General features: G+C 63.7%; 55 protein-coding genes and 1 pseudogene (1 of these 56 only partly in view). 29 read left to right on the forward strand and 27 right to left on the reverse strand.

Annotation, left to right across the window (positions count from 1 at the left end):
* The first annotated feature begins 492 nt into the window (after window positions 1-492).
* The 5 genes from WKB25_RS19260 to WKB25_RS19280 all read left to right on the forward strand — a co-directional run bounded on the left by WKB25_RS19260 (window position 493) and on the right by WKB25_RS19280 (window position 4,343).
* Window positions 493-864: a hypothetical protein gene (locus WKB25_RS19260; protein WP_340572462.1), complete on the forward strand. Its 372-nt coding sequence runs from the start codon at window positions 493-495 to the stop codon at window positions 862-864.
* Between the two features lie 227 nt (window positions 865-1,091).
* On the forward strand, window positions 1,092-1,511 hold the full coding sequence (locus tag WKB25_RS19265; RefSeq protein ID WP_340572464.1) for an EF-hand domain-containing protein: 420 nt from the start codon (window positions 1,092-1,094) through the stop codon (window positions 1,509-1,511).
* A gap of 97 nt (window positions 1,512-1,608) precedes the next feature.
* Complete coding sequence (locus WKB25_RS19270; protein WP_340572465.1) at window positions 1,609-2,361, forward strand: HAD family hydrolase; 753 nt, start codon at window positions 1,609-1,611, stop codon at window positions 2,359-2,361.
* A 31-nt stretch (window positions 2,362-2,392) separates the two neighbouring features.
* Complete coding sequence (locus WKB25_RS19275; protein WP_340572466.1) at window positions 2,393-2,881, forward strand: hypothetical protein; 489 nt, start codon at window positions 2,393-2,395, stop codon at window positions 2,879-2,881.
* Window positions 2,882-2,981: 100 nt separating this feature from the next.
* Entirely contained in the window at window positions 2,982-4,343 is a 1,362-nt protein-coding gene (locus WKB25_RS19280) for a VOC family protein (RefSeq protein ID WP_340572467.1), read from the forward strand.
* Window positions 4,344-4,443: 100 nt separating this feature from the next.
* On the opposite strand, the gene WKB25_RS19285 is transcribed toward WKB25_RS19280, so the two are convergent.
* Complete coding sequence (locus WKB25_RS19285) at window positions 4,444-5,958, reverse strand: acetyl-CoA hydrolase/transferase family protein (protein WP_340572468.1); 1,515 nt, start codon at window positions 5,956-5,958, stop codon at window positions 4,444-4,446.
* Between the two features lie 375 nt (window positions 5,959-6,333).
* On the opposite strand from WKB25_RS19285, the gene glnE reads away from it, so the two are divergent.
* Window positions 6,334-9,129 carry a bifunctional [glutamate--ammonia ligase]-adenylyl-L-tyrosine phosphorylase/[glutamate--ammonia-ligase] adenylyltransferase gene (gene glnE, locus WKB25_RS19290; protein WP_340572469.1) on the forward strand — a complete coding sequence of 932 codons (2,796 nt, stop codon included), beginning with the start codon at window positions 6,334-6,336 and terminating at the stop codon, window positions 9,127-9,129.
* 560 nt (window positions 9,130-9,689) lie between these two features.
* Here the strand turns inward: glnE and WKB25_RS19295 are convergent.
* The 6 genes from WKB25_RS19295 to WKB25_RS19320 form a co-directional block, all read right to left on the reverse strand.
* Entirely contained in the window at window positions 9,690-10,250 is a 561-nt protein-coding gene (locus WKB25_RS19295; protein WP_340572470.1) for a queuosine precursor transporter, read from the reverse strand.
* Window positions 10,251-10,324: 74 nt separating this feature from the next.
* Window positions 10,325-10,837 (reverse strand): hypothetical protein, encoded by a 513-nt coding sequence (locus WKB25_RS19300; RefSeq protein ID WP_340572472.1) that lies wholly within the window; start codon window positions 10,835-10,837, stop codon window positions 10,325-10,327.
* A 32-nt stretch (window positions 10,838-10,869) separates the two neighbouring features.
* Complete coding sequence (locus WKB25_RS19305; RefSeq protein WP_340572473.1) at window positions 10,870-11,373, reverse strand: hypothetical protein; 504 nt, start codon at window positions 11,371-11,373, stop codon at window positions 10,870-10,872.
* A 19-nt stretch (window positions 11,374-11,392) separates the two neighbouring features.
* Complete coding sequence (locus WKB25_RS19310) at window positions 11,393-12,244, reverse strand: DUF2145 domain-containing protein (protein WP_340572474.1); 852 nt, start codon at window positions 12,242-12,244, stop codon at window positions 11,393-11,395.
* 57 nt (window positions 12,245-12,301) lie between these two features.
* Entirely contained in the window at window positions 12,302-12,520 is a 219-nt protein-coding gene (locus tag WKB25_RS19315; RefSeq protein ID WP_340572475.1) for a hypothetical protein, read from the reverse strand.
* 78 nt (window positions 12,521-12,598) lie between these two features.
* Complete coding sequence (locus tag WKB25_RS19320) at window positions 12,599-13,558, reverse strand: mitochondrial fission ELM1 family protein (RefSeq protein WP_340572476.1); 960 nt, start codon at window positions 13,556-13,558, stop codon at window positions 12,599-12,601.
* A 122-nt stretch (window positions 13,559-13,680) separates the two neighbouring features.
* Here WKB25_RS19320 and WKB25_RS19325 point away from each other — a divergent pair, with 122 nt between their 5' ends.
* Together WKB25_RS19325 and WKB25_RS19330 are read left to right on the forward strand one after the other, a co-directional pair.
* Window positions 13,681-14,271, forward strand: a complete 591-nt coding sequence (locus tag WKB25_RS19325) for a malonic semialdehyde reductase (RefSeq protein ID WP_025878215.1) — start codon at window positions 13,681-13,683, stop codon at window positions 14,269-14,271.
* 85 nt (window positions 14,272-14,356) lie between these two features.
* On the forward strand, window positions 14,357-15,067 hold the full coding sequence (locus WKB25_RS19330) for a YceI family protein (RefSeq protein ID WP_340572477.1): 711 nt from the start codon (window positions 14,357-14,359) through the stop codon (window positions 15,065-15,067).
* 149 nt (window positions 15,068-15,216) lie between these two features.
* Here the strand turns inward: WKB25_RS19330 and WKB25_RS19335 are convergent, their stop codons facing one another.
* Window positions 15,217-15,618, reverse strand: coding sequence for a hypothetical protein (locus WKB25_RS19335; RefSeq protein ID WP_340572478.1), 402 nt, complete (start codon window positions 15,616-15,618; stop codon window positions 15,217-15,219).
* Between the two features lie 91 nt (window positions 15,619-15,709).
* Between WKB25_RS19335 and WKB25_RS19340 the strand changes: the two genes are divergently transcribed.
* A complete protein-coding gene (locus WKB25_RS19340) occupies window positions 15,710-16,531 on the forward strand; it encodes a hypothetical protein (protein ID WP_340572479.1) in 822 nt (273 codons plus the stop codon).
* Window positions 16,532-16,624: 93 nt separating this feature from the next.
* Here WKB25_RS19340 and WKB25_RS19345 read toward each other — a convergent pair whose 3' ends face one another.
* Both WKB25_RS19345 and WKB25_RS19350 read right to left on the reverse strand, forming a co-directional pair.
* Window positions 16,625-17,422: a siderophore-interacting protein gene (locus tag WKB25_RS19345; protein WP_340572480.1), complete on the reverse strand. Its 798-nt coding sequence runs from the start codon at window positions 17,420-17,422 to the stop codon at window positions 16,625-16,627.
* A gap of 104 nt (window positions 17,423-17,526) precedes the next feature.
* Window positions 17,527-18,042, reverse strand: coding sequence for a PadR family transcriptional regulator (locus WKB25_RS19350; protein WP_340572481.1), 516 nt, complete (start codon window positions 18,040-18,042; stop codon window positions 17,527-17,529).
* Window positions 18,043-18,677: 635 nt separating this feature from the next.
* Between WKB25_RS19350 and aceE the strand changes: the two genes are divergently transcribed.
* From aceE to WKB25_RS19365, 3 genes are all read left to right on the forward strand, one after another.
* On the forward strand, window positions 18,678-21,365 hold the full coding sequence (aceE, locus tag WKB25_RS19355) for a pyruvate dehydrogenase (acetyl-transferring), homodimeric type (protein WP_099841795.1): 2,688 nt from the start codon (window positions 18,678-18,680) through the stop codon (window positions 21,363-21,365).
* Between the two features lie 136 nt (window positions 21,366-21,501).
* Window positions 21,502-24,003 carry a site-specific DNA-methyltransferase gene (locus tag WKB25_RS19360; protein WP_340572482.1) on the forward strand — a complete coding sequence of 834 codons (2,502 nt, stop codon included), beginning with the start codon at window positions 21,502-21,504 and terminating at the stop codon, window positions 24,001-24,003.
* Window positions 23,996-25,213, forward strand: a complete 1,218-nt coding sequence (locus WKB25_RS19365; RefSeq protein WP_340572483.1) for a hypothetical protein — start codon at window positions 23,996-23,998, stop codon at window positions 25,211-25,213. Before WKB25_RS19360 ends, WKB25_RS19365 begins: the two co-directional genes overlap by 8 nt.
* 987 nt (window positions 25,214-26,200) lie before the next feature.
* Here WKB25_RS19365 and WKB25_RS19370 read toward each other — a convergent pair.
* The 4 genes from WKB25_RS19370 to WKB25_RS19385 form a co-directional block, all read right to left on the reverse strand.
* Complete coding sequence (locus WKB25_RS19370) at window positions 26,201-26,590, reverse strand: hypothetical protein (protein ID WP_340572484.1); 390 nt, start codon at window positions 26,588-26,590, stop codon at window positions 26,201-26,203.
* Window positions 26,591-26,693: 103 nt separating this feature from the next.
* Window positions 26,694-27,062 (reverse strand): hypothetical protein, encoded by a 369-nt coding sequence (locus tag WKB25_RS19375; RefSeq protein WP_340572486.1) that lies wholly within the window; start codon window positions 27,060-27,062, stop codon window positions 26,694-26,696.
* A gap of 452 nt (window positions 27,063-27,514) precedes the next feature.
* Complete coding sequence (locus WKB25_RS19380) at window positions 27,515-27,940, reverse strand: TonB family protein (protein ID WP_340572488.1); 426 nt, start codon at window positions 27,938-27,940, stop codon at window positions 27,515-27,517.
* A 91-nt stretch (window positions 27,941-28,031) separates the two neighbouring features.
* Window positions 28,032-28,241, reverse strand: coding sequence for a hypothetical protein (locus WKB25_RS19385; protein WP_340572490.1), 210 nt, complete (start codon window positions 28,239-28,241; stop codon window positions 28,032-28,034).
* Window positions 28,242-28,440: 199 nt separating this feature from the next.
* Here WKB25_RS19385 and WKB25_RS19390 point away from each other — a divergent pair, with 199 nt between their 5' ends.
* The gene (locus WKB25_RS19390) at window positions 28,441-29,082 is read left to right on the forward strand and encodes a DUF1629 domain-containing protein (RefSeq protein WP_340572491.1); all 642 of its coding nucleotides are present in this window, start codon (window positions 28,441-28,443) and stop codon (window positions 29,080-29,082) included.
* A 76-nt stretch (window positions 29,083-29,158) separates the two neighbouring features.
* On the opposite strand, the pseudogene WKB25_RS19395 reads toward WKB25_RS19390, so the two are convergent.
* Window positions 29,159-29,358: pseudogene (locus WKB25_RS19395) on the reverse strand (hypothetical protein).
* A gap of 221 nt (window positions 29,359-29,579) precedes the next feature.
* Here WKB25_RS19395 and WKB25_RS19400 point away from each other — a divergent pair.
* Window positions 29,580-30,218: a DUF1629 domain-containing protein gene (locus WKB25_RS19400; protein ID WP_340572492.1), complete on the forward strand. Its 639-nt coding sequence runs from the start codon at window positions 29,580-29,582 to the stop codon at window positions 30,216-30,218.
* Between the two features lie 37 nt (window positions 30,219-30,255).
* Window positions 30,256-33,660 carry an XVIPCD domain-containing protein gene (locus WKB25_RS19405; RefSeq protein ID WP_340572493.1) on the forward strand — a complete coding sequence of 1,135 codons (3,405 nt, stop codon included), beginning with the start codon at window positions 30,256-30,258 and terminating at the stop codon, window positions 33,658-33,660.
* A 232-nt stretch (window positions 33,661-33,892) separates the two neighbouring features.
* Here WKB25_RS19405 and WKB25_RS19410 read toward each other — a convergent pair whose 3' ends face one another.
* The 4 genes from WKB25_RS19410 to WKB25_RS19425 all read right to left on the reverse strand — a co-directional run bounded on the left by WKB25_RS19410 (window position 33,893) and on the right by WKB25_RS19425 (window position 38,980).
* Window positions 33,893-35,440, reverse strand: coding sequence for a DUF2357 domain-containing protein (locus WKB25_RS19410; protein WP_340572494.1), 1,548 nt, complete (start codon window positions 35,438-35,440; stop codon window positions 33,893-33,895).
* 4 nt (window positions 35,441-35,444) lie between these two features.
* Window positions 35,445-37,838 carry a hypothetical protein gene (locus WKB25_RS19415; protein WP_340572495.1) on the reverse strand — a complete coding sequence of 798 codons (2,394 nt, stop codon included), beginning with the start codon at window positions 37,836-37,838 and terminating at the stop codon, window positions 35,445-35,447.
* A gap of 78 nt (window positions 37,839-37,916) precedes the next feature.
* Window positions 37,917-38,183 (reverse strand): hypothetical protein, encoded by a 267-nt coding sequence (locus WKB25_RS19420; RefSeq protein ID WP_340572496.1) that lies wholly within the window; start codon window positions 38,181-38,183, stop codon window positions 37,917-37,919.
* Window positions 38,184-38,638: 455 nt separating this feature from the next.
* Window positions 38,639-38,980, reverse strand: coding sequence for a hypothetical protein (locus WKB25_RS19425; protein WP_340572497.1), 342 nt, complete (start codon window positions 38,978-38,980; stop codon window positions 38,639-38,641).
* A 493-nt stretch (window positions 38,981-39,473) separates the two neighbouring features.
* On the opposite strand from WKB25_RS19425, the gene WKB25_RS19430 reads away from it, so the two are divergent.
* From WKB25_RS19430 to WKB25_RS19455, 6 genes are all read left to right on the forward strand, one after another.
* On the forward strand, window positions 39,474-40,400 hold the full coding sequence (locus tag WKB25_RS19430) for an XVIPCD domain-containing protein (protein ID WP_340572498.1): 927 nt from the start codon (window positions 39,474-39,476) through the stop codon (window positions 40,398-40,400).
* A complete protein-coding gene (locus tag WKB25_RS19435; protein WP_340572499.1) occupies window positions 40,397-41,032 on the forward strand; it encodes a hypothetical protein in 636 nt (211 codons plus the stop codon). Before WKB25_RS19430 ends, WKB25_RS19435 begins: the two co-directional genes overlap by 4 nt.
* A gap of 2 nt (window positions 41,033-41,034) precedes the next feature.
* Complete coding sequence (locus WKB25_RS19440) at window positions 41,035-42,045, forward strand: XVIPCD domain-containing protein (protein WP_340572500.1); 1,011 nt, start codon at window positions 41,035-41,037, stop codon at window positions 42,043-42,045.
* A 180-nt stretch (window positions 42,046-42,225) separates the two neighbouring features.
* Complete coding sequence (locus WKB25_RS19445) at window positions 42,226-43,374, forward strand: YncE family protein (RefSeq protein WP_340572501.1); 1,149 nt, start codon at window positions 42,226-42,228, stop codon at window positions 43,372-43,374.
* Between the two features lie 144 nt (window positions 43,375-43,518).
* Complete coding sequence (locus WKB25_RS19450; protein ID WP_340572502.1) at window positions 43,519-44,094, forward strand: hypothetical protein; 576 nt, start codon at window positions 43,519-43,521, stop codon at window positions 44,092-44,094.
* Window positions 44,095-44,349: 255 nt separating this feature from the next.
* Window positions 44,350-45,234, forward strand: coding sequence for a hypothetical protein (locus WKB25_RS19455; RefSeq protein ID WP_340572503.1), 885 nt, complete (start codon window positions 44,350-44,352; stop codon window positions 45,232-45,234).
* 47 nt (window positions 45,235-45,281) lie between these two features.
* On the opposite strand, the gene WKB25_RS19460 is transcribed toward WKB25_RS19455, so the two are convergent.
* On the reverse strand, window positions 45,282-45,680 hold the full coding sequence (locus WKB25_RS19460; protein ID WP_223483326.1) for an XVIPCD domain-containing protein: 399 nt from the start codon (window positions 45,678-45,680) through the stop codon (window positions 45,282-45,284).
* 233 nt (window positions 45,681-45,913) lie between these two features.
* Between WKB25_RS19460 and WKB25_RS19465 the strand changes: the two genes are divergently transcribed.
* The gene (locus WKB25_RS19465; protein WP_340572505.1) at window positions 45,914-46,372 is read left to right on the forward strand and encodes a hypothetical protein; all 459 of its coding nucleotides are present in this window, start codon (window positions 45,914-45,916) and stop codon (window positions 46,370-46,372) included.
* A 22-nt stretch (window positions 46,373-46,394) separates the two neighbouring features.
* Here the strand turns inward: WKB25_RS19465 and WKB25_RS19470 are convergent, their stop codons facing one another.
* Window positions 46,395-46,874, reverse strand: a complete 480-nt coding sequence (locus WKB25_RS19470) for a nuclear transport factor 2 family protein (RefSeq protein WP_340572506.1) — start codon at window positions 46,872-46,874, stop codon at window positions 46,395-46,397.
* Between the two features lie 224 nt (window positions 46,875-47,098).
* Here WKB25_RS19470 and WKB25_RS19475 point away from each other — a divergent pair, with 224 nt between their 5' ends.
* Window positions 47,099-47,911, forward strand: a complete 813-nt coding sequence (locus WKB25_RS19475; RefSeq protein ID WP_340572507.1) for an alpha/beta hydrolase — start codon at window positions 47,099-47,101, stop codon at window positions 47,909-47,911.
* Window positions 47,912-47,935: 24 nt separating this feature from the next.
* Entirely contained in the window at window positions 47,936-48,106 is a 171-nt protein-coding gene (locus WKB25_RS19480) for a hypothetical protein (RefSeq protein ID WP_340572509.1), read from the forward strand.
* A gap of 4 nt (window positions 48,107-48,110) precedes the next feature.
* On the opposite strand, the gene WKB25_RS19485 is transcribed toward WKB25_RS19480, so the two are convergent.
* Window positions 48,111-48,800, reverse strand: a complete 690-nt coding sequence (locus tag WKB25_RS19485; protein ID WP_340572511.1) for a hypothetical protein — start codon at window positions 48,798-48,800, stop codon at window positions 48,111-48,113.
* 120 nt (window positions 48,801-48,920) lie between these two features.
* Here WKB25_RS19485 and WKB25_RS19490 point away from each other — a divergent pair, with 120 nt between their 5' ends.
* The 3 genes from WKB25_RS19490 to WKB25_RS19500 all read left to right on the forward strand — a co-directional run bounded on the left by WKB25_RS19490 (window position 48,921) and on the right by WKB25_RS19500 (window position 51,455).
* On the forward strand, window positions 48,921-49,589 hold the full coding sequence (locus WKB25_RS19490; protein ID WP_340572512.1) for a hypothetical protein: 669 nt from the start codon (window positions 48,921-48,923) through the stop codon (window positions 49,587-49,589).
* A 98-nt stretch (window positions 49,590-49,687) separates the two neighbouring features.
* Entirely contained in the window at window positions 49,688-50,404 is a 717-nt protein-coding gene (locus tag WKB25_RS19495; RefSeq protein ID WP_340572513.1) for a hypothetical protein, read from the forward strand.
* 82 nt (window positions 50,405-50,486) lie between these two features.
* A complete protein-coding gene (locus tag WKB25_RS19500) occupies window positions 50,487-51,455 on the forward strand; it encodes a polysaccharide deacetylase family protein (RefSeq protein ID WP_340572514.1) in 969 nt (322 codons plus the stop codon).
* Window positions 51,456-51,458: 3 nt separating this feature from the next.
* Here WKB25_RS19500 and WKB25_RS19505 read toward each other — a convergent pair whose 3' ends face one another.
* The 4 genes from WKB25_RS19505 to dmeF form a co-directional block, all read right to left on the reverse strand.
* The gene (locus WKB25_RS19505; protein ID WP_340572515.1) at window positions 51,459-52,301 is read right to left on the reverse strand and encodes an MnmC family methyltransferase; all 843 of its coding nucleotides are present in this window, start codon (window positions 52,299-52,301) and stop codon (window positions 51,459-51,461) included.
* Window positions 52,302-52,377: 76 nt separating this feature from the next.
* Window positions 52,378-52,701, reverse strand: coding sequence for a hypothetical protein (locus tag WKB25_RS19510; RefSeq protein WP_340572516.1), 324 nt, complete (start codon window positions 52,699-52,701; stop codon window positions 52,378-52,380).
* A 75-nt stretch (window positions 52,702-52,776) separates the two neighbouring features.
* Entirely contained in the window at window positions 52,777-53,193 is a 417-nt protein-coding gene (locus WKB25_RS19515; RefSeq protein ID WP_340572518.1) for a hypothetical protein, read from the reverse strand.
* 90 nt (window positions 53,194-53,283) lie between these two features.
* The gene (gene dmeF, locus WKB25_RS19520; RefSeq protein ID WP_340572520.1) at window positions 53,284-54,237 is read right to left on the reverse strand and encodes a CDF family Co(II)/Ni(II) efflux transporter DmeF; all 954 of its coding nucleotides are present in this window, start codon (window positions 54,235-54,237) and stop codon (window positions 53,284-53,286) included.
* 46 nt (window positions 54,238-54,283) lie between these two features.
* Here dmeF and WKB25_RS19525 point away from each other — a divergent pair, with 46 nt between their 5' ends.
* Complete coding sequence (locus tag WKB25_RS19525) at window positions 54,284-54,568, forward strand: metal/formaldehyde-sensitive transcriptional repressor (protein WP_033830224.1); 285 nt, start codon at window positions 54,284-54,286, stop codon at window positions 54,566-54,568.
* Between the two features lie 90 nt (window positions 54,569-54,658).
* On the opposite strand, the gene WKB25_RS19530 is transcribed toward WKB25_RS19525, so the two are convergent.
* Window positions 54,659-55,030, reverse strand: coding sequence for a MerC domain-containing protein (locus WKB25_RS19530; RefSeq protein WP_340572521.1), 372 nt, complete (start codon window positions 55,028-55,030; stop codon window positions 54,659-54,661).
* Window positions 55,031-55,099: 69 nt separating this feature from the next.
* On the opposite strand from WKB25_RS19530, the gene WKB25_RS19535 reads away from it, so the two are divergent.
* A protein-coding gene (locus tag WKB25_RS19535) for a GTP-binding protein (RefSeq protein WP_340572522.1) crosses the window boundary here: on the forward strand, window positions 55,100-55,653 show its start. It continues 772 nt past the right edge of the window; 554 of the gene's 1,326 nt are visible here — the first part of the coding sequence; its start codon is at window positions 55,100-55,102; its stop codon lies beyond the right edge, outside the window.

Consider the following 55,653-nt stretch of genomic DNA (forward strand, 5'->3'; position numbering starts at 1 on the left):
GTGAATCCCCAGACCTGCCCAGCCGCTGGCGGCTGTGCGTTCGGGCGCTTGCGAAGCAGTGCTTCGCAAGCAAAGCGCCCTCACCCATGGAGGCTTGGGCGCGCCATCCATGGCGCTTACACCCCCGCAACCGGACCCACCCCGCCTTCGACAGATTTCCGCGATCTATTGGAATGGCATGGCCTGCTCTTGGTTGGTGTCGACCTTGTGGTGGGTGTCGACCTTGGTCGACACGTAGATCCACGCCATGCGTGGGTGCTCTTCGTTCAATTGTCGAACTATTCGATTTCGATGGAGATCCATCCACGCATGGCGTGGATCTACCAAATGCCGGGAACCTGTCGAAGGCAGTCCGACACCGCCCCGCCATCCCACGGAATGCCTGCCGTTGCTTTGGCCGTTGCCGTTGCTTGCGCAGTGGCCTCTGCGGGTGCAGGGCGCAGCCCTGCCGATACCCCTTACACTGGCCGCCTTCTCCTGCGTCCCCGCCCGATGAACCTTCCCCTGCATTTCGGCCTGCTCGGTACGCTCGAAGCGGGCCTCATCGCCCTGCTGGTCGGCCTGCTGGTGTATTTCCTGTGGCACCACCTGTGCCGCCTGCTGCACTGGACCGTGGGCCACGCGATCGGCTGGTCGTGCGTCATCGCGGTGATCATCTCCGCCGGCATCGACGCCTGGAAGCTGTTCTACATGGGCATCGTGCGGCTGGAGTCGCCGCTGTATGCGCGCCTGTTCCTGTCCACTATCCACGATCCGAACGAACTGGGCAGCCGCGTGGTGCTGGAGATCGCCGGTGCGCTTGCCGGTGTTGCGCTGGGATGGGTGTTGTTCAGTTCGCGGTCATCGGAAAAAAACGTCGACTGACCCAGGTTTTTCGTTCGCTGCCGGTTAAATCCGGTAGCGCTGAATGCTCGTCTTACTCCCTGCTCACTTGGCACTAACCACCGCGCTAACGCATGCGTCTGCGTGGGTGGTTAACCACGCGTGTTCGCGGCGATCGCCGCGCAAAATCGATTCAGAAACGCGGTGGCAGGGTGGGTGCCGTGCGGAGACAACGACCGCGCACTACCACCCTTCAGGAGACACCCCAGATGACTATTCGCAACCGCAAGCCCCTGATCGCCCTGATCGCCGCCGCCGGCAGCGTGTTGGCCATCCCGGCGATGGCGCAGTCGGCCAAGCAGCAGGCCGCGCATGCACAGAACGAAGCGGCGCAGGCCCAGCAGGCGGCGGCACAGGCTGGCCAGGCGGCCGACCAGGCGACCGATGCGGCCGCAGCAGCGTCGGCGCAGGCCAACGGCGGTGGCCAGACCTGGGCCAGCATCGATACCGATGGCAACGGCACCATCAGCAAGAGCGAGGCGCAGGTGAATGCGGGCCTTGCCCAGGTGTTCGACCAGGCAGATGCCAACAAGGATGGCCAGTTGAGCGCCGACGAGTACAAGGCCTATGTGGCCGCCCAGCAGGCGGGTGCCGGCGCGGGTGGCACGGCTGCGGGCCAGGGTCGCTGATCCACGGTTGAATTCGGGACAACCGGTGCATGGGCAACCCGGGTGGCTTCGGCCACCCGGGTTTTTTTCGTCATCGCCGCGCCTGTATCCTAGGGCGATGAACACCTCCACGCCTGCGCCCTCGCGCGCCATCGGCCTGGTCGGTTTTGACGGTGACGACACGCTGTGGAAGAGCGAGGACTACTACCGCAAGGCCGAGCAGGATTATCTGGACCTGCTGTCGCGCTACATCGACGTCCATGACACCCAGACCGCCCGCCACCTGCTGGAAGTGCAGCAGCGCCACCTCGGTGTGTTCGGCTACGGGGTGAAGAGCATGACGCTGTCGATGATCGAAGCGGCCATCGAGATCACCTCGCAGCGCATCGAGGCCAAGGACATCCAGCGCATCCTCGACATCGGCCACGACACCCTGCGCCATCCGGTCGAACTGATCGACGGCGTGCGCGAGTCGGTGGCGGCCATCGCCGCGCAGTTCCCGGTGGTGCTGATCACCAAGGGCGACCTGTTCCACCAGGAAGCCAAGATCAAGGTGGCGGCGCTGGCGGACCTGTTCCCGCGTATCGAGATCGTGTCCGAGAAGGACCCGGAAACCTATGCCCGCGTGCTGGCCGAATTCGATCTGCCGATGCAGCAGTTCGTGATGGTCGGCAATTCGCTGCGCTCGGATATCGAACCGGTGATCACCCTCGGCGGCTGGGGCATCCATACCCCGTACGCGGTGACCTGGGCGCACGAGACCCAGCACGGCGTGGCCGACGACGAACCGCGCATGGTCAACGCCGATACCGCCTGGGACTGGCCGGCCGCGCTGGCGACGATCGAGGCCAAGGCCGCTGCCGCGGCCTGACACGGCGCGCCCGCTGCGGCAGAATCGGGTCATGAAACTGCCACTGCGCACGCTGCTGTTGTCCCTGCTGCTGGCGCCGGCCATCGTGCTGGCCCAGCAGACCGCCGAACGTTCGGCGACCTACGAGGTGGATACCGGCGACACCTGGGTCGACACCCAGCTGGCCGACATCAACCATTACGCCGAGCGCTACCCCGATGCCTTCCTCGACGAGGTATCGCGCTACGCCGGTGTACCGCGCGGCTACATCGCCGCGCTGGCCACCACCCACCAGTGGCAGGCCGGCGACATCTACTTCGCCTGCTTCTGGGCCAAGGCCAGTGGCCAGACCTGCCGCGACAGCGTGCGCGCCTTCAGCCAGGACCCCGAGGGCGGCTGGGCCGAGGTGGTGAAGCGGATGCCGGCCAAGCCGCAGAACCTGCATTACCGCGCCGTACGCCATGCCATCGTCGCCAGTTATGAGCACTGGGACCGGCCGATCACCCTGGATGCCACGCTGAAGCGCCAGTTGAAGCGGTAGTGCCGGCCGCTGGTCATGTTGCTATGCGTATCGCCGCCGCCGCGCACTCCGGCGACAATACGGGTTCTCGCCGTTCCCCGTTCCCGTAACCGAGTGACTGATGAGCGCCTCTTTCGTTTCGCCTGATGTGATCCGCCGCCTGTTCGCCCAGGCCATGTCCCGCATGTACCGCACCGAAGTGCCGCTGTACGGCACGCTGGTGGAACTGGTGGAGCGGATCAACACGCAGGTCCTGGCGCAGGACCCGGCGCTGGCCGCGCAGCTGCTGCGCAACGACGAGCGTGCCCGCCTGGATGAAGAACGCCATGGCGCGATCCGCGTCGGCACCCCGCAGGAACTGGCGACCCTGCGCCGCCTGTTCGCGGTGATGGACATGTACCCGGTGGGCTACTACGATCTGTCGGTGGCCGGCGTGCCGGTGCATTCCACCGCCTTCCGCCCGCTGACCGCCGCTGCGTTGGCACTGAACCCGTTCCGCGTGTTCACCTCGCTGCTGCGCCTGGAGCTGATCGAAGACGAGGCGCTGCGAGCACAGTCGGCCGAGATCCTCGCCCGTCGTCGCATCTTCACCGACGACGCGCTGGCGCTGATCGACCAGGCCGAGCGTGACGGTGGCCTGAGCCAGGCCGATGCCGAGCGCTTCGTCGAGCAGGCGCTGGAGACCTTCCGCTGGCATGGCGACGCCACCGTCGACCTGCCGACTTACCACGCGCTGCACAAGGCGCACCGGCTGGTGGCCGATGTGGTCAGCTTCCGTGGCCCGCACATCAACCACCTGACCCCGCGCACGCTGGACATCGACGCTGCACAGGCGGCGATGATCGAGCACGGCATGGCCGCCAAGGCGGTGATCGAGGGCCCGCCGCGCCGCGCCTGCCCGATCCTGCTGCGGCAGACCAGCTTCAAGGCGCTGGAAGAGGCGGTGCACTTCCCGGGCAACGAGGGCGGCGACGCCGGTACCCATACCGCGCGCTTCGGCGAGATCGAGCAGCGCGGCCTGGCACTGACCGCGAAGGGTCGCGCGCTGTACGACCAGCTGCTGACGCAGGCACGCGATGCCGGCGGCGCGGGCAGCACCGGCGGTGACTACGGCCAGCGCCTGCAGGCGGTGTTCGCCAGCTTCCCGGATGACCATGACACCCTGCGCCAGGAAGGCCTGGGGTATTACCGCTACCAGCTGACCGACGCAGGCCGCGCCGCGCCGGAACGCGTGGCCGACCTGCCGGCCGAAGTGCTGGTGGCTGCCGGCCTGGCCACGGCCGATCCGATCGTCTACGAGGATTTCCTGCCGGTCAGCGCCGCCGGCATCTTCCAGTCGAACCTGGGTGGTGGCGAGCAGCGCGCGTACGCCGCCCATGCCAATCGCGAAGCCTTCGAACAGGCGCTGGGCGCGGCGGTGAACGATGAGTTCGAGATCTACGAGCGCATCCAGGCCGAATCGCTGGCGGCGCTGCGCGGATAAGGCGCGTGCCGCGGAGCCGAGCATGGGCTCGGCTCTACAGGGATGTTGCGGTGCTGCCATTTGTAGAGCCGAGCCATGCTCGGCTCCACAGAAGCGGGCGTCAGCCCTTCATCGTGCCCGTATCCAGCCACCGCTGGTGCCACGACAACGCCTCCGGCAGCAGGTGCGGGGTGTGCTTGCCGTAACTCTCGCGGCTGGCGCGGTCGAAGTAGTCCTGCAGCTGCGCGCGGAAATCCGGGTGCGCGCAGTTGTCGATCAGCACCTGCGCGCGCTTGCGCGGGGTCAGGCCACGCAGATCGGCCAGGCCCTGTTCGGTCACGATCACCGACACGTCGTGCTCGGTGTGGTCGACGTGGCTGGCCATCGGCACGATCGCCGAAATGGTGCCGTTCTTCGCCGTCGACGGGCTCAGGAATGCGGACAGGAAACCATTGCGCGCGAAGTCGCCCGAACCGCCGATGCCGTTCATGATCCGCGTGCCCATCACGTGCGTCGAATTGACGTTGCCGTAGAGGTCCACTTCGATCATGCCGTTCATGCCGATGCAGCCCAGGCGGCGCACCAGTTCCGGATGGTTGGAGATTTCCTGCGTGCGCATGATGATGCGCTCGCGGTAGAAATCGATGTTTTCCTTGAACGTCTCGTTGGCCTGCGGGCTCAGTGCGAAGCCGGTGCACGAGGCATAGCTCAGCACGCCGTCGCGCAGCAGGTCGAGCATGCCGTCCTGGATCACCTCGGTGAACGCGGCCAGGTCGCGGAAACCGCTCTTGGCCAGGCCGGCCAGCACCGCGTTGGGGATGTTGCCCACGCCCGACTGCAGCGGCAGCAGGTTGGCCGGCAGGCGGCCGCGCTTCACTTCGTGCTGCAGGAACTCGATCAGGTGCGCGGCGATCTGCTCGCTGGTCGCATCGATCGGGCTGAACGGGCTGTTGCGGTCAGGGCCATTGGTGCGCACCACCGCCACGATCTTGTCCGGGTCGCAGCGCAGCGCGGTCTCGCCGATGCGATCGTTGGCATTGACCAGCGGAATCGGCTTGCGGTGCGGCGGCAGCGCGGTGCCGTAGTAGATGTCATGCATGCCATCGACGCCGGCCGGCTGCCACTCGTTGACCTCGATGATCACTTTCTTGGCCAGGTCCAGCCAGGTCTTGTTGTTGCCCACCGAGGTGGACGGTACCAGCGAACCATCCTCGCGGATGGCCGAAACCTCGATCACGGCGGTATCGATCTCGCCGTAGAAGCCGAACCAGACGTGCTGGGCGACGTGGCTGAGGTGGATGTCGATGTAATCCAGCTTGCCCGCGTTGATGCGGTTGCGCGCATCCGGGTCGCTTTGGAACGGCATGCGCATGGCGATGCCATCGGCCTTGGCCAGCGCGCCATCGAGTTCCGGCGCAGTGGAGGCACCGGTCATCAGGCTGATCTGGAAGGGCAGGCCCTGGGCATGCACCGATTCGATGCGGCGGGCCAGTTCAACGGGAACGGCCTTGGGGTAACCGGAGCCGGTAAAGCCGCTCATGGCCACGGTTTCACCGGGCTGGATCAGCGCGGCTGCGGCCTCGGCGGAGACCACGCGGTCACGAAGACGCGCGTTGGCGATGCGATCAACAGTCATGACGACAGCGTTTCTGGGGGGAATCCCGATTATCGGCCATCCCCTGCCGTACGGGGCGTTCTACCTTCGTGGAATGGCGTTTCCGGCAAGGCCTCTCCCATACCCGCCGGTTTTGTTTTGCAGTGCAGCGTGCAAAGTACTTTCGTACACCGCACGATGGTCCTGCATCCCGACGTGGGGGAGGGAGCAGAGCCCGCTGGCAGTTCGCTGCAAGCGGGCTTTTTTATTGCCTGTCGCCGAAGATGAATACGCGGTCTGCACTATTGGTAGTGCCGGCCGCTGGCCGGCACCCCCAGCAACCTTCGGCAAGATCGCAGCAACGGGTCACAGCCCTTCGCCGTTGGCAAAGAGATGCCACCCCGCGAGAATCAGGGTATGACCCTCGCCCCCGCCGAATTGCCCGCCACCCTGCAGCCCCTCGTCGACCGCGCACTGGCGCGCCTGGCCCAGGCAGTACCCGATCCCATCCCGGCCGAGCTGCAGCCGATGCTGGTGCAGCTGGCCATCAGCAGCGACTTCGCCCTGGACACCCTGGTGCGCCAGCCCGGCCTGCTGGCGCAGCTGTCCGCGCCGGGCTGCCCGCCACTGCCGGCGCCGGTGCTCGACCCGCTGCAGCCCAGCGACTGGCCGGCGCAGCTGCGACGCTGGCGCACGGCGATGTCGACCCGCTTGATCTGGCGCGACCTGGCCGGGCTCGACGATGTGCCACAGACTCTCGCCGGAGCCACCGCGCTGGCCGAGGACTGCCTGCGCTTGGCGCTGGACGCCCTGCAGCAGGAGTTCGCCCAGCGCCATGGAGTGATCCTCGATGACCACGGCCAGCCGCAGCAGCTGGTGGTGTTCGGCCTGGGCAAGCTGGGCGGTGGCGAGCTCAACTTCAGTTCCGATGTCGACCTGGTCTACGCCTACGTGCAGGGCGGTGAGTCCGACGGCCCGCGCGCGTTGGCGGCCGAAGAGTATTTCGCCCGGCTCGGCCAGCGCCTGGCCAAGCTGCTGGATGAAACCACCGTCGATGGCTTCAGCCATCGCGTCGACCTGCGCCTGCGTCCGTTCGGCAGCGCCGGGCGTGTGGCGCTGTCATTCGCGGCGATGGATCAGTATTTCCAGCGCGAAGGCCGCGACTGGGAGCGCTATGCGTGGTTGAAGGCGCGCGCGGTGGCCGGTGACATCGCCGCCGGCGAGGCGTGGCTGCAGACCCTGCGTCCGTTCGTGTACCGCCGCTACCTGGATTTCACCGCGCTTGATGGCCTGCGGGAGATGAAGGCGGCGATCACCGCCGAGGTCGTGCGCCGCGAGATGCACGACGACATCAAACGTGGCGCTGGCGGCATCCGCGAAATCGAATTCCTGTGCCAGGCGCTGCAGCTCATTCGCGGTGGCCGCGAGCCGGCGCTGCGTGAGCGGCGGCTGCTGGTCGCGCTGGATGCACTGGTCGCTGCCGGGCAGATCGCCAGCGACGATGGCGCCGCATTGCGCGAGGCCTACCTGTTCCTGCGCCGCCTGGAAAACCGCCTGCAGATGCTGCGCGATGCACAGACCCATGTGCTGCCCTCCGATGTACTGGATCGCGAACGCATTGCCGTCGGCCTCGGCTATGCCGGTTGGGATGCGCTGCGCGCTGCATTAAGCGTGCAGCAGCAGCGCGTCAGTACCGAGTTCGCCGCATTGCTGGCCCCGCGCAAGGGCCAGGCCGCGCCGGATGCGCTGGCCAACTACTGGCGCAGCCTGCCCGAGGGCAGCAACGCGCCGCTGCTGGCCGAGGCCGGTTTCCTCGATGCCAATGGCGCCGATCAGTCACTGCGCGATTTCGCCCAGGGCACGGGCGTGAAGTCGCTGTCCGATGCGGCGCGTGCGCGGCTGGACCGCGTGCTGCCGGCGCTGCTGCACGCTGCCACCCGTTCACCGCAGCCCGACGCCGCACTCAAGCGCGTGCTCGGCCTGCTGCAGGCAGTGTTGCGCCGTACCAGCTACCTGGCGCTGCTGGACGAACAGCCCAGCGCGCTTGCGCGACTGGTCGACGTGCTCGCACGCAGCGCGCTGCTGGCCGAACGCCTGGCCGCGTATCCGCTGCTGCTGGACGAACTGCTGGACGTACGCGTGTCCGGGCCGATGCCCGACGCGGCCGGCATGCTGGCCGAATGCCAGCAGGTGTTGACGGTGGAAGATCCCGAATCGGCGCTGCGCTGGCTCAACGAAACGCGGCTCGCCCTCAGTTTCCGCATGGCCATGGCCACGCTGGATGGCCGCCAGGGTGCGGTCGACAGCACCCGGCAACTGGCCGAACTGGCGCAGGCGGTGGTCATCACGGTGTTGGCGATGGCCGAGGCCGACATGCATGCCGCGCACGGTGTGATTGCCGGTGGCCGCTTCGCGATCATCGGTTACGGCAGCCTGGGCGGCCTGGAGCTGGGCTTCGGCTCGGATCTGGACCTGGTGTTCCTGCACGATCACCCGGCGGGTGTGGAAGCCAGTGACGGCGCGCGCCCGCTGGAGCCGGGCCGCTGGTATGCGCGCCTGGCCCAGAAGGTGATGGCGCTGCTGGCTGCGGTAACTGCCGCCGGCCGTCTGTACGACATCGACGTGCGCCTGCGTCCGGATGGTGGCAAGGGCTCGCTGGTGTCTTCGCTGGCCAGTTACACCGAGTACCAGCGTGATCGTGCATGGACCTGGGAGCACCAGGCGCTGGTGCGTGCACGCGGCGTGGCCGGCGATGCCAGCCTGCTGCAGGATTTCGAACAGGTGCGTGCGCAGACGCTGGGCCGCGAACGTGATCGCACAACGTTGTATGCCGATGTTCTGAAGATGCGCGGGCGCATGCGCACCGAACTGGACCGCAGCGATGCCGCGCGGCTCGACCTGAAGCAGGGCGCAGGCGGCGTGGTCGATCTGGAGTTCCTGCTGCAGACCGGCGTGCTGGCATGCAGTGTGCAGACACCTGCATTGCTGCAGCCGCGTGCCACGCCGGCGTTGATCGACGCGTTGGCAGCGGCAGGTTTCCTTCCCGAAGCCGCCACACAGGCGCTGCATGGCGCGCATGCCACGCTGCTGGAAGTAGGGCTGGCCTGCACGCTGGATCGCCGGCCACGGTTGGCGCCGACGACGCCCGCCATCGAAGAGGCGTGTGCGGCCATCCGCGCCGCGTGCATCGCCGCGGAGCTACCGTTCAGCTGAGTGCAGTTGGTGTGGATGCCAACCAAGGTTGGCACCTACCGGGCGAAGATCTGCTGTTGCAACCCACCGTGCGACGGCTTGCTGTTGGTAGGTGCCAACCTTGGTTGGCACGCTGTTGCCGGCGCCATGAACGCTGACGGAGTGTGCCAACCAAGGTTGGCACCTACCGGGTGATGGCCTGTTGTTGGCACCCACCGTGCGATGGAATGCTGTTGGTAGGTGCCAACCTTGGTTGGCACGCTGTTGCCGGCGCCATGAACGCTGACGGAGTGTGCCAACCAACGTTGACCTACCGGGTGATGGCCTGTTGTTGGCACCCACCGTGCGATGGAATGCTGTTGGTAGGTGCCAACCTTGGTTGGCACGCTGTTGCCGGCGCCATGAACGCTGACGGAGTGTGCCAACCAAGGTTGGCACCTACCGGGCGAAGATCTGCTGTTGCAACCCACCGTGCGACGGCTTGCTGTTGGTAGGTGCCAACCTTGGTTGGCACGCTGTTGCCGGCGCCATGAACGCTGACGGAGTGTGCCAACCAAGGTTGGCACCTACCGGTGAGGCGGTCAGCCGGCCGTACGCAGCGGCGCCATCTTCCACAGCAGCGCACGGAACGGGGCCAGCAGGCATACGCCGATCGCCAGCTTCACCGCCAGGTCGCCCGCGGCCCAGCTCACCCACGGCAGGGTGGAACCGGCGAAGGCGATCGACCAGAAGATGGTGGTGTCCACCGTGGCGCTGCAGGTGGTGGCCACCATCGGTGCGCGCCACCAACTGCCGCGGCGCAGGCGATCGAACACGGTGATGTCCAGCAGCTGGGCCACAATGAAGGCCGAGCACGAAGCGATCGCAATGCGCGGCGTCGCCACCCACACCGACAGCAGCACCGCCACCGCAAAACCAATCCACGCCACGCGGCGGGCCGGGCCCGGGCCGAAGCGGCGGTTGATCAGGTTGCTGACCAAGAAGGCCACCGGGTAGCTGAAAGCACCCCAGGTCAGCCAGTCATTGATCGGGTACTGCACCAGCACGTTGGACAGCAGCACCACCGCGCCCATGGCCAGCACCGCCAGCACCAGGGCGCGGGCGGTCAACGGGGCAAAAACAGGCGCAGGACGCGCGGACATGGCGAGCCAGGGGAAAAAGGGGATCGCCCATTATCCGCCCGGCCCGCCGCAAAGCCAAAAACGGCCGTTCAGCTTTACAGCTGCTCGCTCAGCGCGTCGCCGGCGGCATAGGCCGTCGGCACATAGGCCAGTGCCTGGCCCTGCGCGCTCTTCACGGTCCAACCCGCACCGGCCTCGGTGGGATCAAACTGCACCTGCTGGCCAACCACGAAGGCCGTCGTCTGGTCCTCACGGACCTGTGCCGGCCAGCGCAGGGTGGCGGTCTGGTCGGCCTTTCCGGGCACCTGCAGCTGCACCTGGCGCTCGCCGGTGGTCGTGGTCTCCACCTTCTTCACTTCCATCGGCGGCAGCGGCACCGCCTTGGTGCGAGGGGTCTTGTTGCCGCGCTCGCTGGCCTTGAACGGCGCCTTGGACAGTTCGGACAGGTCGGCTGACAGTGCGAGTGGTCCCGACAGAACGATCACCGAAGTGATCAGCACGCTGACTTCGCTGCTGTTCAACTGCGGCGCGGCGCCGGCGTGGACGGTGGGCACCAACAGCGCCGAGAGCAGCAGGGCAGACGCGGGAATGCGCAGGCAACGGAACATGGAGACCTCCTGGTCAACGTGGGGACGGCGGCTCAGCGCCGGGTATCGAAGATGTCGCGCGGGCCGGTGGCCTCGGGCAGGTATTCCAGCGGGCGGCCCTGGTTGTCCTTCAGCTGCCAGCCCTGGTCGTTGCCGGTCGGCTCGAAGTTCACGGTCTGGCCGACGGTGAACTGCACGGCAGGATCGCCGATGCCGCGCGGGTACTGCATCGATGCGGTGTTCTGGGGATCGTTGGCATCGCGCAGCAGTACTTCGCGACGGCCATCGACGGTGGTGGCGATGGCACTCACCTGCATCTGCGGCAGCTTGATCTGCTGCCGGCGGGCCAGGGGCTGGCCGGCGTCGGCCGCATCCTGGGCTTCCTTGGCTGCCGCCGCACGCGCCGACGCCACCATCTGCGTGGACATCTCCAGGCTCGGTCCCTGCGGGCCCGGGTCGTGGATGATCACGATGCGCCGCTCGGCATGGGCGGCTGTCGACCAGGCCAGGCCAGTCAGGATCAGTAGCGGCAACAGGATTGCTTGCGGAAGGCGCATGTCGTTCTCCTTGCGGGATTCAGGGGCTGGCTGCGGCGGCGCCGGCCACCGGCACGTGGGGGATCACCAGTTCCTGCTGCAGCTGGCTGCGCTGGTGCAGGAAGTCGAATACCGATTCCACCGTCACCACCGAGTAGTTGCCGGAAATGCGTTCACTGGCCGGATGGTCGGTGGTGGTGGCGTTGGCCACGAACAGGCGCGCACCCACGCGCTTGCCCAGGCCGATATGCAGCACGCTCGGCTGGAACTTCTGCGCGCGCAGCCATTGCTGTGCCTGTTCGCGCTTGACGATCACCGGGCCACCTTCGGCCTGCGCCATCGCTGCGGCCAGCATTTCCAGGATCCACTGGTTGGAATTCTGGAAGTCGGTGGCGAACGGATAGGCCACGACGTTGTACTTCGATTCGTGCAGCGCCTTGGGCTGGATCGCCGGTGCTGCCAGCATCCGCTTCAGTGCCAGCTGCAACGCTGGCGGCGGCACGCCGATGCGCAGATCGGTATGGGTACCGCTCTCGCCGACGAAATTGCCCAGGCCCTCGCGGTACAGCTGCGAGCTGTCGGTCTTGCAGCGGTTGAGCAGGTGCATCGCACGCCAGCGGCCATCGTCCTCGCGCAGCAGGAAGGCCAGATGGCTGTGGCGCAGGCCGTAGCGGCTCAGGTCCTGGCCGCCACGTGCGGCCACCACCACGTCCACATCGGGCAGCGCGTCCAGGCGCTCGGCGGTGGTCCACGCCACATCGAACATCGCCGCCTGCGCGGCCACGCTGGGGTAGCGCTCAACGCAGGTGCCGCTGTCGGCCCACGCCGGCGCGGAGGCCAGCAGGACCATCAACAGCAGCAGGGCGCAGCGCAGGCGATGCAGACGTTCCATGTATACCGCTCCAGAGGCGGGCAGGCCCGCGCGCCGATCATACCCGCATCGCCAGAATCAACGCTCCACGCCCTTGCGCCGCAGTTCCTTGTCGCAGGCATCGCTGATCGGCGCGATCGGCAACGGCGGGCGCTCGTTGCGCGGATTACGCAGCGCCGGCTGCTCGCGGTAGGCATCCAGCTGCTGCTGGCAGGCGTGCGACAGCGGGTCCAGTTCGGTGGGGGTGGTAGAGCAGGCCGCCAGCAGGGCCAGCGGCAACAGAAGCAGGATGCGCATGGGGACGTCCAGTCCGAGGGGGAGGCTGGACTCTAACTGCGCCGACGGATCGAAATGTTCAAAAAGCGCTGGACGGCATCACCCCAACGCCAGCCGCGTTTTGACCTCGGCGGCAATCCGCGTGGTCTCGCGCAGTGGTTCGATGCGGTCGTACTGCCAGTCCAGCCAGCGTGTCTGCAGCCGCCCGCGCTCGCGCAGTTGCTGCTGGAAGCGCGCCAGCCGTCCCTGCGCGGTATCGGCCAGGGCCACCATCACCGGCATGCGCGTGGCGCTGGCCTCGGACAGCAGGTTCACCGAATCGGGCGACACCACCACCCGGTTGGCCCAGCCGAGCAGACCGGCATACGGGTTCACACCATCGCCGCCATCGCCCCAGATCACATGCGGCAGGTCGGCGAACTTCGCCCGCAGGATCTCGGCCAGCGCCGGCGGCGTGCGTCGCGAAGTAGTTGCCAGCAGGCTGCCACCCTCGCTGCGGATCTGTTCGGCCAGCGCCTGGAACACGTGCACCATCGCGGTCTCATCCCACGGTGCCAGCGGCGTGGGGCCGCCCACCAGCAGTGCGGTGCGCGGGCCGGGCAGGGTGCTGAAGCTGGCGAACGCGGCGCGGCCCCAGGCCAGCCAATCATCGTCCACCGGGTTCAGGCTGCCGATCAGGGTCAGCACGTTGCCGCCGCGCAGGGCGTCATGCTCGGGCACCACCACCACGTCCCAGTGGCGGCAACCGATGCGCGGGTCGAGGATCTGCACCACCTGGCTGCCACGCGCGCGCAGCACGCGCAGTGCACCGGCGGCCTGGCGGCCACAGCCGATCGCCAGCGCAGGCGCCTCGGCAGCGAGGGACGCGAACGCCTCGCCGTAGCCGTTTACATCACTGGGCAAGCGCCGCGGCGACAGCCAGCGCCACGGCGCGCGGGGTTGCAGTACCAGGGGGCGGTGGCTGCCCAGGCGCAGCGCCGTCGCCAGCGCCACGGCCTGGCGGACATTACCGGCACGGCCATCGGTGACCGTCCATGGCGTGCTCGATCGTTTCACCATTGGCATTAATTCGTTTCAATCCTGCTGGGTGTTGCAACAGTCGCGACACTCTACACTGCGGATCGACGTTTCGCCCCGCGCCGCCCGCGGGCACTGACCTTAGCCGCCCTGGAGATCCACCGATGTCTCACGCGCTCGACGCTGCTGCACTGGACCAGTTGTTCCGCACCGCCCGTACCCAGAACGCCTTCCTCGACAAGCCGGTCGAAGACGCGCAGCTGCACGCTCTGTACGACCTGCTGAAGTGGGGCCCGACCGCCGCCAACGGCAGCCCGGCGCGCTTCGTGTTCGTAAAGTCGGCCGAAGCCAAGGCCAAGCTGGCACCGGCGCTGTCCGAAGGCAACCACAACAAGACCCTGGCCGCCCCGGTCACCGTCATCGTGGCCTTCGACCAGGACTTCCACGAGAAGCTGCCGTACCTGTTCCCGCACACCGATGCCAAGGCCTGGTTCGACGGCCCGCGCGAAGGCCGCCACGAAGGCGCGTTCCGCAACGGCAGCCTGCAGGGGGCCTACCTGATCCTGGCCGCACGCGCGCTGGGCCTGGATGCCGGCCCGATGTCCGGCTTCGACAATGCCAAGGTCGATGAAGCGTTCTTCGCCGGCACCAGCATCAAGTCGAATTTCCTGGTCAACCTGGGGTACGGTGACGATTCGGGCCTGTTCCCCCGTCTGCCGCGTCTGTCCTTCGACGAAGCGGCGCGCATCGCGTAAGTCGCTGTATCGGTTTCGGGCCCGCCCGCCGTGGCGGGCCATTGCTGCACTGTGTTCCCACCCTACGATCCGGAGAGTCCCTGAGATGAGCGCCACCCGTAAACTGCTGCTGCCGCTGGCCCTGACCCTGGCCATCGCCGCCTGCTCCAAGCCGGCCGATACCGCTGCCCCGGCGGCTGATGCTGCTGCCCCGGCCGCCACCGAACAGGCTGCCACCACCCCGGCCGCCGATGCCGCTGCTGCCGCCCCGGCGGCTGCCGCCATCACCATCGCCTCGGGCACCTACAAGCTCGACCCGACCCACACCGACGTGCTGGCGCAGTGGAGCCACTTCGGCTTCTCCAACCCGAGCGCGCACTTCGGCAACGCCGAAGGCACCCTGGTGTACGACGCCACCGACGTCACCAAGTCCACCGTCACCGTGAAGCTGCCGCTGAGCGGCCTGAACAGCTTCACCGCCAAGTTCGACGAGCACCTGAAGAGCGCCGACTTCTTCGACGCTGCCAAGTTCCCGGCCGCTGAGTTCAAGAGCACCAAGGTGGAATCGGCCGGCACCAACAAGCTGACCGTCATCGGCGACCTGACCATCAAGGACATCACCAAGCCTGTGACCCTGGACGTCACCGTCAACGGCGGCGGCGAGCACCCGATGGCCAAGGTTCCGGCCGCCGGCTTCGATGCCACCACCACCATCAAGCGCAGCGATTTCGGCGTCGGCGCCTACGCCCCGAACGTCAGCGATGAAGTGAAGATCCGCATCACCACCGAAGCCACCGGCGAGAAGCCGGCGGCTTGATGCAACATCCCGCTCACTCGTTGTGAGAAGGCAGAAGGCCCGCTGAAAAGCGGGCCTTCTTTTTTTGGGACTTTGGTGGGGGCCGACCTTGGTCGGCACACAATCAATCCGCAGGCCAACCAAGGTTGGCCACTACCGGGTATGCGCGCTCAGCGCAGCGTACCCAGCCACGCGGCCGACGCTTCGCTCGGGCTCTGCTTGGCTTTCACCACCAACCCGCTTGCGCGCACGAATGTCTGCGCGGCCTGTGCCACCACCTGGCGGGCGATCAGCGCCGCCTGCCTGGTAGACGCCTGCTGCTTGCGCAGCTGCACGATATGCACCGACGGACGCCCCACCGGCGCGTACTTCTGGTCGCGGCGCAGGATGTCGGCCACCTGTGCCACTTCATGTTCGGCCTGCAGGTAGCGGTGCTGTGCCTCGACCAGCTCACGCAGCGGTGCGCGCGCCGCAGCCGGGTCGGCGAAGGCGGACAGCGCTGCGTCGCAGGCGCTGTCGTCGGCCAGGCGGGTACGCAGCGTGTCCACGCCGCTCAGGGTCAATTTGCCCACGCGGGGCCTCGTTGGTGCAGGAAAGGAGCGCGATTGTCGCATGGGGTCGCGGTTACCATGGCAGCCGCACTGAACCACGGAAGGCAACACCATGCAGGAAGCGCAGTACTGGCTTGGCGAGTTCTGGACCGGCCTGAGCGTGCTCGATCTGATCGGCGGCAGCGTGCTGGGCACCCTGTTGGGGCTGGCGCTGGGTATCCTCGCCTGGCGCTGGCTGCATCGGCGCGGTTGGCTGCGGCGGCAGCGGCGTTGGCACCACGGGCTGCTGGCCTCGTATGTGGTGCTGCTGCCGTTGCTGGTCGCGTTCTTCGGCCTGCAGCTGGGCTTCACCGCCGGCGCACACCGCGCGCTGTTCAAGCAGCTCGACCACTTCCAGCCGCACCTGCAGACGATGGTGGAAGGCTGGAGCAGCGGCTTCACCGCCTCGCTGGAAGACGAGCGCATGCGTGCCGCGCTGCAGAGCCAGGGCACGGTGGGTGATGTCGCGGATTCGCTGGCTGCGATCTACCTGAGCGAGCATCCGCTGCCCGGCGTGGACCGTTTGGGTGACGGGCCGATGGCGCGTGGCGTGGGCTGGGTAATCGGCAAGGTGCGCGCCGGGCTGCTGCGGGCGATGGTGGAAGACACGCTGATCGACAAGGCCGGCACGGTCGGCCTGGAGCCGAAGATGGTGCGCGAGGCGTTGACCGTGCGCATCGACGAACTGCTGCATACGCGCGGGGTGCTGCGGCTGGTGAAGGCGCAGATCAACGGCATGATGCCGGGCGTGTACCTGGGGTTGCTGCTGCCGCTGGCGATCATCGCGCTGCTGCTGGCGCTGGAGATCTGGGCCGCGCACCGGTTCGGGTGGGTGCGGCAGGTGGCGCCCAGCGCTCCTGTAGAGCCGAGCCCATGCTCGGCTCATCGCGCGTAGCGCGAGGGCGGATAGAACAGCAGCCGAGCATGGGCTCGGCTCTACATAGTCAAAGGCGTGCGGACCAACGGTCCGCACCCACCCGCTGCCCGGTCAATCGCCGTCCTGTTCGTCCGGGTGCGCCTTCCAGTAGCCGGTCGAGCGGATCCAGTCGCGTGGCACGCCCAGGTGGCCTTCGATGAACTTGCGCATCATCCATGCGCGGCGCGATTCGGTGGCGATCCAGTAGAACGCATCGCCGTCCGGCGCCTCGAAGTCGGTCAGCATGTCTTCCAGCAGCGTGCTGCTGGCCGCCGGGAAGCCATTGCGCTCCAGCCAGTGGATGCGCACGTTCTCGTACTGCGGCAGATCCTGGCGCTCGTCCTCGTCGGCCACTTCGATATACGCCTGTACCTCCGCGCCTTCGGGCAGCACGTCCAGCCAGCGGGCGATGGCCGGCAGCGCGGTCTCATCGCCAATCAGCACATAGGCGTCGTAGCTGTCGGCCACCACGAACGAACCGCGCGGGCCGCCAATCACCAGCGTGTCGCCGGCCTGTGCGCGCTCGGCCCACGGCCCGGCAATGCCCTGGTCGTGCAGCACGAAGTCGATGGCCAGTTCGCCGGTTTCGTGGTCCCACCAGCGCGGGGTGTAGTCGCGCGCCGGCGAAGGCTGCTTGCCCTCCGGGTAGCTGCGGCCCTCGGCGGTCAGCACCGGCAGCACCATCTCGCCGCTGGCGTTGGGGAAGAACAGCTTGATGTGGTCGTCGGCGCCGGGCGAATCGAAGCCGGCCAGGTCGTCGCCGCCCAGCACGATGCGGCGCATGTGCGGGGTGACAGTCTCGGTGCGCTGCACCGTCAGTTCACGGAAGCGCACATCCAGGCGCAGGCGCGAGTTGTGATGTTCGGTCATGGGGGTACCTGTCAGAAGGTCGCGCGGGGGCGCGCGGCATGGGGAAGACCTGGCTGGATTCAGTCTGGCTGGGTCGTAGAAAAGGGAGAGGACACGTCGCCGGCCTAGCCGTTCATCAGCGCCGATGCGCGCGACAGCAGCGCGGCCACCTGCTCGGCTTCGCCGTCGGCCCAGCGCCCGTGGTGGTGCACCAGCGCCAGCTTGAACTCGCGCAGGGCAGCGGCCAGTGGCGCCGGCAGCGAGGCCTTGGTGATCTCGCGTGCGCGGTCGAACGCGCGTCGCTGCGCCAATCGCACCTGGGTGCGCTGCACCTTCAGTTCGAACTCGCCGGCGGTGGTGATGCGGAACACACGGCGGCCGTCCACCTCTTCCGACGCCACCCAGCCGGCCTGCTCGAAGCTGGCCAGCAGCGGGTACATGGTGCCCGCGCTGGGGGTGTAGGCCTGCATGAACATGGTGCTGATGTGCTGCATCAACTCGTAGCCGTGGCGCGGCTGCTCGCCGATCAGCGCCAGCACCAGCAGGCGCAGGTCGCCACGGCTGAGCACGCGCGGCTGGCCGTTGCGGCGGGGTACCGCGGTATCGTCGGTGCGGCTTTTGGGGGAGGGGGAGCGGCCCATTTCGATATATCGGTAACGTGTGCCGCAAACGATATATCGATACGCCGGACCCGACAAGCATGGCTTCGGCCACAACGCTTGCCAGATCGGGCCATGCAGCCAGCTACCGCAACGGATCAGGGCAGGGTTGCGCGCGGCGCAGGCCACCGTTGCGCGGCCTGACATCCGTATCGGGCCGCGCAACGGCGCTGCGGGTTTCCGCCCCGGGCGGGGCGCAGCAGACAAGCGGCGAACCGCGGGAAGGGGCCTGCTCGCCGCCAACCGTGCGCAGCGGCGCCGCCCGCGTCGAGAGGCGCGCGCGACATGTTGTCGCGGGTTCAGCGGCAGCCCGTCAGACAACGCCGACACGGCGCCGGCCTTGCCCCACAACGGTCATCCGCAGCAGTAACACTGCGTCCTGCGCATGGGCGCAGCAGGCCGCAAGCGACAGCTGGCGCAGCCCTTGCAGGCAGCCACAGCGGCCTGCAGCAGTGCTTTGTCCCGCCGGTGGACGTCCCGGGACATGCCATGCAGACAGGGGTGGCCTGCCTCCATACGCCAGCGTAGCCAAGTGACGAAAGCCCTTGGTGCGCTACACTTTGCGGTCTAGAAATCTATCAACAGTCGCGCGCGTGCGTGCGGTAATGGGAGCGCTAATGAACTGGTTGAACGAGGTGCTGAACAACGACCCGAATCCTGTGGAAACCCAGGAGTGGATCGAGTCGTTGAAGGCCGTTATTGATGTCGAGGGCCCCGAGCGCGCGCATCAGCTGCTGGAAGGCATGGTGGAACTGACCCGTCGTTCGGGTGCCTATCTGCCGTTCTCTCCCACTACCGAATACGTCAACACCATCGAGCCGCAGCTGGAGGCCAAGAGCCCGGGCAACGCCGAACTGGAATGGCGCATCCGTTCGATCATCCGCTGGAACGCGATGGCCACCGTGGTGCGCGCCAACCGCAAGCCGGGTGACCTGGGCGGCCACATCGCCTCGTTCGCCTCCGGCGCAACGCTGTACGACGTGGGCTTCAACCACTTCTGGCGCGCCCCCAGCGAGAACCACCCGGGCGACCTGCTGTTCATCCAGGGCCACAGCGCCCCGGGCATCTACGCGCGTTCCTTCCTGGAAGGCCGCATCAGCGAAGAGCAGCTGGACAAGTTCCGCATGGAAGTGGACGGCGGCGGCCTGTCGTCGTACCCGCACCCGTGGCTGATGCCGGAATACTGGCAGACCCCGACCGTGTCGATGGGCCTGGGCCCGCTGGCCGCCATCTACCAGGCGCAGTTCATGCGCTACCTGGAAAACCGTGGCCTGATCGAGAAGTCCGACCGCAAGGTGTGGTGCTTCATTGGCGACGGCGAGAGCGACGAGCCGGAAACCCTGGGTGCCATCGCGCTGGCCGGCCGTGAAGGCCTGGACAACCTGATCTTCGTGGTGAACTGCAACCTGCAGCGCCTGGACGGCCCGGTGCGCGGCAACGGCAAGATCATCCAGGAACTGGAAGGCGTGTTCCGTGGCGGCGGCTGGAATGTCATCAAGCTGCTGTGGGGCGGTTACTGGGATGCCCTGCTTGCCAAGGACACCAATGGCGTCCTGAAGAAGCTGATGATGGAAACCGTCGACGGCGAATACCAGAACTGCAAGGCCTTCGGTGGCGCGTATACCCGCGAGCATTTCTTCGGCAAGTACCCGGAAACCGCTGCGATGGTGGCCGGTCTTTCCGACGACGACATCTGGCGCCTGAACCGTGGTGGCCACGACCCGCACAAGGTGTACGCCGCCTACCACCAGGCCGTGAACACCAAGGGCATGCCGACCGTGATCCTGGCCAAGACGGTCAAGGGCTACGGCATGGGCAGCGCCGGTGAGGCACTGAACCCGACCCACCAGACCAAGAAGCTGGACGACGAAGCGGTGCGCCACTTCCGCGACCGCTTCAACATTCCGGTGACCGACGCGCAGCTGGCCGATGGCCAGGTGCCGTTCTACCACCCGGGCCCGGATTCGCCGGAAGTGCAGTACCTGCAGGAACGCCGTGCCGCGCTGGGTGGCTACCTGCCGCAGCGCCGCCGCAAGGCCGAAAAGAGCTTCAACGCACCGAAGCTGGAAAGCTACGAGCGCCTGCTGAAGAGCAGCGGCGAGCGCAGCTACTCCACCACCATGGCCTTTGTGCAGAGCCTGAACATCACCCTGCGCGACAAGGAACTGGGCCCGCACATCGTGCCGATCGTGGCCGACGAAGCCCGTACCTTCGGCATGGAAGGCCTGTTCCGCCAGATCGGCATCTATGCGCCGTTCGGCCAGAAGTACAAGCCGGTCGATGCCGACCAGCTGATGTTCTACCGCGAAGACCAGAGCGGCCAGGTGCTGCAGCAGGGCATCAGCGAGCCGGGTGCGATCAGCTCGTGGATGGCCGCCGGTACCAGCTACTCGGTCAGCAACGTGCCGATGCTGCCGTTCTACATCTACTACTCGATGTTCGGCTTCCAGCGCGTGGGCGACATCGCCTGGCAGGCTGCCGACATGCGTACCCGCGGCTTCCTGCTGGGTGGTACCGCCGGCCGCACCACGCTGAACGGTGAAGGCCTGCAGCACGAAGATGGCTTCAGCCATCTGGTGGCCGGTGGCATTCCGAACGTGCGCAGCTACGACCCGACCTTCGGCTTCGAAGTGACGGTGATCCTGCAGCACGGCACCAAGGCGATGATGGAAGATCAGATTGACGAGTACTACTACGTCACCCTGATGAACGAGAACTACACCCACCCGGAAATGCCGGAAGGTGCAGCCGAAGGCATCGTCAAGGGCATGTACCTGCTGACCGACGCCGGCAAGCCGAAGAAGGGCGAGCTGCGCGTGCAGCTGCTGGGTTCGGGCACCATCCTGCGCGAAGCCATTGCCGCGGCCGAGCTGCTGGACAAGGACTTCGGCGTGACCGCCGACATCTGGAGCTGCCCGAGCTTCAACGAACTGCGTCGCGATGGTTTCGACGTGGAGCGTGCCAACCGCCTGCATCCGGAAGGTGAGCAGCGCAAGGCGTATGTGACCGAGCTGCTGGAAGGCCGCCAGGGCCCGGCGATTGCCGCCACCGACTATGTGCGTGCGTATGCGGACCAGATCCGTGCGTTCGTGCCGATGTCGTACACGGTGCTGGGTACGGATGGGTTTGGCCGTTCGGATACGCGTGCGAACCTGCGCCGGTTCTTTGAGGTTGACCGGTACTACATCGCGCATGCCGCGATTGCGGCGCTGGCGAAGGACGGGAAGATGACCGCGAAGGATGTGGCCCGGGCGATCAAGCAGTACAAGATTGATCCGGAGAAGGCTAATCCTGTTGGGGTCTAAGGATCTGAGACAGGTCTGTGAGAAAAGGGCGGCTCTGCCGCCTTTTTCTTTCTCCTGCAGGACTGGTACTGATGGAGAGGTCGTGGTAAAAGTCTTTTCACTGCTACGCTCCCGGAATTGTGAGAACTAAATTGAAATGAAGAGTAGTAACCCGCCCGAGCTTGGTCTGCTGGATCGACTTGCGAGCTACACGAATGTGGGGGACGCGGAGGGGCATCCGATCCACAACCTCCATCCTTATCCAGCCAAGTACATCCCCAAGCTTCCGCGGGAGGTCATTGCTGAACATGTCAATGAGCGCCATCGAGTGCTCGATCCCTTCTGTGGCAGCGGAACCACTTTGGTCGAAGCGGCACTTCAAGGCGTTCGGAGCGTTGGCGTTGATTCAAATCCGGTGGCGGCGATGATCTCGCGAGCGAAGACTACCTCGCTAAACGCAGATGAAATTATTACTGCAGAACGCATGCTGCAACGTGTAGCCGAAGCTCGAGTTAAGGGAGTGGCGGGTCGACTTAGAGTTCCAGAATTTCCTCGCATCGACCATTGGTTCCAAAAAAACGTTCAGCGCGAACTTTCGTGGATATTCTCGGAGGTCAATAAGGTCGATAGTGAAAATTTGAGGGGATTTCTTAGGAGCGTTGCTTCTAGTATTGTTACATCAGTTTCTAATCAAGATTCAGAGACTAGGTATACAGCCGTCTGTAAATCCATCGAAGATGGCTTCGTTCTTCAGCGGTTTGAGCGAAAGCTTAGAAAGTCGATAATCGTTGCGTCCGAATGGGCTTCGCTGGGATTGAAGTCAGATCGAACCCCTGAAGTGATAAATTCTTCCATCTCTTCACTAACGGACGCGACTCTAGGGGACAATTCCATTGATCTCATAGTGACCTCGCCACCCTACCCTAATAGTTTTGACTATTACCTGTATCACAAGATGCGAATGGTTTGGCTGGGTTTTAGCTTTTCTGATGCGCAGTCAGATGAAATTGGTTCTAGGTACGAACACTCGAGCAAGCGAGCACCGATCGATACATTCATTGCTCGTATGAGACCGGTGATGTCTCAGCTTTCTCGCGTTCTTAAGCCATCAAAGCTGGCTTATTTGTTCGTCGGGGATTCGGTTATTAATGGATCCTTCGTCAATATGAGCGAGCTGTATGCGGACTTGGCAAAAGATTCCGGATTCAAGTTCGTTGATGAGCGTTCATACGGCTTGAACTTGGTCTCGAGGTCCTTTAAGGACACGCGTGAATCAGCGGGAGCTTCTGCTAAACAAAAAAAGATGCAGCGAGTAGTTCTTCTTGAGTCAACAAAATCTTCCTCCGGTCGAAATGTGACGCGTCCGGCCGCGACTGTTGCGCCGACTGTTCCTGTAATCGAACTTTCAGAGACACCGCGCAATAAATCCGTTGTAGCCATTAGATCGGATGACTCGGATCGCCACGTTCACTCCTTAATTCCATATCCTTCAAAGTTCATTCCGGAGATCCCTCGTTGGGCTGTGAGGGAATATTCCAATGCGGGTGATACCGTACTTGATCCCTTCTCCGGGTCGGGTACGACCGCAGTAGAGGCAATGCTCCTTGGCCGAAATGCAGTATCGGTTGATATTTCGCCGTGGGCGTCCTTGCTTGCACGGGCGAAAACTACTGTCTGCGAAACGTCTGATCTGCTTCGTGCATCAGAATCTTTGCAGTCGGCACTAATCGCTGGGAAGCTTCCTGAAAATAAATTCAGGAGATTTGAGCTCGATGAATTTTGGTTTAATTTGGATCACATTAATCAGTTTTCATCTATAAGGGGGCTTATTGAGAGTAGCGTTGAGCCAGAATTGAGGGATTTTTTCCTCGTGTCGCTAGCTTCTACGATAAGGGCATTTAGCTATCAGGACCCGGCACAAATTAAGGTCAAGCGAGATGCAAAAAAGGTTGCAGCGGGGACTGCAAGTCCTGTCGAGCTATTTCTTCGTCGACTTCCGCAGCATGTAGAACGGCTTGCACGGTTCAACCAGCTCCTATCCAGTCGCCCGTCCCATCGGTCTGTGACCGAATCCGTCGGAGATTGGGCGAGCCGCGGGAAGATGGAGAAATACGACCTGGTCGTCACTTCACCTCCATATATCAATGCGATGAACTATGCAATGAGCTCACGCTATGAGTTGCTTCTTCTTGACTTGCTCGGAGGGACTGAAATTAATGAGCATCAGAAGGGCTACTATGGAACCGAGAGGGTGTATGCAAAGGATTACAAAAAAATATGGACGGTAGATAAGAATTGGTCATCTTCTGCCGAGCTAAATGATATTATTCGGCGCGTGTACGCAGGGGAGCCAAAGAGGTCGTACATCGTTTATGACTTCTTCGTAAAGATGAGGGCTGCTTTTCTAGGGATTTTGGAAAATCTCCGCCTTGGTGGGCACTTTGTGATCGTCACCGGGACTAATACTATTCGACAGGTTCCAATCGACACGCACCGTCTTCTTACAGAGATTGCTGTTGACCTTGGTTGCGAGCTGGTTGGCGAGTTCCACTACGAAATATTGCGCCAGCGGCTGAAAATTACTCGCCATGCGACTGCGGGAGTTATACCGCATGATGGCGTGGCTATTCTCAAATGGAATGGGGGGGGTAATGAATAAGGTGAAAGTTAAGCTACTTCATCACAAAGAGGCTTCTTGGGCTCACTATTTTCAGCGGTATACGTCGATTGCGACGCTTGAGGCTGCTGGACTAATCGAGGTGGAGATAGAAAGTCTTCCTCAGCAAAACTCATCGCGTTCATTTGCGTTCTTGCCAGAAAAGCTGCGTAGGCTTCTATTCTTTGCTAAGCCGGACTTGGTCGTCACGATCGATGATGGGCGTAGACCCATCACGCCAGTTTTCGCCCTTGATGTCACTGAGCACGTCGCTGCTAGGGATCATTGGATCCAGCGATTTCCCAATTTGGTTGGCTGCGCGCAAGAGGGTGTGCCGGGGGCATTTGTGGCGCCACGAGATATGGAGGCGCGAGAAAATTTCAAAGGAAAGACCGATCCGTTCTTCTTTTTTGCCTACGATCGCGTGATGGAAATTCACAGTACGCCGATGTACATCGCTGAATGGCCGTCAACGAATGGTGCTGATCTTGATGGAGATATGTATTGGCCAGACCTGCCACCATCCACGGCGGCTGGTATAAAGAAAGTATTCGAGTTCTTTGATCTTGTACTCGATGCCTCGATGAAAGGTGCTGACTTGCATGCTTTAAGCCGTGATCGACTCATCGTAGAACTAAGGCAGGAGCTACGATCCAGCGCGTATGCAAAGGTGCCGCAGGTAAAAGATTTTATGCGTTTGGCGGAAAATATGCCAAATAATAGGCTCTTAACGGGTGGTGAAATATCAGCATGGCTGAACACTAAGGGGCTGAAGTTGCCAACTTCTGTGCCTGATAGGATCGCGAAGCGATCTAGGAATCTAGTTTTCACCCCTGTTTTGCGTGGCACCCCTGCACAGAAGCGGGCCGCTTTACTCAAACGGATCCACCTGCGGGGAGGTGATCCATACACCCAGCAGCCGCTGGTCTTTGACTACTTGTTCTGCCGTCTCGGCCCGACCACAGTTGAACGCGATGCAAACTTGTTCATCGACCTAAGTGTATTGAAGTTCTCGGATTTCGCTTCCTACGTTTCAACTACTTGGAAGGGCTCTCCTCTGGGGGAAACTTCGCTGGCTAAGATTGGAAATGATCTTCCAATCTATACACTTCATTTGCGAGAGGGTATATCGCAGGTTGTAAAGAATTTTGTTCGCTTATACTCCTGGTCCGCAGATGTTATCGTCTTCGAAGATGGAGTTATCTACTTTTGAAGGATGAAAGCGAGTTGGTCGCCCTAGTGGCTGAGAAGTTCAAGTCGAATGGTTGGGTGGTAATCGTTTCCCGGCCTTCTCAGAATCGAATATACTTTATTGAATCGTCTGGACGGAGGAAGGCGCCGGACTTTATTGCACTAAAGCAGGGGAGGCTGTTCGTAGCTGAGGCCAAGTGCCGATCTGCAGATTTATTTTCTGCGGGGAGGGGAAGGCTTTCTGATGTCTCGTCACTTAGAGAGCTCGCTCTCGAGAGCGTTCGTATTCCTTTCCTTGGTAGGGTGGCTCGTCGGTTAGCGTCATTAAAGATCTGCCATGATGGAATTGAATCCATGGAACTTGGTCTGATTGCTGCTTCTAACCTTTCACGTCTGCACGCAGATGCAAGCGATGATTTAATGATAATTATTGCAGGCGCCGGGGTGGGGGTTGGCGCGAGCGCCCACTTTGATTGGTAGTGACTCGTATAATACTGTGGTGTGATATTTATAAAAAATGGGGCTGGAAGAGTGATGGCCAAATCTAGGTGCATCTTGTTGGACTTTCAATATGAGATGACAATTGCATAGAAAGTGTTGCGGTCGATAATAAGTTTTATCTCATATTAATTGCGGCCCGTGTCAATATTTGTAGGTGGAGTCGAATGGCGGTTCGACGAGATTTGCTTCGCGTCGTAGCGCTGCATCGTCGCGCTCTCGACCGAATTTGATCTCTTCCAACAAATTCAGCATTATGCGCACGTAGTTCATCTTGAGGGGGTGCCGAAAGTCGCATGCGCCGCGCTATCGATTTATATCCCGATGCGGTAGTCATAGGTTGGCAGTGACTTCGGGCTCTTCGCTAAAACGGCATGAGAAGCGAACTTTTGCGCACAGCGGAAAGTCGGCTTCAACCGTGAATTTCTCTTCCTTTCAAGAGGATGAGCGCACCTAAATGTGGGCCCAAAGAGAGGAGGTGTAGTTGGTATAAACACGTCCGGTACGGTTTTCATCCCAACTCGCCGCACTCATCTTCGCTATGGGTACGCTCGTTTCGGTACAACCCGCCGCTCCAATGCGAAAGCACCGGCATTAGACAGGGAGCTTCAATATCCCCGCCCGCATACAGCACAACCACAAGCTGCTCCAACGAGTTGTCCACCAGCATCACGTGCTTGCCGTCGCAACTGACCTCAAAGTACCTCTCTCCCGCGTACCGCGCGTGGAGTACTAGGTCCCGGCGCACAAGCCGAACGGCCTCCCCGCGCATGACAGCAAACTCAGCGTCGGACACCTTCCGAAACGTCCGCAGTTTCAAGCCAGCCTTGGGTAGATGACAGCTGGCGGTCGCCGCAGACAACACCGCCAGCAGCACGCTGCCATAGATCACAGCTCTCATTGGACGCCCTGCAGATAGGGGATGGACTAGAAAGGGAACGGCCGGCCAAGAAGAGCGCGTGGAGAGTCAGCAGCCGCACGACAGATGGCCAAGTCCAACTGGGCTACCCCCGCACCTGCAACCGCTCAGCCACCTGCGCAGTCAACGCCACACACGCCATCTTCAACCCTTCCATCACCCGATCCCCCAGGTACTCCTCGGGCGCGCCGTTCTGCCGCGTGCGTTCCGCAGCCAGCATCAACTCCGCCACCACGCGCAGACCAGCCAGGGCGCAGTCCGCATCCGCCAGCTCAAGGCAACGCCCAGGCAGTTGATGCCGTTCCGGCCAAGGCTGGCCGTCCGCAGCAGCACCGGTTCCGATGCGGCGCAGCGTGGCAACGAAGGTGTTGGGATCGACAGACGGTTCGCGCTCGGTTTCGGCGTTGTCCGGATCGTACTGCGCGTGCAGGGAACGGAAGTCCGATGTGTTCATGGCAATGCTCCGTACAGGACAGATAGCAGCGCCACCAGTAAAGGCGGCGGACGATGCGTGGTTCGAAAGCCGGACAGTAACCAAGCCGGTGGGTCCGAAGACCCCCACGCACCGCCCGCCATGGAACGCGAACGGATTGTCAGCCGGCGCCACGCAAAGGTGACGCCGGCTGACAAGCGTAAAACACATGGTTACTGAACGGGCTTTCGAACCCGCGCCACCCTTTTCCGGTGGCACGCCAAGAGATACCCGCGCAGCTGCCAAATGCCAAGAAGCTGCAGAACTGACGATTGCCAGTCCTGACGCTTTCGGGATTGTCGCACACGGTGTTAAGCCGGCAAGCGATTGCGCCGCAACGGTCTTGAGGGGCTTGGCGCTATTGGCCCCAAGCGCAGGATGCCCACAACCAGGCCCGCGGCGTAGGACCAATTGCGACAGCTTGGATCAGCGGTTCAGGCGGGCGGCGCCTCGACCGTGGGCACAAAGGTCAAACGCACCCGAACCCGCGCATGCCGCGCGACGCCCTCAACCACGACCGGTTCGAAGCGCCACTGGTCCACTGTGGTAAAGGCTGCACGATCGATTTCCCGCAGTCCGCTGGACCGCGCCACCATCACGTTGGAAACGTGGCCCAGCTCATCCAGTTGAGCAACCAACAGCACCACCATGGGAATCTGCAGCAAGGTATCGGGCGGCGTGGCAGGGGCCGTTGAATACACAACGGCAGGCGCCTGCTGCAGCTCGAAAGTGGGGTTGTCACCGCGCTCCACGAACACTTCGGTGGAAACCTGTGGGTCTGCCGCCATGGCCATGGCAGGTGTAGCGCCCAGCAGCATCAGAACAAGGTTCAGTGCCAGGGCGGTGTTCAAACGGGGCATGCGTGGTTTCCATTCCGGTGCGCTGCCAGCATAGCGGCCATGCCCTGGCATCGCTTGGCTTGAATGCCGGCGTGACGGACTGCTGCACGGTTCACACAGGCACGCCCGGCCGTGGCCACAGCGCATCGTCGCGCTCCAGGTCGTAGTCGCTGCCGAACGCCAGCGCTGCCTCGCGTGGTGGAAGATCTGCGTAGCAGCGCAGCAGGTACCCATCCATGCCGGCATCGCTATGGTCGATGGCGAACAGGTGGAGGAGCTCTTTGTCGAAGGCTTCGAGCCATGCGGGGTCGATCTTGGTCATGGTGATCCTCCAGTGTGGGAGGGGAGGATGGTTTGCCGCTGTCTCAAAGGACGCGAATTCACGCAGCATGTGCTTCTCAGCTATCACGGGGATTCGTTAGCGGAGATCGTGAGCTTGTCGTATTTACCCCGAAACAGCCATGCCAAAAGGGGTAAGCTCCATCAGCGATGTCATTGAAGGGAATCGAAGGACACAGCCAATGAAACGGAGTCCTATCCAAGGCCCTCAAGTAGGCCAGTTCTACCTGTTCGCGCCAGACCTTGAAAGCAACCGCGCTTTCCGTGGCGCCGAGTTTGAGAACCTGTCGGCGTTGCTTGATCCACCGCGCATTATCCTGCGCCCGGGCGATGGGGGTTTCCCGGCGCTCCGCGAGAAGCCGCGTATCATCCTCGATGCATCCAAGGGGCCTGAGCCACGTGACCTGGAGGGCGGCTTCAGTGGGTACTGGCTCGTCTCGGAACGACTGTGGCGGGTGATGAATTCCATGGATCCGCAGGCATTCGACTTTGTTGAATGTGATGTCCGCCTGGCTGATGGCACGCCTATGCCACGGCGCTTCCTGTGCGATGTGGTGCGTGAGCTGGACGCGATAGACGAGGAACGTTCAAGACTGGACATCGAGATCGATGAGGACTTCGTCAATGGGAAGTTCTATTCGATTGCAGGTGGGGCGAGTCTGGCAATTCGCTCTGAGTTGGTGCGAGATGCGCATGTCTTCCTGACTCCATTCAGCACCTTCGTGATCGCGAGCCGAGGGTTTGTTGATGCAGTCCATGCGGCGGGACTTGCCACGAATCCCAGAGACAGCGGTATCTCCTTCGTGGACGCTGCGGCAATCTGACCTTTGCGAGCAGACGATTGATGCAATCCAGCTCCGGCGCGCCGGACTGCTGCACGGTTCACGTCAGCACGCCCGGCTATCGCCACAGCGCATCGTCGCGCTCCGGGTCGTAGTCGCTGCCGAACGGCAGTGCCGCCTCGCGCGGGGGAGAGGGGCCGCGTAGCAGCCCCGCAGGTACTCATCCATGCCGCCACCGCCATGGTCGACGGCGAACAGGTAGGGAAGCTCCTTGTCGAGGGCTACCAGCCATGTGGCGTCTATCCTGATCCTGATCATCCTCCAAAGAGCGAGGATGACTGCGGTGCGTCTCATAGAATGGGACGGGTGCTCAACATGTAATGGACTGCGTTGTCATCTGATTGCCGGCCGCTGCAGACCGAGTTAAAGGGCGACATGTCCATTCAGCATGCATCCTTGGATTGTGAGTATTTGATCCGCGACCGGTGACCGGTAAGCTGTGGCCTAATGCAGGACTCAGAATGAGATGGAGATAGCGCATGGATTCGACCTTGGCTAGCCACCCTCAGAAGGGGGAGTTCTTTCTCCTTGAGGCGGGTGCAATCAGCGGCCCTGCCTGCGGGGTCGTCTTCGAGAATCTGGATCGCCTGTTGTCTCCTCCCCGTATGATCCTGCTGCCGGAGGAGGGTGGCATTCCGCCACTTCGCGAGGTTCCACGATTGGCTTTCAACCCCGCCGTGGGCGCTCCTCCCCGGGATCTGGAGGCAGGGTTCAGTGGCTATTGGCTTGTCTCCGAACGGCTGCACGATGTCATGGCTGCCGCTGATCCCAGCGCCTTCGCCTTCGCGGACGTCGATTATCGTCTTGAGGATGGCAGCCAAGGTGCCCGCCACTACCTGTGTACCGTGACACGGGTAATCGATGCGCTGGATGAGGGGGCTTCGAAGCTCTTCATCGATACGAGCGAGGATTTCATAAATGGAAAATTCTACGACCTGAGTGGCGGTGCCAGCGTTACGTTTGATCGCAGCAAGCTGGCGGCGGCACATGCCTTCAAGACGCCCTATACGGGAACGGTTTTCTGCGATCGTACCTTCAAGGATGCGGTAGCGGCGGCCGGTATCGCGACGGACAGTGACGCCGACGGCATGTGGTTTATTGACGCCTCGGACATCTAGCTGACCAGAAGTCGCTGAGCAGGAAGGAGCCTGATTGATGCCTCGCAATGGACCTGTTTTCCAAGATCACCACGCCATCGAGCAGCGCACGCTGGAGCGCAGTCCGTTGCTGAAGGGGCTGGCCAACGCCGGATACTTCGATATCCATGCGCCAGAGAACCGAATATTTCTTCCCGCAGATCCGGCGTTTGCACAGACGTTGGGCATCACACCACATAGCGGCGGACCGATTGCGGACTACCAGATAGGGCTTCAGCAGCGTCTACGGCGGCTGGAGCAGACCGCTGATGGAGCAAGCGCGCTTAACGGCGATCCTGCCGCACAGGCCAGGATCGTCGGTCGCGTAGAGGCACTGCGTGATACGGTGCGAGTCGGCTTGATCAATGGTGATCTCTACACCAATGCGCCGCTCGGTCTTCGAGCCAACGACATCCGGCCACAGGTTCAGAGCTTCTTCTTCAACGAGGCTGGCTACGGTCAAGCCAATGTTGCACAGCTTCAGCAACTGAAGAGCTTCGCTCCGATAGATAGTGGCTGGGCGGGAGTAACCCACTCGGAACACCGCGTCATAGCCACCCTTCAGCACGTGCAGACGGTTCCTAATCCACTTACACGTGGTGGAGGAGTGGAGCTCCAGCGACATGGGCTCTCCCAGGCGATCTCGAATGCCCATCAGGTTGGTCGCCTGAGCTTTTCGCCGGAGGGAATCGTGATTGTCGAGAACACGTTGGGCACAGGGGCGGCAGCGCCCCTGCGCGTGCCCCGTGCTCAGCAGGGCTTCGCAACCGTTGGGGCACTGTTGGGCGAAGCGTCCTCCAGCCAACTGATCCGCTCCGGCGGTCTGCTCGCCTCCGGCGCCGATGCCGTCATCACCGCCCGCCGCACCTCGCAGCTGCTGGAAGAAGGCAACGGCACCGCCGCCCAGTCCGAGCTCACCCACGCCCTGGCGCGCAACGGCGGTGGCTGGATCGGCGGCATGGCCACCGCATCGGTGATTGGCACCTCCAGTTTCGTCCCTGCGGCCCTCGTCGCGGGCGATGCGCTGCTGATGAGCAAGGCCTTCGACAAGGGCGCCGATCTGCTCGACAACCGTGCCGTCTACCGGCAGACCGACAAGGCCGGCGTCACGTGGCAGTTCAATGGCCGCAACTGGGACCGCCAGGCGACCATGGACAGCGCGGGCGATGGCCTGGGCAACCCGGCTGAGCGCAGCGTGGGTGCCAGTTACGAGAAGGCCCGCGAGCTGGGCGCATACGCCCATGTAAAAGCGGTAGAGCTGGCGCTGGGCAAGGCACCGCCACCGCAGGATCCTTTCAGCATCCCGGCGAAGGACGGCGAGGGCCGTCTGGACAATCCCAACTGGCACCGCGACGCGCAGACCGAGCAGTGGACGCGACAGGTCAAGGTGGGCGTATCCGGCGTAAACGACCGGGGTGTCTACGAGACGCAGACCGCCAGCCCCGAGCGCGCCAACGAGTTGAATCGCGAGGCGGTGCAACGTATCGAGAACAACATCGCCCATGGCAGGACCGCCATCGCCGCCAGCTACCTGGAGACCCGCGCCGCCACCCGCGCCAGCGACTTCGTGCCGCTGGTGCCGGAAGCGGTGGAGCAGGCCCGCGCCAGCAGCGATGCCGTTCGTGGCTCGGACAACCAGCTCTACCAACGCGATGAGGCTGGCCAATGGACGCACGCCGGGCAAACAGCGCAAGGCAATATGGCGCTGGAGCTGGAACTGACCCGCACGATCCAGCAACCATCGCTCGAGCGGTTCAACGAGACCATCGCTGCGTTGGAGGCGCGGCCGCTGCCTTCCGCTGCGGAGATGAACCAGAACGAGCTGCGGCACAGCTACTACTCTGCGGGCATCGCGCTTACCCCCGTGTGGGAGCAGGCGATCGAACTGGCCACCACGCGCACTCGCGAGCAGCACGGCATCACTGGCCCGACGATGCAGGAGCTTGGGCCGTCCGTTGCAGGTAACGCAGGCGAATCAAGGCCCATCACCCATTACCAGGTGGGGCAGGATGGGGTGGCGCGGGCGGTGGCGACCACCACGACAGTAGAGCTGCAGGCGGCGTGGAGCGAGGTTCGTGCACGCGCTGCCGAACAGGCGCCCGTGCCGGAATCGCCGGAGTTGCGCATCGCGGCGCTATCCGCCCGCGAGCGGGAGGCGTACCAACAGGCCTTGCAGGAAGCCAACCGCCAAGGCGCCGCGACGGTGGATGCCGGGCAGGTGGCACGTGCGGCCGCCCAGCATGTCCAGAACGACGCATCTGCGCCCTCCGACGCCCGTGAGGCGGTGGCCGATGCGCAACGCGAGGAAGCGCTGCATCGCCCGCCTGCAGCGACTGAGCCGGTGGCTGCTACGCCATCGCCGGTGGTAGTGCCGGCGTCAGTCCCTGAACCTGAAACACCTGAGCGCGTGCGACATGCCGAGCAGCGTGAACAACCACCGCGACGCGAGCCAGAGGTACAGACGCCGCCGCTCGAGCCGGAGCCGCGCGTGGCGGACGTTCCACTGCCGGCGCAGAACGCCACTTCTGCGGTGGCGCCAGCGGTGGCCGCTGAGCCCCTTAAGCAGGAAGCGTCAGGGCAGGGGGCTTCGCACGAGGCAGTAGTGGACGCCACCCCGACCCGTGCGGCAGAGCCGCTCACCGCTACGCACGTTTCCGAACAGGCTGTCGAAATCCCTGACGTTTCGTCGCTCAACAGCGCAATACAGCCATTGGAGCCGAGGCCCGAGCCAGTGCCGGAACAGGCGCCACTGGTCGCGGAGCACTCATCGCCCGCCGAGCCGGTCGAACTGAGGACGCCGGACCCTGAAGCGCAAATGCAGTCACCTGCTGCGCACGCCAACCCTCACGCGGAGTCCGAGCGGCCGGACCTGTTACCGCAGGAGAGCAAGCTCGACTCATCCATCGAGCCGGTGGCAGAGCCCGCGCGGCACCAAGCCGACGTCTCGGTGCCCGATGTCGACGACGCGCCGCTCCCGCGTGATCCGCGGAGCGACCCGACCCAGCCGGGCCATCCGGATCACGCGCTGTACCAGCAGATACGCGAGGGCGTGGAAGCGCTGGATGCCCGCCACGGGCGTAGCTTCGACGAAGTGAGCGAACGGGTGACCGCGAGCCTGCTGGTGCTGGCCAAGGACAACGACCTGGAGCGTGTGGATCATGTTCTGGTGAGCAATGCGACCAGGGAGCATCCCGCAGGACACACGCTGTTCGTGGTGCAGGGAGAGCCGAGTGATCCGGCGCATCATCGCGCGGCCACGCCTACCGAACTGGCGGCGCAGACATCGGTGGAAGAGTCGATGCAGCAGTTCGATGCGGTCAGTCGCGAGGCAAGCCAGCGTGCCATTGCCAACCAGATGGAGCAGCAGCTGGAGGATCAGCGCGTGCAGCAGGATATCCAGATTCGTGCGGCCAGTATGGGGTGATTCTGTGAGTGATCAGCGCTTTGTGCTGACACGCCTTATCGAGATTCCCGCGTGGCCACAGCGCATCATTGCGCTCCAGGTCGTAGGCTTTGCTGAATGCTCCGTTGAATCGTGTGACGACAAGTCCGCGTGGCAACGGCAGTTCACTCAAAACCCCAAGCAATCAAGCGTCGGCTGGTTCTGCAGCTGCCAGGAAGTAAAGGTTGTAGCCCAGTGCTTTATCCTTGGCGGTCTACGCTGGATTCATCCATCTTTCCAGCATCGCTCGCAGTTCAGAAGGATCCTGATCAGGCGAAAGTACATGAATGCCGGTGCGGTGACTGGTGTGAAACGCCGCATCCTCGAGCCATGAAGCTCCACCAGCGCGCGGTACCAGCAGCAAAGAGCAGTCGGGGCGCTGGCCTTTCCATCGGAGTGCGTCTTGGTAAATGTGTGCGGATCTCATCGCGTCCAGCACACCCTGCCGCGAGGTGCGGTACTTGGCATCCAATACCAGCATCCTTCGTTCTGGTCCGATCTCAGCTGTTACCACGATGTCAGGCTTCAACTGAAGCGACACGCTACTCATGCCGAAATTGGGCTGTCCTGCCGATTGGAAGGTTCGCTGCAGCAACACTTCCACCCGCACACTTTCAGCAGAGCCAATGTGCCGGACTACATCCACTGTGGCGCTTCGCTGACACGTCCACGTCAGCTCGGGGAAAAGAGACTGAATCGCCTGCACCACTTGCACGAAGCACCAGCGCTCGTAGATCTCCCAGGTTGGGCTGATCCACAGTGACTCATCTCGATCCAGCCCAGCCACACCTGGGCGAAGCGCTGCCCATCCCAGTCGGTAGGCCCTTGCGTAGTCGGGGTTGGCTGAGATCGCGGTTAGTCCCGATGCGTTGATCTCTGTCTGCGTGGCCGCTGCGTAGGGGAGACGCTTCGCCAAGCTGCGCAGCCGCGCGGAGAAGGCCTCGAGAAACATCAGTTTTCTACCCACGCGAGCGCCTAGGGGGGTTCGGGTGTTCTCGGCCTTCTCGCTTTGCGCTATCCGTAGAAGGGCTTCCGCCAGATTGCCGCAGCGCAACCGCAGTGCGGCCAACGAACTGGCCAATGCGCGGTTCGCCGGATTGTCCAGATCCTCGTAGGAATGCACGACCTCCATGGACGGGAGACTCGCGCCGTGCAGAGGCGCCCGCCGAAGTAAAGCGCCGACGTCTGGATGCCGCATCATCTGTCGCGCAGATGTGGCATCAATGCGCTTGACCTGATGAAAGGGAATCCGGCGGCGCTCGTGCCTAAGCCGGGTGAGGGGGTGCTCTGTGATTGCGCTGAACGCAGCAAGTACCGCGTCGGCGTGGCGCCGCAGCCGAGCGTACTGCAGCAACAGCGTTGTTACATCGCCAGCGACGCCGATTGAGGATTGTGCGGCCTCGGTTCCAAGGACGAGCGCGGGGTCAAATGCGTAAAGGTCATCCAACATGCTCTGGAACAGGTCGGATCCCAGCTTTCTTTCGTCTGGTGCAACGTCAAGATGGTAAATGGCCAGCCGGCGACCGACCCGGTCCACAAGCTCCACAGACACCCGACCGGCGTAGAATCCGGGTCGCCACTGCAGCATCGGCCCGCTGCTGGTACTGATGGTCTCCAGCAACGCCTCGTCGATATAGAGCGAGGCGTTTGCCGGCAGCGCCTGGAATCGGTAGATCCCCAACTCGCGGAAGCCACTGCAGACGGCGTCGGGTATCAGGTGGTACTCAGTCTGTGATTGGTCGATGCAGGTCAGCGTCGTCATCGCATCAGCGCCAAAATCGCGCGCTTCCCTGTTCGCGCAGGTCGACACAGAGCTCCCGTGCCTTGCTGGCGGATTTGCTCAACGAATGGTTCTCCAGAACTCCTGCGACTGCATCGAAGGCGTCCCGCAGTCGTTTGGTGTCTTCTCCCCGCAGCTTGGGCAGAATCTTTGCATAGACAGAGTGGTCCAAGGCCTCCGCCGCAGTAAGAACTCCCCCTTCCACGCCCGCTTCAACGTAGCCCAGGACATCGGCAATCGTGCGCCAGCCGAAGTGCAGTCGAACGGCACGCAGCGGCGTCATCAATGCGTTCAAAACAGCCTTTACCTGAGCCAGTGCTTCTGCGCTCAGCGCCGAGGAAGTCCAGCCGGGATAGTCGTTTACATTAATGTCCCAGAACTCGATGACCGCGCTGCGGTCCAGCACTTTATCGCTCAGACCATGGGTCGTCTCGTCCATGTTCACTGTTCCGATGATGACCAGGTTGGACGGATAGTCGATGTGTCCGGGGACGTCGCCGACTTCATCGCCAAGCGCATGCAGTTCAACGGCATCGCCGCTCTCCATGGCCGACAGCAGCGGTGCCAGATACTGCTCTGGATGGGATAGGTTCATCTCATCCAGCAGCACGACGTAGGGACGGTCGGGGTCTGCGATCGCGCGCAGCAGGAATTCCAGAAAACCGGTCCGCATGTAGACATCGGTGTCGATCGGGTTGACATAGCCGAGCAGGCTGCTGGGATCATGCCACCCCGGCTGCACGGCGACGATGTGGTATCCGCGCTGTCCGGTCTCCAACTCAGTCACGCCAGCCCACAGTGCTTTGGCGTAGCCCAGGGCGAGCTGGGTCTTGCCGGCGCCGCTCAGGCCGGTCAACACGGCGAAGTGGCGGCGGGGGTGTCTCCGGTTCCAGAGCCCTGCGTGCAACTGCGCAATCAGGCTTGCGTCGAACGCGAGATCAGCGGGGAACGCTGCCCTGATCTCGCCGAGCGTGGGAAGGCTTGACCACAGATCCTCAACTTCATCGGCAGGCGTGTCTGTCCGTGATTCGCCTGCATCCTTGACCACCGGGGGCAGTTCGCCAGGCGTCCAGTGGATACGGGATGCCCATTCACGGCCCCGCTGCGTCAGATGCAACACCTTCCCGGCATCCAGCTCGGCCAGCTCTATTCCCTTGATCCAGTTGATGAGCGCTGTCGGGGCGTAGTTGCTGGTCCAGCCGGGATTGACCTTCTGCAGGCGGCTGATGGCTTGCTTCTGTGGCAGGGGAGTCTGATTGAGCATGTACAGAAGATTGTCGAATCCCAGGATCTGGGTGAGCAGCCAGTCGGAAACTTCCTCCGTTTCTCCTGATTCCAGGAAAGCCTCGCCGCGCGGTGTCAGAAACAGATCATCGCCAGAGGATCGCAGTGCGCCCCATTCAGCGATCAGCGCGTTCAAGTTGGTACCCAGAGAATTGGTCGCCAGCTTCGGATTCACTGAGCGGATGTGCTCAAGGAAGTCCGCACGCTTGCGTCCTCCTTTTGCGAACTCCAGCATCGCAAGTACGCTTGCAACTGACCCGTTGATGGCGAGCATGCCCCGCCGGCGGCGTCCAGCGGGCAGCGGGTTGAGCCTTAAATCACCGGCGGATTCACTGGGAAGCTCTGTCGCCTCGCTCCCATTCTCCTGAACGTAGTGCACGTAAAGGACCCACGGAAGGGTCATGCGTTCCTCGCGACTGCGGAAGGCAACGCCAGCATCATCGAGTCGTTGCAGGATGCGCTGGTGTAGCTCCGTGCGGTGGTCAGAGCCAATGCTCAGTCCCAGCGCTCTGCCCAGGCTCTTGAGCTTCTGGTAATGCGCAACTGTGGTGAAGTGCTGCGGCCACAGCGAAGCGAACACGCGATACTGCTTCAGTCTGGGCTTGCGGAGAGTGAGCGCAACTACCAGCGCGCTCACTTCCTCCCACGCAGCACCCAGCCAAGCGATACGCTCGCTGAGAGAGTCTGGCAGCTTAGCTTGCTTGAGCGACCAGAGCTTCTCAGCAATTGCATTATCGGAAATGACTGCAGACACATCGATGTGACCCTGCCCAGTAGCGGCGATGGTCTGGACTTCCCACAGTTGGTGCTGGAAGTCCTGCCCCACGAACGTGTCATGGTTGGCGGCTTCAACATGGATGAGCCAATCGGCCACGCGCGAGATCCAGCTATCCAAGCTGTGTCCATTTCGATGCAGCTCCAGTGCTCTGGCGCTCGCTTCCCTCAGTCCCGCGTCATCAATCAGATCAAAGACCATCGCGGCCATCCCCTTGGTAAGTCTAAGAAAAGTCAAAAAAACTACTGCCTGTGCAAGGTCATGCCCGCAGCAGACGGGCGTACTCCGCGTCGAGGTACTCATCAACAGCGTCGTGATCAAGGCTGCCTGCGGCAATAAGCGCCTTCGTCTCGGTCAATGAGATGCATCCGAACCGGACCCATGCCACCATGTTCCCTCTTAGCAAGAAGCCAATGATGTCACCGCCAGGGGCTTGCCCATCGGTGGTCGGTAGATGACCTGCTCGCCTGTGAAAAACAGTCCTTCTTTGGCGTTGCCGAGCAGGGTGTCGTCGTATACCGCGACGACATTGCCAGGCCTTCCCGCATAACCAAATGCCCCGATGGCGTTGTTTAGCTTCTTTTCTTCGATGTTTGGCGCGATGTAAATCCGCTTCGTGGAGATATCCACAAGGCGTTCCCGAAAGAATGCTTTGATGTTGCCCATGCAAGCCCCTGTCGCAACGGATGATCTATCTGGCAGAGTGCTCATCCGGGCGGGGAGAGCAGCCCTAGCCTCGACCTCCTCAAGAGTGTGACGCGATCCTCATCTTTAGAACATCAGATTTGTCTGAAGGGTTGTCAGGATAGACCTGACACCTACATCGCATCCTAGCTGGGGATTACGGAGATCTCGCGATCTGCCCATTCGCATTGAATGCGACTGGGCCCCTGGACGCGGGTGTCGTCGCCCTGCTGCTCGCTCTGCATCGCCAGTGCGCGCTTCCGTATGTTCCTCGAAACTCGTCGCGCTATCGGGGCCCGAACCTGGTGACTTCAGATAGCCGATCAGCTCGTCCATCTGCTGGGGACAGATGACGCTGTTGTCCCCCATGTTCGTCGACACGGAGAACGTCGTCCTGGCATAGTCATCGAAGATGAACCTAGCCATGATGATCCTCCTCAGACTTGGTGGGCGTGGATGAACGCGCTGGCGAGGATGATCACGCCGTCGTCAAGGATTGGAGTGCCTTCTGGGATCGGTACGGCAACTCGTGTCAAGGCATCTGCACGGGTGAAAGCTACATAGCGCAGATCTTCCAGGTTGCCCGTCTGTACAGCGAACGAATTTACAAGACCCTGTGCAAGGCTCTGAACGAACGCGAATGATTCGTCTGAGCTGCCGAGTGAGTCTTTGAGCTTGAGCATGTCTTCGAGGACCCAGTCAGGGCCAAGATCTAGCGTGTAACGTCGTTCACGGCCTCCGTTCGTACTGATGAGAGCTTCCTTGCCAAACAATCCCATGGCCCCCACAGTCATTCCGTTGCGGCGGAACGTGTACTGGTACTCAATGCCTACGCTGCCACCTGACTGAGCATCCGGAAGCATCCTGGGTCGCAGGATGGAGATTCCGCTCTTCTGATCTACGGCGGACTTCTCTAAAGGAGTGTCCGAGGGCTTGGACGTTCCGCGTCTGCATAGCCGCTTGCGTGATCTTGAGCCAATAACGACAGTGGTCCTGGTCTGAAAGCCTGGTCCACTCAAGCGTTCATGCAACGGCAGCAGTGTCGGCAGCCTCATGATGAGGCCCATAAGCAAGTCCATTGCTTCACATGCGCCAACTATACGAGGCGTCCCTGCTGTACTCCACACCCCAGCTCGCGGACGCCCTGGAATGCACGCTGGTTCACACATTCAGCAAACCACCGCCACCCCGGCCCGGGCTCTCCACCTGCCCGCGAACCCACCTATGCGATCATCCGGCCAGGACCGCAGTACCCAACAAGGCTGAGCAGGCATGGAGCAAGCAACACGCTACACGGTAACCCTCTTTCTAGCCGCGCCCGGCACCCCGCTGAACAGCGGCGGCAGCTCACCGCGTGGCCACATGTATTTCCAGACCGCCGCCGGTGAAGAAGTACACAGCTACGGCTTCGCACCGCCGCGCCTGCCGCCCGGTGAGGCCGCTGCCGGTGTGCAGTACGCCGAGGTCGCACACGATGATGCCGACGAGCACCGCGACCCGTATTACAGCCGCACCCTGGAAATCAGCGAGGAGCACTACGGCTGCCTGCGCGATTTCGCCGAGGAGCCGGCCGAGTTCGGCTTCGATGTCGATCGCCCGGCCACCATCAACCGCTGCAGCGATTTCGTCTGGGCCGCGCTGCACTATGCCGGCCTGCATTCGCAGCCGGCACCGCTGGACGGCGGCAGCAATCTGGGCGAGTTCGCGGTGTTGTTCAACCTGCCGGAAATCCAGTGCATTGCCGCACCGTTCCCGGCCAGCGAGCTGAATGGCGAACAGCATCACCCGATGCCCGAACGCGAGGCCGAGCTGCACCGCGAGGGCGGTCGTCCGAGCCACGAGCCGCCGCCCAGCCCGATGGAAGTGGCCGGTACGCTGCTGGACCCCTCGCACCCCGACCACCGGCTGTTCGCGCAGCTGATCCAGAAGGTGGCCGAACTGGACGCCGCCCACGGCCGCACCTTCGACGACACCAGCCAGCGCATCAGCGCCAGCCTGCTGGTGCTGGCCAAGCAGAACAACCTCTCCCGCGTGGACCACGTGCTGCTCAGCCGGCCGACGAAGAGCAGCCATGAGGCGGAGAGCATTTTCATCGTGCAGGGTGACCGCGATGACCCTGGGCATCGTCGCGCGAGCATCGCTACGGAGGTGGCGGCGCAGACCGATGTGGCTGATTCGCTGCGGTTGAAGGAGCAGTGATCGTGCAATTGCAGCGGGTGCTGGTGATCTTGGTTGTGCTGGGCGTGCTGGCGGCGTGCCGTGCATCTTCAGCGCCTGAGGTTGCGCCCACGCTTCTGACGCCAGCGCAGGCCGAAGCCCGCACCGTGGTGCCGTTCACACGGGCAGTGCAGTTGCAGAAGGCCGGGCGGGTTGCCGAGGTCACTTTCGACCTGCCCGCGCCTCAAAAGCCCGCCATTCCGATCCTGAACGTCGGGCTGCGGCTGCAGGACACCGACGCACACCGGCTGCTGGATGCGTCGGAGAAGATCACACTGGGGAGGTTGCCAACGCGGCTGCACTTGGAGCGGATTGATGGTAGCGCGCTTGGCCCTGTACAGCTCTGGCAGCGCACCCGCGATGGGCGTGACTCGCAGAAGATCCCAGATGATGGCGTGGTGACGGACCTGACGACGGGGAGTGTTGATATCAACAGTCTTGCCGAGGCGGGGTTGTACTCTGAAGAGGTGCTCTATCGCACGCTGCAGTTGGCGCAGGTCGGGGGAATTGCGCCTGGGCGCTACGTTCTGGTGGTAGATATTGTTGAGGATCGACCCCAGCTGGAAGGCTTGAAAGCAGAATTGCTCGTTGGCTACCAATCACTAGGAAAGTAGACATGCACAAGGACGATGCCGAGCGCTACAGCGTGACCATCCATCTGGCGGCCCCCGGTACACCCCGTTACGGACGTGACGCTGAGGGGAACAGATTGCTGCTGGAGCCATCGTTCGCGGGGCACATGTTCCTGTCTCTGCGTCGCTCGGGCGAGTCCTTGCCGGAGAGCGTTGGTTTCACTTTGGCGGGGACGAAGGAGAACCCGAACAGGGGCAAGGTCGATGACATGGATGTGTGGGTCTACGACACCCCCCGCTTTGAGCGAACGATCGAGATCAGCAAGGAGCAGTACGACCGTATCCTCGAGTTCTCGGCCGACCCGAAGAAGCACGGCTTCGACATGAACTACGACTTTTTCTCCAACGCCTGCACCGATTTCGCTTGGGGTGCACTGAACCACGCGGGCATGCGTCCAGTGGGCTTGGCCGGTGAGATCAAGAACTACGAAGGGGCCAGCAGAGTCCTGGACAACGTCCTGCCAGTCAACGCCATTCCCCAGCAGGTAAAGGGCAGCGAACTGGACAAGGTGCAGTGGAACCCTATGCCGAAGCAGACGTTCCGGGAGTGGATGTTCACCGAGAATGGCGAGCATCTTCGCAACAACTCCATCGCGGCGGCCGGAACCCCCGCCGATCCATCCCACGCCGATCACACTCGCCTCAACCAGATCCACCAGCAGGTAGCCGACCTCGGTGCCTTCGGTGCCCAGAACGGTAACGTCAGCGCCAGCCTTCTCGCGCTCTCCAAGGAGCAGCAGTTCGCCCGCGTGGACGACGTGCTGCTCGGCGAACGCCGTGGCGATGCAGCGCCCAATCTCTTCATCGTGCAGGGCGACCGCAACGACCCGTCCCACCAGCGCGCCAGCCTGCCGGCTGACGTCGCGGCTCAGACGCCGGTAGCTGCCTCCTTCGAGCGCATCGAGCAGCTGGCGCAGGCACAGCCGCAGCGGGATGCCCAGCGTCAACAGGAAGAGCAGCAGCTGACCCAGACCCACGCCCCGCGCATGGCGTAGGCGTCCAACACCGAACAGCGCGTCCGCCATGCATCCGCAGGCGGACGCCACGGCCCCTACCTGCTACCATTCCCCCGCTACCCAGCCAGCCCCACCCCGCGCAGACAGATGCAGGGCCGGGCCGTCGAAGAACGGCCCCGCGAGCCAGGACACCCTCCGTGCCCATTGAAGGACGCTCGCATGATCCGCAATTCCCTTTTCCGTTCGGCCGCGCTGGCCGTTGCCGTGTCGCTGAGCCTCGGTGCTCCGCCCGCCTTCGCCGCTGACGCCGCCACCGCCACCAGCCCCGCCACCGCCGTGCAGCGCCAGGCCGTCGCCCAGGGCCTGTACGAGCTGGCCTACAGCCCCAAGCAGAACGCGGTGTTCGTTGCCTCGTCCGGTGGCTTCGGTGACAACGCCGGCGCGGCCCAGGTGTTGCGCCTGAACCCGACTACGCTGGCCGTGGAAACCCGCATCCCGCTGGAGCGCAAGGCGTTCGGCGTGGTGCTGGACGACGCCCACAACCGCCTGTACGTGGGCAACACCGTGGACCTGTCGGTGACCGTGGTCGACACCGCACAGAACAAGGCCATCGGCACCGTGCAGCTGATGGAGAAGAAGACCGGCAAGGACGGCAAGGCCGCCTACACCCACGACCTGCGCGAACTGGTGGTCGACAGCGCCGCCAACCGTCTGTACGTCACAGGCCACAGCAGCCAGCCGGATGTGAGCAGCGTGCTGTTCGTGATCGATGCCACCACGCTGAAGGTGATCAACACCATTCCGGGCCTGGGTAATGCCAAGGCGCCGGGCCTGGCGTTGGACGCGGCCAACAAGCGCGTCTACACCAGCAACCTGCTGGCCGATCTGGTGGTGGTCGGCACCGACTCCAACAAGGTGGAAGCCCAGCACAGGATCGCCGCCGAGCAGCCGATGAACATCGCGCTGGACCCGGCCGGCAAGCGCCTGTTCGTGACCGACCAGGGCTCGGAAATGCTGCGTGGTTACCAGGCCAAGAGCAGCGGGCTGGTCAGCAAGCACCCGGGCCAGCGCGTGCTGGTGCTCGACCGCAGCAATGGCAAGGAACTGGCCAGCATCCCGACCGACGCCGGCCCGCTGGGCATCCTGCTGGATGCACCACGCAAGCGCCTGTACGTGACCAACCGCGAAGCCGGGACGGTGACCGCGTACAACAGCGACAGCTACCAGAAGGTGGCCACCTACGCCGTGCCGACGCACCCGAACAGCCTGGCGCTGGATGCGAAGAACAATGTGCTGTACGTGAGCATCAAGAACGGCGAGAAGGATGCCAAGGGCTCGGAAGAGAGCGTGGCGCGGATTCAGCTGTGATGCGATGACGCTGGGCCACGCCCGGCGTCCTGACGCGTGAAAAAGGCAGGGCGTTTGCCCTGCCTTTTTCTTTGCCCGGTTGAAGTCCCCGCCGCCAACCCGCTACGGTTGAAGCCCATGGCAGGGAGCCAAAAGGTCTGAACCATGCTGGGTATCCACCGCTGGCTGCGCGCCGGCCTGTTGATCATCTTGAGCTCCGTGCTGGGCGCCTGTTCCAGCCGCATCCCGGAGCCGCCGGAACCGCTGGAACTGACGCAACCGATTACGGTGGATCAGCCGGGCCAAGAGGTGCGGTTCGAGTTCGAAGCGAATGCGCGCAATTTCGATCCAGGACGCACCTATGCGCTGGAGCTTGAGGTGCAACGGCAAGGCGGGCGCGAGAACGGCGAACCGGACATGCGCAAGTTGAATATTCCCTTTGAGGTGTCACTGCAGCGATGGGGCGCAGGTACCTGGCAGGACGTTCCCACCCATGACAGCTACCAGGCACTCGCGCTTAACGCGGGGAAGCCGCTTCCTGCATGGCACACCTCCACTGTCTGGCGCTATGCAGCGTTGAGCGCGGGCAGCGGTGGCGAGTATCGATGGAGCATCGTTGCCCTGCCGTTGGATCTTGATGCCCGTTACCGGCTGGATGTGCGCACGGTTCAGCCCAGCGCCGAGTTGAAGCACTATTCGGCTCGTTTGAAGGTCCACGCCGCCCGCCCGCTTGGAAAGTAGTCAGCATCTCACCCTTGGAAGGAACTGAAGGAGCCAGCTTATGGATAAGCCCCGCTATACCGTAGATATCGTCATCGCCGCACCTGGTACGCCTCTGATGGACCCGAAGACCGGTCTACAGGAGGTCCTTGACTGGGTTCCGCAGACATCCTCTCCAGGTCAAATGTCTATGTCCTGCATGCATCAGGCGAGCCAGCGAAGAGTTTCGGGTTCGCGCCCAAGGTACACGGAAGCATCAACGGACCCGGTGACATCATGCCGGATGATGCAGATGTCTATAAGGATCCACTACACACCCGCACCCTCGAGATCAGCGAAGCGCAGTACAGGAAGCTCGAGGCCTTCGGCTCGGATCCGGAGAAGTTCGGCTTCGGCAAGCACTACGAGGACGTCCGCAACAACTGCGTGGACTTTACCTGGGAAGCGCTGAACCACGCGGGCATCGAGCGGAAAAGAAGCATCGACGTGAATGCGCTGGGAGGTCCCGCCGGGCAGCTTTTCCCGGATGTCCGCATTCCTCTGGACATCAATGGCGGGGGCAAGGACGGTTATCGTCCGCTGCGTAACATCCACGGCGTCGACAGCATCGATCCGCCGTTCCCCAACAGTGATCTCAATCGTACGAAAACCAACCCGATGCCCGATCGTACGTGGAAGCATCACCTGCTGAGCGACAACGACGACATCGGTGAGCGCAGCGGTGAGTGGTTGGCCAACGACGCACGTATGCCGGGCGACGCATTGCATCCGCTGGACCAGCGGGTGCGTGCGGCGTTGGGCGACGCAGCCGAGCGCCAAGGGCCGCCGGCGGGGCAACAGCCCGAGCTGTTGGCGGGCCACCTGACGCGATTGGCGGTGCAGGGTGGCTACACCGAACGCGATACCTTGCAGGTGGCCTTCAGCAGTGGCGGTGCGGCGGATTCGCCGGGCTATGTTTTTCTGCAGCGCACGGGCGACACCGCGTCACCGGATCCCGCGGCGAACCGCCAGCGCTTGTCGCTGGCCGATGCCCAGCAGGGCACGGTTGAAGAGGTGTACCAGCAAGCCAGCATGCAGCATCAGGGCCGCGAGTCCAGCCGCGTCGCGCAGGAAGATCAGCTGCAACAGCAGACGCAGCAGGCCCAGCTGCGAATGGGCTGATAGCGGCCCATGCCACCGGCGTCGGGGTCATCCACGCCTGGCGGTGTTCACCCCATGCGATGCGCAGGATTCTGCTGCTGATCCTGCGCTTGTGCATCCAGCGTCTGCTGCTCGGCCTGCACCGGCTGCTGCCCACCCAACCCCAGTTTCTGCAGCGACTGTTCGGCCGGCGTCTGCGCGGCCACGGCGGTCGGCAGCATCGCCCGCAGGTGCGCCGGGTTGGCCGGGTCGCCCTGCACCACGAAGATGTTGTGCCCGGCCGGGAGGTTGGCGGTGGCGTTGCTCACCACCACGTGGTCGGCGCGTTCCAGGCCCTGTTCGCGGGCTTTGACGGCCAGGCTGGCGGCCACGTTCTCGCTGGTGGCGTCGAACGCACGGCCGTGCTTTTCGTCCAGTGCGGCTACGTTCTGGCGGATCTGCTGGTGAAGGGAATCATCAGGGGTCATGGGGGCTCCGTGTGGCCGCTACCGTGTGGCCAGATGGTGCCAGTGTAAAACGGCCGTGGGCTGCGCCGGTAACCGCTTTGTTGCTAGCCTGTGGCCCGGGGCGCAGGGGATGGCGCCCGGCTGCAATGGGATGGAGGGAGAAGGTGATGCACGGGGAGACAAACCGGATACGGGGGCAGGCGGCTGCGCGGTTGCTGCTGGGCATGGGGCTGTGGGCCTGCGCAGGTATTGCAGTGGCTGATACGCCCGTGGCAGCGGACGATCCCGCCTGCCCATCGCAGGACTTCACGCGTTTCCTGCAACGCTTTGCCGACCCGGCCGATGACCGGGTGCGCCTGCGCTATACCTCCGACCCGCTGGAGTACGAGGTGCCGACGCACACCGTGCGCGACGACCACCAGGGGCTGGCACCCACGCACGTCGTGCTGGAACAGGGCGGCGCGCGATTGAGACGTTTCAGCTACCGCTACCTCGCTGCGTTCGATCTGTTCGTGCCTTCGCCGGTCAGCCGTGACCCGGTCGCGCTGGAGTGCATGCGCGCAGGTACCTACAACGCGCCCACACGCATCGAAGCGATCGACGACAACGGGCAGCGCGTGACCTTCGGCAGCGACGCCGAGCGCGATACCTACACCTTCGCGCGGCGCTACGGCTGCTGGATGCTGACGCGCGCCAGCAACCTGCGCGACTGAGCGGGCGCTGCGGCGCTGATGATCATTTGTTCGCCGGGCGGTGGTCGTAACTGATCACCCGCTCGGCCTGCCATTGGCTGCCTATCCGGCGCCAGACCTGGATGAAACGGGCCTGGCCGATCCAGCGTTCGACGCCATCGGCGCCGCGCTCATGGAAGCGGTGGTCGCCGATCTCCAGGGCGCGATCGTCCTGCAGCGGAAAGACCTGCAGTGAGTTCTCCACCAGCTCGCGCCGCAGGTGCCAGCCGCCCTTGCGCGCGCTGTCACACAGATTGGCCACGCTGCGACGGAAGTCGGCGCGACTGCTGGCGGACTTGCCATCCTTGTCATGGAAGAACTCCATGTCCTCGGTGGTCATCGCGGCGGCCCTGTCGGCATCACAGGCCTCGAAGGCCGCGGCGAACAGTTGCGTGTCGGCCGCGCGGATCTGCTCGTGCAGGGTGTCGCTGGCGGGGGAGGTGCCGGTAACGGCGGCGGCGAGCAGGGGCAGGGCGAGCAGCATGGCATGGCTCCGTTGAGGACCGGCGCAGACTGGCACGGGAGCCGCCTCACCGTAACTGCCCGCTGACGAAACGGGGGCAGGGCCCGACCAGCGCCGTACTTGCGGGTGCGAACTCAGGCAACCCGGTGCCCGTGTACGCGATGTCATGGCCTGAGCCGATTCCATCACGGGCGGCTCCGTTGCGAGTGCCTAGGCTGGGGTCCTCATTCTCCCCGGGAGCTCCCATGGCTACCTCCTCCGTCCGCCTGCACATTGAAGACACCGGCGGCACCGGCCGCCCGGTGATCCTGATTCACGGCTGGCCGTTGTCGGCCGAATCCTGGAAGGCACAGGTGCCGTTGCTGCGCGATGCCAGCTACCGCGTGATCAGCTACGACCGCCGCGGCTTCGGTCGCTCGGAAAAGCCCGCCGATGGCTACGAGTACGACACCTTGGCCGCTGACCTGGCCGGCCTGATCGACGAGCGTGACCTGCGCGATGTCACCCTGGTCGGCTTCTCGATGGGCGGTGGCGAAGTGGCCCGTTACATCGCCAACCACGGTGAGGACCGCCTGCACAGCGTAGTGTTCGCCTCCGCCGTGCCGCCGTACCTGCTGAAGGGCGCGGACAACCCGGACGGGCCGCTGACCCAGGAAAAGGCCGATGAGATGCGCCAGGGGCTGGAGAAAGACCGGGAAGCGTTCTTTGATGGCTTCACCCGTGACTTCTTCAGTGCCGACGGCAAGCTGATGGTCACCGAGGACGAGCGCCAGGCCGCCATCGCGCTTGCCCATCAGTCTGACCAGAACGCCGCGCTGGGCTGCATGAAAGCGTTCGCCACCACCGATTTCCGTGCGGACCTGAAGAAGGTGACGGTACCGACACTGGTGCTGCACGGCGACAGCGATGCCACGGTGCCGTTCGAAGGTTCAGGCGAGCGTACGCACGCGGCCATCGCCGGCAGCGAGGTGGTGGTGCTGAAGCATGCGCCGCACGGCTGCAACACCAGCCACGCCGATGACTTCAATCTGGCCCTGCTGGAATTCCTGAAGAAGTAACACCGACTACGGCATCATCCGCACATGCCTACCGCCCGCACGCCGCCCTGGAAGAAGCCCAAACCGAAGGGCCAGAAGACGCAGCCGCTGACGGAGGCGCAGAAGGCGGCGGCGCGGCAGCGGGCGGAAGAGAACGGGCGCCGTTACCCGAACCTGGTGGACAACATGTGGGCAGCGAAACTGCCGCGTGGTTGAAGCCCTACTGGTTGCTGCGCCCCGGCCACGGCTGCCAACCCCATTCCCGCCATGGCGCGACGATGCGGGCGTGCATCGTCAGTGCAGCGCCGGACGATGTGCTGCAGGCGTGCAGGGCATCGCGCAGCACAGCCGCATCCACCGGCTGCGCCGTGGCCACCTGCAGCAGTGTGCCTCGGCGACGCACCTGCACTGGCAGCACGCCATGTACCTCGACCGGGTTGCCGGTTCGGGACCTGCGATAGCGCATGGTGATGGGACGGACAGTCTGCAGCAGTACCGGCGTGCAGGTGTGCAGCAGGCGCAGCTGCTGCTCTGCCGGCGCGCGGACCTCGATGACGGTGGAGGGATAGCCCACGAAGCTCTCCACCATCACCTGGAAGCGCGGGCCGTCGGGCGTCAGGTAGACGGCCAGGCTTATCGTGCCGATGAAAACCATTGCTGCCAGCCAGATCCAGCTCCGCGGCACCTTGGGCGGTAGGGTGATGCTGTTCAGGCCGGGACTGCGGCGCCGCAGGCGGCGATAACGCCGCTGTGCAGCGGGGCTGGGCAGCAGGCTGTCATCAGGCAGGGCAATCACGCGTGGCGGCAGACGGGCCAGCCGTCGATTGATCACCCGCGCGCCCAGCATCGCAACCACCCCGCCCAGCAGTGCCGGCAGCACGGTGCGCACGAACAGATACAACCCCAGCATCGCCAACACTCCTGCATTGAACGCACATGATCGCGCATCACCGGCGACGGTGTCGCATCTGCCAGCCGACAGCGTCGATTGGCTTGGCTAGCATGCGCGTCACTTGCTGGGGATACACCGATGACTGCCTTTACTGCCCGCCTCGGGCGCTTCTTCGGCGCTGGCCTGATGCTGTTGCTGCTGCAGGTGGTGGCGCTGCTGTCGGTTGGCCTGGCCGCAGGGTACTTCCATCACCGCGTGGACCTGTTGCTGGAGCCACTGTCGCTGGCCTGTGGTGGTACTGATCCGGCCGCGCGCCTGCACGTGGCCGAGCATCTGCTGGCGCGTGCCAGCGCGCTGGATGACTGGCAGCCGCTGTTCTGGTTGCCGATGGCAACGCTGCTGCTCGCCCTGCTGGGTACGCTCCTGGTCTGTGTGCACTGGCTGCGGCATGTGGATGTACCGCTGCGCCGCAGTGCGTGGGGCCTGCTTGCCCTGCATGCGGCGGCGCTGCTGCTGGCCAGCGTGATGCTGCGACTGTATGAGCATGTCTGGGCGGGCATCACCACGGCACTGCCTGCTGCATGCATGACAGATCTGGCACCGGACGGGCAGGCGCTGCCGCCCTCGATACGGCGATGGTTGCTGCAGCTGTTCGCCAGGGCCGAGCTGATGCCGCCGCACGCACCTGACGCGCTGGCCATCATCCTGTGTGGGCTGTTGCTGGCCGCGATGGTGGTTGGGCTGTGGCTGTGGCGCACCACCTCGCAGTTGCGCTACAACAGGGTACAGACGCGAAAGGCTGTGTAGCGCGTCCTGCGGAATGCCGCAATCGTGCTGCATCAGGTCAGAACACTGTTTGCGTGTTGATGTTCAACGAGAACGAAACTGCGATACCAGGAGCAGGAATGATTCAAACGCTTTGGAAATGGGCACGCAGCACCGGCGTGGCCAAGTATCTGCTTCTGCTGGCGTTTCCGATGTTCGGCCGGCCGCTGCACTTTGTAGCAGGGGAAAGCCGCAGGAGCTATGCATCGGCGCGGTTCGGTACAGTCGCGCTGCCCCTTGCGGCAGCAGGCATCTGGGTCTATGCCATGATCCTGTTTTTTGATGGCGTTGCCACTGAACTGGTTCCACGACTGAATGAGACACTTGGCGAGATAGCAGCCTACCGCCGCATGAACCTTCTCAACAGCCTGGTGAAGTGGGAAACGGCGCTGCTGATCCTGGTGATGGTAGTCGCTTCTTCCTACATCCGTCACGGCTATTACCTTCTGGCGCGGAGCGTGGTTGCGCGATTTTCGGTGCCGGGGCCGGTCATTCCCAGGAAGTACTTTCTCGTTTCCACGTCGTCAACGGCGTTCCTGTATGGCATTGCAGGAGTGCTGTTCGGCTTGGTCCAGCGCTATGGTGTTGAACACCGCGCACTCGTCGAGAGCGTTGTGGTATCGCCGTGGTTTGCTGCGCTATTGGCTGTTTTTGGAATCGCCAGTTTCGTCGGCTGGCGCAATAGAAGAGCGGCACACGTTGAGCTTTATGGGTCACCGCTTGCGTCGACATGCGTTGATCTTGCGGTCATTCCGCTGTTGATTGTCCCATTGATACTCATGATGCTTGTGATGTGAGGGCGAATCTGGAGGCGGGGCTGGGACGATATCCAGAAGCTGGGTTAGAGTCGCGGGCACCTTCTCTCCCAAGGCCGACCTGATGCGTTCATTGCTGCATGCACTGCCCTTGCTGCTGCTGTCCCTGACCGTCCAGGCTGCCGAAGTCGATCGGCGCATTGCGGTGACCATTGACGATCTGCCGTGGGCGCGCCTGGATGAGATCGTGCCGGCCGATCTGCAGGCGCGCCATGCCGCACTGATGGCGCAGCTGCGCCAGGCCGACGTGCCGGTGGTGGGCTTCGTCAACGAAAACAAGCTGGAAGTGGATGGCCAGGTGCAGCCGGCGCGCGTGCAGATGCTGCGTGACTGGCTGGATGCCGGCTACGAGCTGGGCAACCACACCTGGTCGCACATGGACCTCAACGCCAAGGGCGTGCCGGCATTCCAGCAGGATTTCCTGCGCGGCGAGCAGGTACTGCGGCCGTTGTTGGCCGAACGCGGGCAGACGCCACAGTGGATGCGTCATCCGTATCTGCGTGCGGGGCGTACGCCGGAAGATCGCGCGGCGATGGACGTGTTCTTCAAGCAGCACGGCTATCGCGTTGCGCCGGTGACGGTCGACAACGGTGAGTGGGTGTGGGCCTTTGCCTACGCCAACGTGATGAACGAGCTGCCCGATTCACCGCAGCGCGAGGCGACGCTGGCGAGCCTGCGCAAGGGCTATGTGCCGTACATGCTGAACAAGGTGGACTACTACGAGAAGCAGTCGCAGGCGCTGCTGGGGTATGCGCTGCCGCAGGTGTGGCTGATGCATGCCAACGAACTCAATGCAGCGACCTTCGCCGAGCTGGTGGCGGCCACCAAGCGTCGCGGTTATCGCTTCGTGTCACTGCAGGAGGCGGTGCGCGACCCCGCCTATGCGCGTGGCGCCAAGGGCTACAGCGGTCGCTATGGGCCGAGCTGGCTGCATCGCTGGGCGATGGCCGAGAACAAGCCCAAGGAATTCTACGCCGGCGAGCCGGAAGTGCCGAAGTGGGTGATGAAGCTGGCCAAGGTGGAGGGCGAGTGAGGCTCAGCGCTTGACTGCCAGCACGCCGTCCAGTGCCAGCTCGGCCTTGAAGCCTGCCTTTTCCAGGCGCTTGGCCACTTCGCGCGGCACGTCGCGGCCACTGGTCAGCTTGTTCGGCGCGCCGGTGTAGTGGAACAGGCGGCCACCCTTGCGGATGACGCGGGCGAGGTGGTCGTAGAACACCTGCGAGTACAGTTCGCCGGCGATGCCGAAGCGCGGCGGGTCGTGCAGGATCGCATCGACGCTGTTGCTGGCCACCTGTTCGATCTGCTGCGAGACGTCGCCGTGGCTGAAGTGCAGGCGACCGCCAGCGGCAGCTGAATCCGGATCGGGCGACCACGGGTTGAGCGTGCGCAGCCACATCACGTCGGCGTTCTTTTCGAACGAGCGGATCTGACCGACGCCGGCCTCCAATGCACAGGCGGCGAAGTAGCCCAGACCACCGCAGGTATCGAGGATGATCTTGCCTGCGGGGGCGACCAGCTCGACCTTGCGGCGCGCGTCCTCGAACGGCGACAGCTTGGAGGTCGGCAGCATCTTGATGCCGTCGATCTCGAAGGTCGGCGCGCCCCACTCGGTCGGCACCAGCTTGATCAGCGAGCCGCTGAAGCGGGAGATGGAGGAGAACTCCTCGCCATCCCAGTAGTACAGGGTGCGGTCCTTCAGCTTGCCCGGCCACGGGTAGTGCTGGCCGCGGAAGGTGAAACCCTCGGCGTCGAGCTGCGCCGCCTCTTCGCTGCGCCCCAGGTCGAGCGAGCCCTGCCATTCGGTAGCGCCCTTGTCGTGGGCACGGCGCAGGATGTCAGCACTGTCACGGGTCAGCAGGGGGCCGGAGTAGTGGGGCACGGTGGGTACAGGGGTGGTTCGGGGGAGGGCATGGTACCGCAGGCGCTGTGCAGCCGAGCCGGGCCTGGGCGCGGCGCTACCGCAGGTCGGTGCAGCTGAATCCGTGGAGGGTTCCTTCTCCTGAGATCATGCCGACGCCTCGTGAGGGCTGCATGCCCTGCAACGCGCACGAACGGCGATGGGCATCCTGGGTGGCGGCTGGCTGCCGGTCGAAGTCGTAGCGCATGCTGCCATCTTCCTGCAGCAACCAGTGCACGGTTGCACGCTCGGCGCGTTCCCCTTCGATTTCCCAGTCAAAGGTGCGCATCACCACGACCTTGCCGTCATCGGTCTCACGCACCTCGTCATAGGCACCCTGGGTCTTTGCGGTGCCAGCGGCCAGCAGGAGAAGAATGAGCATCGGTATTCCTCCTCGAAACCGGCAGCGTGTGCCAGCGGCATCGCTGACGCCATGGGAAGAATTGCAATCTGGCCGCTACTGACACTTCACCGCATACACCGGCCCCGCGCCGATCAACAGCAGCGCCATGTAGTCGCTGTCGCGTGCCCGCGCCTTCAACGTGGCGCCGTCCTTGACGCGGAAGATGCCGAAGCCGCCGGCCATGCGGATCAGTGCGCTGTCGATCTGGTCGGCGTCATCGCGGAAGTACTGCTGGATGTCGCTGCGACTGGCCTTGTACAGCGCGTTGGGTTCGCGTTGCCATTGGCCGTCGCGCTCGAAGGACACGAAGTACTGGCTTCCTTCCTTTTCGATGCGGAACTCGGCGGACTTGCGCGGGCTGGTGGCGAAGCAGCCGAGCATCGGGTCGGAAGAGAACGGCAGCTGGGTGTCGCCGGAACAGGCCACCAGCAGCAGGAGGGCAGCGGGCAGCAGCAGGCGGAGCGCGCGCATGGGATGTCCCGACGGGCAAGTGCGGCCAGTGTAGGCAGCACGCGATAGCGTCCGGTACAGATTTTCGGCAAGAACCGCGCCCCGCCGGGGTCACGCGCTGCGGTGGATCTCCACGGTGACGTGCACCAGTTCTTCATGGATCGCCAGCGCCTGGCGCACGGTGTCCGGATCGAGCGTGGCATCACTGGTGACCACGCTGGCGGCGACGGCGTACTTGCCGCGCCCCACCTGCCACACGTGCAGGTCGGCCAGGCGTGCCGGCCACGGGCCCTGCTCGACCACCTCGCGCACCTCGGCTACCACTGGTGCGTCCATCTGCGCGTCGAGCAGGATGCGGCCGCTGTCGCGCAGCAGACCGATCGCCCACGCGGTGACCAGCACCGCGCCGACCAGGCCCATCACCGGGTCCAGCCAGGTCAGGCCGAGCAGCTTGCCGCCCAGCAGGGCGACGATGGCCAGCACCGAGGTGGCGGCGTCGGCCAACACGTGCACGTAGGCCGAACGCAGGTTGAGGTCGTGCCCGTGGGAATGGCCGCGATCGTGGTCATGCCCATGATGATCGCCATGATGGTGATGCACGTGGCCCGGGCTGTCATGCAGCCACCACGCGCACAGCAGGTTCACGCCGAGGCCGACTGCAGCGATGGCGATGGCCTCGTTGTAGTGGATGGCTGCGGGCACCCACAGCCGTTCCAGCGATTGCACGGCCATCAGCGCGGCAACGCCAAGCAGGGCGATGGCGCTGGTGTAGCCGGCCAGGATCTCGATCTTCCAGGTGCCGAACGCAAAGCGCGGATCGTGCGCGTAGTGCCGTGCACAGCGGTAGGCGAACACCGAGAGGCCCAGCGCCAGTGCGTGCGAGCTCATGTGCCAGCCGTCGGCGAGCACGGCCATGGAGTTGAACCACCAGCCACCGACGATCTCGACCAGCATCATGCTGACGGTGAGCCACATCGCGCGACGGGTATTGCGTTCGGCCAGCGGGTTGCCGTCGTCGAAGCGGTGTTCGTGGCGGCGGGCGGCGGCGAGGGCGTCCAGGTGCATGGCGGTAGTGATGAATGGATACCCCCGTAGGGTATATGATCCGGTCATGGCGCATGTACACAGGAATCGAAAGCAGCTGCTGACCCGGGTCCGTCGCATCGGCGGCCAGGTGGCGGCGTTGGAGCAGGCGTTGAACACGCCCGAGGGCGAGGCAGGCGACTGCGCCGACGTGCTGGTGCAGGTGGCCGCCGTGCGTGGCGCTGCCCACAGCCTGTTGATGGAACTGCTGCACGAGCACCTGCAGGAACACGTGGTGGGCGCGGAAGACCCGGCCCAGCGGGCGGCCGAAGCCGAGGTGCTGGTGGAGCTGCTGCGGCGTTACGGCAAATAGACAGGTAGTGCCGGCCGCTGGCCGGCAACCTCATGAACTGCGGGCGTAGCCTGCAGTTGCCGGCCAGCGGCCGGCACTACCCCTGTGGCGTTATCGGTGCCGGTGCCGCGCGTTCCAGATGTGCGTGGCGGCCAGCAGCAGGCTGCCGGTGACCGTCAGCGGGGTCTCCCACGCGTGCGAGGGCAGCGCCAGCGCGCCGGCCATCAGCAGGGCCAGGCCGATGCCGGCGCTCAACCACGCCAGTGCGGGCAGGGGATGGCGGCGTTCGGCCCGCCACAGGGCGAAGCCGGTCAACGGCAGCGCGATGGCCACGAAGACCAGGTGCACCCATTCCGCTTCGGCCCAGACGCCAAACAGCGGCAGCGCGGCCGCCAGCAGGGGCAGTGCCAGGCAATGCAGCAGGCACAGGCTGGACAGGGCGACGGCACCGGCATCAAGCAGGGCGGCGGAGGGCGACTTCATGCGGGGAGGTTCCTTGCGCGATAATTGTTATACAGTAACATTTCCGTTCCGCAGCCAACCCGCTCCGACATGAACACTGTTTCCCGCGCCGACCGTCGCCTTCCGGTCACCGTGCTCTCCGGCTTCCTTGGGGCCGGCAAGACCACCCTGCTCAACCAGATCCTGCGCAACCGCGATGGCCTGCGGGTGGCGGTGATCGTCAACGACATGAGCGAGGTCAACATCGATGCACAGCTGGTGCGCGATGGCGGCGCAGAGCTGCGTCGCACCGAAGAGACGCTGGTGGAATTCAGCAACGGCTGCATCTGCTGCACGCTGCGCGATGATCTGCTGCAGGAGGTCCGTCGTCTGGCCGATAGCGGCCGCTACGACTACCTGCTGATCGAATCGACCGGGATCGGCGAGCCGATGCCGGTAGCGGCCACCTTCGCAGTGCGCGATGAACACGGTTTCAGCCTGAGCGATATCGCGCGGCTGGACACGATGGTGACGGTGGTGGACGGCAGCGCCTTCCTGGCCGATTTCGGGTCGACGCTGCGCTTGGCCGAGCGTGGTCAGCAGGCGGGGCCGGACGATGACCGCGGCGTGGTTGACCTGCTGTGCGAACAGGTGGAGTTCGCGGA

The organism is Stenotrophomonas sp. G106K1 (assembly GCF_037969685.1).
Classification (GTDB): Bacteria; Pseudomonadota; Gammaproteobacteria; order Xanthomonadales; family Xanthomonadaceae; genus Stenotrophomonas; species Stenotrophomonas lactitubi.

Excerpts from the sequence above, each read along its gene's own strand:
- WKB25_RS19260 (WP_340572462.1), top strand. The coding sequence starts at position 493 with ATGAACCTTCCCCTGCATTTCGGCCTGCTCGGTACGCTCGAAGCGGGC.
- WKB25_RS19265 (WP_340572464.1), top strand. The coding sequence starts at position 1,092 with ATGACTATTCGCAACCGCAAGCCCCTGATCGCCCTGATCGCCGCCGCC.
- WKB25_RS19270 (WP_340572465.1), top strand. The coding sequence starts at position 1,609 with ATGAACACCTCCACGCCTGCGCCCTCGCGCGCCATCGGCCTGGTCGGT.
- WKB25_RS19275 (WP_340572466.1), top strand. The coding sequence starts at position 2,393 with ATGAAACTGCCACTGCGCACGCTGCTGTTGTCCCTGCTGCTGGCGCCG.
- WKB25_RS19280 (WP_340572467.1), top strand. The coding sequence starts at position 2,982 with ATGAGCGCCTCTTTCGTTTCGCCTGATGTGATCCGCCGCCTGTTCGCC.
- WKB25_RS19285 (WP_340572468.1), bottom strand. The coding sequence starts at position 5,958 with ATGACTGTTGATCGCATCGCCAACGCGCGTCTTCGTGACCGCGTGGTC.
- glnE (WP_340572469.1), top strand. The coding sequence starts at position 6,334 with ATGACCCTCGCCCCCGCCGAATTGCCCGCCACCCTGCAGCCCCTCGTC.
- WKB25_RS19295 (WP_340572470.1), bottom strand. The coding sequence starts at position 10,250 with ATGTCCGCGCGTCCTGCGCCTGTTTTTGCCCCGTTGACCGCCCGCGCC.
- WKB25_RS19300 (WP_340572472.1), bottom strand. The coding sequence starts at position 10,837 with ATGTTCCGTTGCCTGCGCATTCCCGCGTCTGCCCTGCTGCTCTCGGCG.
- WKB25_RS19305 (WP_340572473.1), bottom strand. The coding sequence starts at position 11,373 with ATGCGCCTTCCGCAAGCAATCCTGTTGCCGCTACTGATCCTGACTGGC.
- WKB25_RS19310 (WP_340572474.1), bottom strand. The coding sequence starts at position 12,244 with ATGGAACGTCTGCATCGCCTGCGCTGCGCCCTGCTGCTGTTGATGGTC.
- WKB25_RS19315 (WP_340572475.1), bottom strand. The coding sequence starts at position 12,520 with ATGCGCATCCTGCTTCTGTTGCCGCTGGCCCTGCTGGCGGCCTGCTCT.
- WKB25_RS19320 (WP_340572476.1), bottom strand. The coding sequence starts at position 13,558 with ATGGTGAAACGATCGAGCACGCCATGGACGGTCACCGATGGCCGTGCC.
- WKB25_RS19325 (WP_025878215.1), top strand. The coding sequence starts at position 13,681 with ATGTCTCACGCGCTCGACGCTGCTGCACTGGACCAGTTGTTCCGCACC.
- WKB25_RS19330 (WP_340572477.1), top strand. The coding sequence starts at position 14,357 with ATGAGCGCCACCCGTAAACTGCTGCTGCCGCTGGCCCTGACCCTGGCC.
- WKB25_RS19340 (WP_340572479.1), top strand. The coding sequence starts at position 15,710 with ATGCAGGAAGCGCAGTACTGGCTTGGCGAGTTCTGGACCGGCCTGAGC.
- WKB25_RS19345 (WP_340572480.1), bottom strand. The coding sequence starts at position 17,422 with ATGACCGAACATCACAACTCGCGCCTGCGCCTGGATGTGCGCTTCCGT.
- WKB25_RS19350 (WP_340572481.1), bottom strand. The coding sequence starts at position 18,042 with ATGGGCCGCTCCCCCTCCCCCAAAAGCCGCACCGACGATACCGCGGTA.
- aceE (WP_099841795.1), top strand. The coding sequence starts at position 18,678 with ATGAACTGGTTGAACGAGGTGCTGAACAACGACCCGAATCCTGTGGAA.
- WKB25_RS19360 (WP_340572482.1), top strand. The coding sequence starts at position 21,502 with ATGAAGAGTAGTAACCCGCCCGAGCTTGGTCTGCTGGATCGACTTGCG.
- WKB25_RS19365 (WP_340572483.1), top strand. The coding sequence starts at position 23,996 with ATGAATAAGGTGAAAGTTAAGCTACTTCATCACAAAGAGGCTTCTTGG.
- WKB25_RS19370 (WP_340572484.1), bottom strand. The coding sequence starts at position 26,590 with ATGAGAGCTGTGATCTATGGCAGCGTGCTGCTGGCGGTGTTGTCTGCG.
- WKB25_RS19375 (WP_340572486.1), bottom strand. The coding sequence starts at position 27,062 with ATGAACACATCGGACTTCCGTTCCCTGCACGCGCAGTACGATCCGGAC.
- WKB25_RS19380 (WP_340572488.1), bottom strand. The coding sequence starts at position 27,940 with ATGCCCCGTTTGAACACCGCCCTGGCACTGAACCTTGTTCTGATGCTG.
- WKB25_RS19385 (WP_340572490.1), bottom strand. The coding sequence starts at position 28,241 with ATGACCAAGATCGACCCCGCATGGCTCGAAGCCTTCGACAAAGAGCTC.
- WKB25_RS19390 (WP_340572491.1), top strand. The coding sequence starts at position 28,441 with ATGAAACGGAGTCCTATCCAAGGCCCTCAAGTAGGCCAGTTCTACCTG.
- WKB25_RS19400 (WP_340572492.1), top strand. The coding sequence starts at position 29,580 with ATGGATTCGACCTTGGCTAGCCACCCTCAGAAGGGGGAGTTCTTTCTC.
- WKB25_RS19405 (WP_340572493.1), top strand. The coding sequence starts at position 30,256 with ATGCCTCGCAATGGACCTGTTTTCCAAGATCACCACGCCATCGAGCAG.
- WKB25_RS19410 (WP_340572494.1), bottom strand. The coding sequence starts at position 35,440 with ATGACGACGCTGACCTGCATCGACCAATCACAGACTGAGTACCACCTG.
- WKB25_RS19420 (WP_340572496.1), bottom strand. The coding sequence starts at position 38,183 with ATGGGCAACATCAAAGCATTCTTTCGGGAACGCCTTGTGGATATCTCC.
- WKB25_RS19425 (WP_340572497.1), bottom strand. The coding sequence starts at position 38,980 with ATGGGATTGTTTGGCAAGGAAGCTCTCATCAGTACGAACGGAGGCCGT.
- WKB25_RS19430 (WP_340572498.1), top strand. The coding sequence starts at position 39,474 with ATGGAGCAAGCAACACGCTACACGGTAACCCTCTTTCTAGCCGCGCCC.
- WKB25_RS19440 (WP_340572500.1), top strand. The coding sequence starts at position 41,035 with ATGCACAAGGACGATGCCGAGCGCTACAGCGTGACCATCCATCTGGCG.
- WKB25_RS19445 (WP_340572501.1), top strand. The coding sequence starts at position 42,226 with ATGATCCGCAATTCCCTTTTCCGTTCGGCCGCGCTGGCCGTTGCCGTG.
- WKB25_RS19450 (WP_340572502.1), top strand. The coding sequence starts at position 43,519 with ATGCTGGGTATCCACCGCTGGCTGCGCGCCGGCCTGTTGATCATCTTG.
- WKB25_RS19455 (WP_340572503.1), top strand. The coding sequence starts at position 44,350 with ATGCCGGATGATGCAGATGTCTATAAGGATCCACTACACACCCGCACC.
- WKB25_RS19460 (WP_223483326.1), bottom strand. The coding sequence starts at position 45,680 with ATGACCCCTGATGATTCCCTTCACCAGCAGATCCGCCAGAACGTAGCC.
- WKB25_RS19470 (WP_340572506.1), bottom strand. The coding sequence starts at position 46,874 with ATGCTGCTCGCCCTGCCCCTGCTCGCCGCCGCCGTTACCGGCACCTCC.
- WKB25_RS19475 (WP_340572507.1), top strand. The coding sequence starts at position 47,099 with ATGGCTACCTCCTCCGTCCGCCTGCACATTGAAGACACCGGCGGCACC.
- WKB25_RS19480 (WP_340572509.1), top strand. The coding sequence starts at position 47,936 with ATGCCTACCGCCCGCACGCCGCCCTGGAAGAAGCCCAAACCGAAGGGC.
- WKB25_RS19485 (WP_340572511.1), bottom strand. The coding sequence starts at position 48,800 with ATGCTGGGGTTGTATCTGTTCGTGCGCACCGTGCTGCCGGCACTGCTG.
- WKB25_RS19490 (WP_340572512.1), top strand. The coding sequence starts at position 48,921 with ATGACTGCCTTTACTGCCCGCCTCGGGCGCTTCTTCGGCGCTGGCCTG.
- WKB25_RS19495 (WP_340572513.1), top strand. The coding sequence starts at position 49,688 with ATGATTCAAACGCTTTGGAAATGGGCACGCAGCACCGGCGTGGCCAAG.
- WKB25_RS19500 (WP_340572514.1), top strand. The coding sequence starts at position 50,487 with ATGCGTTCATTGCTGCATGCACTGCCCTTGCTGCTGCTGTCCCTGACC.
- WKB25_RS19510 (WP_340572516.1), bottom strand. The coding sequence starts at position 52,701 with ATGCTCATTCTTCTCCTGCTGGCCGCTGGCACCGCAAAGACCCAGGGT.
- WKB25_RS19515 (WP_340572518.1), bottom strand. The coding sequence starts at position 53,193 with ATGCGCGCGCTCCGCCTGCTGCTGCCCGCTGCCCTCCTGCTGCTGGTG.
- dmeF (WP_340572520.1), bottom strand. The coding sequence starts at position 54,237 with ATGCACCTGGACGCCCTCGCCGCCGCCCGCCGCCACGAACACCGCTTC.
- WKB25_RS19525 (WP_033830224.1), top strand. The coding sequence starts at position 54,284 with ATGGCGCATGTACACAGGAATCGAAAGCAGCTGCTGACCCGGGTCCGT.
- WKB25_RS19530 (WP_340572521.1), bottom strand. The coding sequence starts at position 55,030 with ATGAAGTCGCCCTCCGCCGCCCTGCTTGATGCCGGTGCCGTCGCCCTG.